At 41.1% G+C, this 57,671-nt stretch carries 46 protein-coding genes, 1 pseudogene and 1 riboswitch (1 of these 48 running past the window's edge); of the genes and pseudogenes, 10 read left to right on the forward strand and 37 right to left on the reverse strand.

Features of this window, described 5'->3' with window-relative positions; genetic code table 11:
- Nucleotides 1-5,228: GEVED domain-containing protein (locus tag SK608_RS08150; RefSeq protein ID WP_033678105.1), on the reverse strand; the 5,228-nt coding region annotated here is incomplete at its 3' end.
- 256 nt (nt 5,229-5,484) lie between these two features.
- Here SK608_RS08150 and efp point away from each other — a divergent pair.
- Genes efp through nusB form a run of 3 tightly spaced genes read left to right on the forward strand, consistent with a single transcriptional unit; the run spans nt 5,485 to nt 6,874 of the window.
- Nucleotides 5,485-6,045, forward strand: a complete 561-nt coding sequence (efp, locus tag SK608_RS08155) for an elongation factor P (RefSeq protein ID WP_000568643.1) — start codon at nt 5,485-5,487, stop codon at nt 6,043-6,045.
- Nucleotides 6,046-6,066: 21 nt separating this feature from the next.
- A complete protein-coding gene (locus tag SK608_RS08160) occupies nt 6,067-6,456 on the forward strand; it encodes an Asp23/Gls24 family envelope stress response protein (protein WP_023938546.1) in 390 nt (129 codons plus the stop codon).
- Nucleotides 6,449-6,874 carry a transcription antitermination factor NusB gene (gene nusB / locus SK608_RS08165; RefSeq protein ID WP_033678107.1) on the forward strand — a complete coding sequence of 142 codons (426 nt, stop codon included), beginning with the start codon at nt 6,449-6,451 and terminating at the stop codon, nt 6,872-6,874. Before SK608_RS08160 ends, nusB begins: the two co-directional genes overlap by 8 nt.
- 140 nt (nt 6,875-7,014) lie before the next feature.
- Here nusB and SK608_RS08170 read toward each other — a convergent pair whose 3' ends face one another.
- From SK608_RS08170 to SK608_RS11360, 14 genes are all read right to left on the reverse strand, one after another.
- On the reverse strand, nt 7,015-7,782 hold the full coding sequence (locus SK608_RS08170; protein WP_033678109.1) for an acetyl-CoA carboxylase carboxyl transferase subunit alpha: 768 nt from the start codon (nt 7,780-7,782) through the stop codon (nt 7,015-7,017).
- Nucleotides 7,779-8,645, reverse strand: a complete 867-nt coding sequence (gene accD, locus SK608_RS08175) for an acetyl-CoA carboxylase, carboxyltransferase subunit beta (protein WP_033678111.1) — start codon at nt 8,643-8,645, stop codon at nt 7,779-7,781. Before accD ends, SK608_RS08170 begins: the two co-directional genes overlap by 4 nt.
- Nucleotides 8,646-8,681: 36 nt before the next feature.
- Nucleotides 8,682-10,049, reverse strand: a complete 1,368-nt coding sequence (gene accC, locus SK608_RS08180) for an acetyl-CoA carboxylase biotin carboxylase subunit (RefSeq protein ID WP_033678113.1) — start codon at nt 10,047-10,049, stop codon at nt 8,682-8,684.
- An 11-nt stretch (nt 10,050-10,060) separates the two neighbouring features.
- On the reverse strand, nt 10,061-10,483 hold the full coding sequence (gene fabZ, locus SK608_RS08185; protein WP_000565515.1) for a 3-hydroxyacyl-ACP dehydratase FabZ: 423 nt from the start codon (nt 10,481-10,483) through the stop codon (nt 10,061-10,063).
- Nucleotides 10,480-10,965: an acetyl-CoA carboxylase biotin carboxyl carrier protein gene (gene accB / locus SK608_RS08190; RefSeq protein WP_033678115.1), complete on the reverse strand. Its 486-nt coding sequence runs from the start codon at nt 10,963-10,965 to the stop codon at nt 10,480-10,482. The genes fabZ and accB overlap by 4 nt, the downstream gene beginning before the upstream one ends.
- A gap of 2 nt (nt 10,966-10,967) precedes the next feature.
- Entirely contained in the window at nt 10,968-12,203 is a 1,236-nt protein-coding gene (gene fabF / locus SK608_RS08195; RefSeq protein ID WP_000774072.1) for a beta-ketoacyl-ACP synthase II, read from the reverse strand.
- Nucleotides 12,204-12,224: 21 nt separating this feature from the next.
- Nucleotides 12,225-12,956, reverse strand: a complete 732-nt coding sequence (gene fabG / locus SK608_RS08200; protein ID WP_033678117.1) for a 3-oxoacyl-[acyl-carrier-protein] reductase — start codon at nt 12,954-12,956, stop codon at nt 12,225-12,227.
- A gap of 40 nt (nt 12,957-12,996) precedes the next feature.
- Nucleotides 12,997-13,920 carry an ACP S-malonyltransferase gene (gene fabD, locus SK608_RS08205; RefSeq protein ID WP_033678120.1) on the reverse strand — a complete coding sequence of 308 codons (924 nt, stop codon included), beginning with the start codon at nt 13,918-13,920 and terminating at the stop codon, nt 12,997-12,999.
- The gene (fabK, locus tag SK608_RS08210) at nt 13,913-14,887 is read right to left on the reverse strand and encodes an enoyl-[acyl-carrier-protein] reductase FabK (RefSeq protein WP_033678122.1); all 975 of its coding nucleotides are present in this window, start codon (nt 14,885-14,887) and stop codon (nt 13,913-13,915) included. The genes fabD and fabK overlap by 8 nt, the downstream gene beginning before the upstream one ends.
- 117 nt (nt 14,888-15,004) lie before the next feature.
- Complete coding sequence (locus SK608_RS08215; RefSeq protein WP_000257838.1) at nt 15,005-15,229, reverse strand: acyl carrier protein; 225 nt, start codon at nt 15,227-15,229, stop codon at nt 15,005-15,007.
- 58 nt (nt 15,230-15,287) lie between these two features.
- Nucleotides 15,288-16,262 (reverse strand): beta-ketoacyl-ACP synthase III, encoded by a 975-nt coding sequence (locus tag SK608_RS08220; protein ID WP_033678125.1) that lies wholly within the window; start codon nt 16,260-16,262, stop codon nt 15,288-15,290.
- The gene (gene fabT, locus SK608_RS08225; RefSeq protein ID WP_000386358.1) at nt 16,262-16,696 is read right to left on the reverse strand and encodes a fatty acid biosynthesis transcriptional regulator FabT; all 435 of its coding nucleotides are present in this window, start codon (nt 16,694-16,696) and stop codon (nt 16,262-16,264) included. The genes SK608_RS08220 and fabT overlap by 1 nt, the downstream gene beginning before the upstream one ends.
- A gap of 91 nt (nt 16,697-16,787) precedes the next feature.
- A complete protein-coding gene (locus SK608_RS08230) occupies nt 16,788-17,573 on the reverse strand; it encodes an enoyl-CoA hydratase (RefSeq protein ID WP_033678128.1) in 786 nt (261 codons plus the stop codon).
- A gap of 12 nt (nt 17,574-17,585) precedes the next feature.
- A complete protein-coding gene (locus SK608_RS11360; RefSeq protein WP_033678131.1) occupies nt 17,586-17,837 on the reverse strand; it encodes a hypothetical protein in 252 nt (83 codons plus the stop codon).
- A 176-nt stretch (nt 17,838-18,013) separates the two neighbouring features.
- Between SK608_RS11360 and SK608_RS08240 the strand changes: the two genes are divergently transcribed.
- The 4 genes from SK608_RS08240 to serS all read left to right on the forward strand — a co-directional run bounded on the left by SK608_RS08240 (nt 18,014) and on the right by serS (nt 21,751).
- The gene (locus SK608_RS08240) at nt 18,014-18,400 is read left to right on the forward strand and encodes a DUF3775 domain-containing protein (RefSeq protein WP_033678134.1); all 387 of its coding nucleotides are present in this window, start codon (nt 18,014-18,016) and stop codon (nt 18,398-18,400) included.
- A gap of 124 nt (nt 18,401-18,524) precedes the next feature.
- A complete protein-coding gene (locus SK608_RS08245) occupies nt 18,525-19,889 on the forward strand; it encodes an aspartate kinase (RefSeq protein WP_000869661.1) in 1,365 nt (454 codons plus the stop codon).
- Between the two features lie 2 nt (nt 19,890-19,891).
- Nucleotides 19,892-20,263 (forward strand): DUF956 family protein, encoded by a 372-nt coding sequence (locus tag SK608_RS08250; RefSeq protein WP_000079350.1) that lies wholly within the window; start codon nt 19,892-19,894, stop codon nt 20,261-20,263.
- 213 nt (nt 20,264-20,476) lie between these two features.
- Nucleotides 20,477-21,751, forward strand: coding sequence for a serine--tRNA ligase (gene serS, locus SK608_RS08255; protein ID WP_000884230.1), 1,275 nt, complete (start codon nt 20,477-20,479; stop codon nt 21,749-21,751).
- Between the two features lie 20 nt (nt 21,752-21,771).
- Here serS and SK608_RS08260 read toward each other — a convergent pair whose 3' ends face one another.
- The 6 genes from SK608_RS08260 to zapA form a co-directional block, all read right to left on the reverse strand.
- Nucleotides 21,772-22,674, reverse strand: a complete 903-nt coding sequence (locus tag SK608_RS08260; RefSeq protein ID WP_033678140.1) for a TDT family transporter — start codon at nt 22,672-22,674, stop codon at nt 21,772-21,774.
- Between the two features lie 109 nt (nt 22,675-22,783).
- Entirely contained in the window at nt 22,784-23,332 is a 549-nt protein-coding gene (locus SK608_RS08265) for a carboxymuconolactone decarboxylase family protein (RefSeq protein ID WP_000206768.1), read from the reverse strand.
- Nucleotides 23,333-23,463: 131 nt separating this feature from the next.
- Nucleotides 23,464-24,786 (reverse strand): alanine/glycine:cation symporter family protein, encoded by a 1,323-nt coding sequence (locus SK608_RS08270; protein ID WP_033678141.1) that lies wholly within the window; start codon nt 24,784-24,786, stop codon nt 23,464-23,466.
- Nucleotides 24,787-24,876: 90 nt separating this feature from the next.
- A riboswitch (glycine riboswitch) is annotated at nt 24,877-24,965 on the reverse strand.
- Between the two features lie 163 nt (nt 24,966-25,128).
- Nucleotides 25,129-27,465, reverse strand: a complete 2,337-nt coding sequence (locus SK608_RS08275) for an endonuclease MutS2 (RefSeq protein WP_033678143.1) — start codon at nt 27,463-27,465, stop codon at nt 25,129-25,131.
- 197 nt (nt 27,466-27,662) lie between these two features.
- Complete coding sequence (locus SK608_RS08280; protein WP_000624511.1) at nt 27,663-28,211, reverse strand: CvpA family protein; 549 nt, start codon at nt 28,209-28,211, stop codon at nt 27,663-27,665.
- On the reverse strand, nt 28,208-28,510 hold the full coding sequence (gene zapA / locus SK608_RS08285; RefSeq protein WP_000002019.1) for a cell division protein ZapA: 303 nt from the start codon (nt 28,508-28,510) through the stop codon (nt 28,208-28,210). Before zapA ends, SK608_RS08280 begins: the two co-directional genes overlap by 4 nt.
- Before the next feature lie 86 nt (nt 28,511-28,596).
- Between zapA and rnhC the strand changes: the two genes are divergently transcribed.
- The 3 genes from rnhC to recD2 all read left to right on the forward strand — a co-directional run bounded on the left by rnhC (nt 28,597) and on the right by recD2 (nt 32,575).
- A complete protein-coding gene (gene rnhC, locus SK608_RS08290; RefSeq protein ID WP_033678144.1) occupies nt 28,597-29,478 on the forward strand; it encodes a ribonuclease HIII in 882 nt (293 codons plus the stop codon).
- A 3-nt stretch (nt 29,479-29,481) separates the two neighbouring features.
- Nucleotides 29,482-30,096, forward strand: a complete 615-nt coding sequence (lepB, locus tag SK608_RS08295) for a signal peptidase I (protein ID WP_001083986.1) — start codon at nt 29,482-29,484, stop codon at nt 30,094-30,096.
- Between the two features lie 112 nt (nt 30,097-30,208).
- Nucleotides 30,209-32,575, forward strand: a complete 2,367-nt coding sequence (gene recD2, locus SK608_RS08300; protein ID WP_033678146.1) for an SF1B family DNA helicase RecD2 — start codon at nt 30,209-30,211, stop codon at nt 32,573-32,575.
- A gap of 196 nt (nt 32,576-32,771) precedes the next feature.
- Here the strand turns inward: recD2 and tig are convergent, their stop codons facing one another.
- The 16 genes and pseudogenes from tig to SK608_RS08380 all read right to left on the reverse strand — a co-directional run.
- Complete coding sequence (gene tig, locus SK608_RS08305; RefSeq protein ID WP_033678148.1) at nt 32,772-34,055, reverse strand: trigger factor; 1,284 nt, start codon at nt 34,053-34,055, stop codon at nt 32,772-32,774.
- Between the two features lie 221 nt (nt 34,056-34,276).
- Nucleotides 34,277-35,461, reverse strand: coding sequence for a cell wall-binding repeat-containing protein (locus tag SK608_RS08310; RefSeq protein WP_033678150.1), 1,185 nt, complete (start codon nt 35,459-35,461; stop codon nt 34,277-34,279).
- Between the two features lie 97 nt (nt 35,462-35,558).
- On the reverse strand, nt 35,559-36,467 hold the full coding sequence (locus SK608_RS08315) for a C40 family peptidase (protein ID WP_033678152.1): 909 nt from the start codon (nt 36,465-36,467) through the stop codon (nt 35,559-35,561).
- Nucleotides 36,468-36,744: 277 nt separating this feature from the next.
- On the reverse strand, nt 36,745-37,377 hold the full coding sequence (locus SK608_RS08320; protein ID WP_033678156.1) for a response regulator transcription factor: 633 nt from the start codon (nt 37,375-37,377) through the stop codon (nt 36,745-36,747).
- A 13-nt stretch (nt 37,378-37,390) separates the two neighbouring features.
- A complete protein-coding gene (locus SK608_RS08325) occupies nt 37,391-38,386 on the reverse strand; it encodes an envelope stress sensor histidine kinase LiaS (protein WP_033678159.1) in 996 nt (331 codons plus the stop codon).
- On the reverse strand, nt 38,383-39,081 hold the full coding sequence (gene liaF, locus SK608_RS08330) for a cell wall-active antibiotics response protein LiaF (RefSeq protein WP_001224649.1): 699 nt from the start codon (nt 39,079-39,081) through the stop codon (nt 38,383-38,385). The genes SK608_RS08325 and liaF overlap by 4 nt, the downstream gene beginning before the upstream one ends.
- A gap of 76 nt (nt 39,082-39,157) precedes the next feature.
- Nucleotides 39,158-40,168: a type 2 isopentenyl-diphosphate Delta-isomerase gene (gene fni / locus SK608_RS08335; protein ID WP_033678161.1), complete on the reverse strand. Its 1,011-nt coding sequence runs from the start codon at nt 40,166-40,168 to the stop codon at nt 39,158-39,160.
- Nucleotides 40,152-41,159: a phosphomevalonate kinase gene (locus SK608_RS08340; protein WP_033678163.1), complete on the reverse strand. Its 1,008-nt coding sequence runs from the start codon at nt 41,157-41,159 to the stop codon at nt 40,152-40,154. Before SK608_RS08340 ends, fni begins: the two co-directional genes overlap by 17 nt.
- A pseudogene (mvaD, locus tag SK608_RS08345) lies at nt 41,146-42,098 on the reverse strand (diphosphomevalonate decarboxylase). Before mvaD ends, SK608_RS08340 begins: the two are co-directional and overlap by 14 nt.
- Nucleotides 42,080-42,958, reverse strand: coding sequence for a mevalonate kinase (gene mvk / locus SK608_RS08350; RefSeq protein WP_033678165.1), 879 nt, complete (start codon nt 42,956-42,958; stop codon nt 42,080-42,082). Before mvk ends, mvaD begins: the two are co-directional and overlap by 19 nt.
- Nucleotides 42,959-43,079: 121 nt before the next feature.
- The gene (locus tag SK608_RS08355; protein ID WP_033678167.1) at nt 43,080-43,889 is read right to left on the reverse strand and encodes a PspC-like choline-binding domain-containing protein; all 810 of its coding nucleotides are present in this window, start codon (nt 43,887-43,889) and stop codon (nt 43,080-43,082) included.
- Nucleotides 43,890-44,097: 208 nt separating this feature from the next.
- Entirely contained in the window at nt 44,098-52,368 is an 8,271-nt protein-coding gene (locus tag SK608_RS08360) for a MiiA motif-containing surface protein (RefSeq protein WP_033678169.1), read from the reverse strand.
- A 607-nt stretch (nt 52,369-52,975) separates the two neighbouring features.
- On the reverse strand, nt 52,976-53,665 hold the full coding sequence (locus tag SK608_RS08365) for a response regulator transcription factor (RefSeq protein ID WP_000518034.1): 690 nt from the start codon (nt 53,663-53,665) through the stop codon (nt 52,976-52,978).
- 11 nt (nt 53,666-53,676) lie between these two features.
- Nucleotides 53,677-55,101, reverse strand: a complete 1,425-nt coding sequence (gene gndA / locus SK608_RS08370; RefSeq protein ID WP_000158778.1) for an NADP-dependent phosphogluconate dehydrogenase — start codon at nt 55,099-55,101, stop codon at nt 53,677-53,679.
- 75 nt (nt 55,102-55,176) lie between these two features.
- Complete coding sequence (gene mapZ / locus SK608_RS08375; RefSeq protein ID WP_033678171.1) at nt 55,177-56,580, reverse strand: cell division site-positioning protein MapZ; 1,404 nt, start codon at nt 56,578-56,580, stop codon at nt 55,177-55,179.
- Nucleotides 56,581-56,592: 12 nt separating this feature from the next.
- Nucleotides 56,593-57,671, reverse strand: the 3' portion of a protein-coding gene (locus SK608_RS08380; RefSeq protein ID WP_033678173.1) for a THUMP domain-containing class I SAM-dependent RNA methyltransferase. 79 nt of this gene lie beyond the right edge of the window; 1,079 of the gene's 1,158 nt are visible here — the last part of the coding sequence; its start codon lies beyond the right edge, outside the window; it ends in the stop codon at nt 56,593-56,595.

Raw genomic sequence — 57,671 nt, forward strand, 5'->3', positions numbered from 1 at the left:
ACTTCTTCAGTTGTATCTCCAGGCATTGTTGCAGTTCCTGCGATTGCTTGACCATTTTTATCAACATACTTCACATTTACTGCTGATTTTTTCTCTTTGTAGACGAATGTTACAACTTTATCATCTTCTGTTACTGTTCCTGTTTCTGGTTCTGATGTATTGTATACTCCATTATTTTCTGTTACAAGTTCATATACTTTTCCATCTGCTGTTGTAATCTTAGTCGCTTTTTTCTCAGCTACTTTATTATCATAACTTGTGCCTAACTCCGCTTCAGTAACTGCTTTTACGCCATCTGTTGTTACTGTTTCAGTTTTATCCCCTGGCAATGAAGCTGTTCCGGCTAGAGGAGTTCCTTTTTCATCTACATATTTAACTAGAACATTACCTTTAACTTCTTCATAAACATATGTTACTTCAAGTGTTTTTCCTGCTACTACTTGTCCTTCTGCAGCGCCAACGTTTTCTCCGTTTGTTACGACTGCTTCTGCAGAGTAAGTTGCGTTAGTTGTAGTAGTGCCTTCTTTTGTAACTAGTTTATATTTCTTGTTGTTAAATTCAATTGTTGCTGGTTTTTCATCAGTTTCAGCTGCGTTATAGGCTGTTCCTGCTTTAACATTTGTAGAATCTTGTACAGATGTTTTAATTTCAGTACCGTCAGTATTAATGTATTTGATGACTACTGAACCTGCTTTTTCGTAGACATAAGTAACTTCTTTTGTTTTACCTTCTTCTACTGTTCCAGTAACTGTTGCTGAGCCAGCTTTTACTCCATTATCAGAAGATACTAGGTAATATACTTCTCCAGTTGCTGTTGTAATCTTATTCGGTTTGTTAGCTGGAGTGCTTGCATCATAATTTGTACCATTTGATACATCTGTTGCATTTGCAACTGCTAATCCTTTTTCTTCTACTGTAGTTGGAGTTGTTGCATTATCAAATGTTAATTCACCTGTTAATTCAGTACCATCTGATAATTCATATTTAGTCACTACACTTCCTAGTAATTCATACTGATAAGTTACAGTAATTTCGTTTTCTTCTACTTTACCAGACGCTGGTTTAGATCCATCTAATAATCCATCACGTTCAGCAATTAGTCGGTAAACTTTACCATCTGCTGTTGTAATCTTAGTAGCTTTTTTGTCTGCAACATTGTAATCAGTATTAACACTTGCATCTGTTACAGGTTTTAATCCATCAACTGTTACTTCTTCAGTTGTATCTCCAGGCATTGTTGCAGTTCCTGCGATTGCTTGACCATTTTTATCAACATACTTCACATTTACTGCTGATTTTTTCTCTTTGTAGACGAATGTTACAACTTTATCAGCTTCTGTTACTGTTCCTGTTTCTGGATCTGATGTATTGTATAATCCATTATTTTCTGTTACAAGTTCATATACTTTTCCATCTGCTGTTGTAATCTTAGTCGCTTTTTTCTCAGCTACTTTATTATCATAACTTGTGCCTAACTCTGCTTCAGTAACTGCTGTTACACCAGCTGCTGTTACAGTTTCAGTTGTAGTTCCTGGCATTGTTGCAGTTCCTGCTAGAGGAGTTCCTTTTTCATCTACATATTTAACAAGTACATTTCCTTTAACTGTTTCATAAACATGTTTCGTATTCCCTTTATCATCAGTTTCAGTACGAACAAATTTATATCCATAAATCGGTTTATTAGGTTGCGTTCCATCAACTTCTGGCGTTACAGGGGTATTATTTTTATCAACAGTGATTGGAGTTCCAGAACTGTCCACAAATGTTGTAACTGGACGAACTGTTGGTGTGTAGGTTGTATCAGCTTTCGTACCATTTGCATCTTTAATTCGAACGCTCACAGGTTTAGCTGTTCCAACGAAATCTTCATTTGGAGTGAAGGTAATTGTCTTTTCAGCTTTATTTAACGTATACGTACCGTCACTTGTTACTACACTCTCTACTTCTGCTCCAGCATCATTTACTAATGTTAAAGTAGTAGGATCTAATTCAACACGTTCTCTATTAGGTCCTTCTTGAGTACCTTTATTGAAGTTAACTGTCTTGTCTTTATCTTCTCCAGTTTCTTCTTCATCTAGCTTAATTGGAGATGTTTGTGGTTTTCCTTTTGGTCCACTTGTTCTTGAAGCAATTGCTGTTGGTTCAACCGGGATAATTGTTGGTGTATAAGTAGCTGTTAAAGTTTTAGTAGTTACATGTCCATCTTTGTCATGAGTTAATTCTACATCAGCAGAAATTGTTGCTGGTGCTGGAATTCCTTTGAAATCTTTATTTGGTGTAAATGTAACTTCACCTGTTTCAGGTACAATTGTATACGTACCAATTTTATTAGTTGTTCCCTTTTCAAATGCATCCACTGTTGTTAATTCTGTAACTGTATTTGTTCTTGGATCCACTAATTTTGCTGGGTATTTAGCTGAAGCTGTCACTGGAGTTGATGAAGTTTCAACAGTAAATGTAGGTTTCCCTTTTTGTGGGAATCCTTGCAAGTTTTGACTCTCAGCATTAACTGGAGTTGCCGAAACCGAAGTTGGAGGTGTCACTTCTGGAATATACAATCCGTCCATTGTATTTAATGAATCATTAACATTTGGAAGGGTTGTAGCATCAGGAGTACCCCAATCTGTTGTTGTTTTATTCGTATCTTGACGGCGAATAGAAATACCATTTGCTTTACCAACAAAACCATCTGCTGGTGTAAATTCAACTTTTACATCTTTTCCATTATCTGAAACAGCAAATTTATAGGTACCTTCTCCTTCAACTGTATAAGTACCATCACTTGATAGTGTCACTACTTGACCAGTTTTATTATCAATATATGTTGGTTGCACTGTTGCGTCAATTTCAGCATCTATATCTTCTCGAACATAAACATTTTTACCTTCTGCTGTAAAGTGAATTTCTTCACGTTGAGTTTCTTTTATGTTTCCAATAGTTGTTTTCTTTTCACCTTTTGGTGGATGTGTAATTTTTGCAACAAAGTCTTCTGCTTCCCCAGAAAATGCAATCCCTGTAGGATTTACAATTTCTGATTCTGTATTTGAAATACGAACCCTTGTTCCTGCCTCTAGTAATTTTTCTACATTAGTCGCTGTTTTATTTTTAAAGTTTAATTCTACAGTACCATCTTGTGTAATAGTAGCAATTTCAGAAGCTTCATCGTCATCAAATTTACCATTTTTATTAAAATCAATCCAAGAGCGAACGTAAGCTTTCTCCGCGCCACCTGTATGTGCTTGAATCGTTAATGTATAATTACCAGCTATAGAAACATTAGCTTTAATAATACTTCCTTCATTTCCTTTAAGGTTATCAGGAAGTAATTGATTCACACCTTCGTCAGCATCACCTGATTCATCATCACCAAACCAATTTTTCTTACTATTAGTATCCGGATCAGGTCTATTACTTCCTATATATGGTTGCTTCACTTCAACCCCAGTAAAAGTATTTCTTGAATTAATTGTATGCACTGCTTCTCCATAAGACTCTGGAGCATCCCCTTCATCTAACGGAATAACTCCCATCATAGCGGATTGCATTCCTTGAGATAATACGTACATTCCGACTTCAGATGCATCTTTTGTCATTACAACAGGTACACTATAAGGACCAGCTGTCATACTAGGTCCAAACACTCCAGTTTCTAGTCCTCCAGTTTCTTTATCAGGATTTGCATAGTATTTCAGTGCTACTTTCTTACCATTTTGACCAACCGGTACAAGTGTTGTTCCATCCATCATTTCTTTCAACCTGTTCCAGTTATATTTACTTACACCTCGTGGTACATCAGTGTCTGTTAACTCAGTATTGTGTAAATTATCTAGATTTGTTGGAGTATATGGTTTAGCATCCTCTCTATTTTTTTTCAATTCTATTATTTGTTCCCAGCCATCACCATTCGTTGTGAAAATAATATTTTCACCTGGATTTGCACTTTCTGCATCAGCCATTAATACAGCAGGACGGATAGTTTTTCCTTTATAAGATGCACTTATTTCAAATTGAATACCCCAGTTTGATCCAGGTTTGTCTACTGCTATGCTAGTTTTTTTACCATTAGTATTAATACCATTATCTCTAATTTCAGACCACTCATCTTGAGCAGACGCAGTTACGCGAGCAGGTGCTCCTTGCCCATCACCTCTAGTAAGATATTGATTCGTCGCATTAGGATCAAATGTAGCTTTTTCCTCGTCTGTTGCTCCTCTTGCTTCCATTCTCTTTCTATAGATTTCTGTCGCCTGGAATGGTTTTAATGATTTCACCCTTACCCTAATACGATAATCTGGATAAACATCATTTTCATAAACAGAACCTTCTTTTAAATAAATTTTACCATTTTCTTCATCAAAATTTGTCCAGTGATTTTTATCTGCAAAATCTAACCATGTTACTTGACTGGCTAGTTTTTCAGAATGTTCTCTATTTGTATAACCTGGTCTTTCAACTTTTGGCGTACTAGTTGCATCTTCAACATCCGCTGAGATACCGGTACCCGTAGCTGTATCAGTTCTGAAACCAGTTCCTTCTTGCATCTTTTTACCATTACGGCTGTCTTGATTTTTATTTTCTTTTACTGTTTCTTCTGCTTTTATTGATTTTAAAATAGTAGTTAATGCACTAATTTCTTTAGCTTTTTTATCAGCTCCTGACTGTGTTGCACCCAAGGCACTTAAATATTGCTTAGCTTCTGCAACTAGTTTTTCGGCATTTTGGATTTGAGATGCTTGTTTTTTATTTCCTCGGATGCGTTCAATTTGAGCTTCCAAATCTGCTAATTTTGCTTGCAAGAGAGATAGATTGACAGATGGTTTTGTCTCAGTCACTTCTGTATTAGCATTCTCTGAAACTGTTGAAGCTTGGTCTGTATCTTTTTCATTTGCTTTTACAGGTTTTACTGGCTCAACTGACTTTTCTAGCCCTGCATTTGATTTTGGTTGCTCAGCTAATTCTGATTTTGTTTCACTATCTGATTTTGGCTCAGAGACAGTTCCTGCTTGCGTATTTTCTTGAGCTTGGTTTAGTCCCGTATCAGCATCCTTCGTTACCACCGTTTCAGTAGCAGAGTCTGCTTCTACCGTATCTACATTGTAACCAAACAAAAATCCTGCCCCGATTAAGACACTCGCAGCACCAACTTTTAATTTTTTAATCGAATATTTTTCGTATCTATTTCCACAAAAATATCGATGATCTTTTTGTTGTCTCGACAATTTAAACATAGCTTACCACCTTTTATATATATATATATATATGCACTCTTTGGTACAAATATACTCTTATAAATTATATCATATTTCAGAGTCACTTTTACAGTATTTGCTTATAAATTTCATTTTAAAAATATAACATTCTAAATCATTTTTTCGTACAAGTATAAATTTATATAAATATCTCCATTATCCTACCTCTAACTTTCTTTTTCATTCCTTTTATGGTAAAATGAAGAGTAATAATATTTATTAAAGAGGTAAAAACATGATTGAAGCAAGCAAATTGAAAGCTGGTATGACATTTGAAACTGCAGACGGAAAATTAATCCGCGTTTTGGAAGCTAGCCACCACAAACCAGGTAAAGGAAACACAATCATGCGTATGAAATTACGTGATGTCCGTACTGGTTCTACATTTGATACAAGCTACCGTCCAGAAGAAAAATTCGAACAAGCTATTATCGAGACTGTTCCAGCTCAATACTTGTACAAAATGGATGAAACTGCCTACTTCATGAACACTGAAACTTACGACCAATACGAAATCCCAGTCGTAAACGTTGAAAATGAATTGCTTTACATCCTTGAAAACTCTGATGTAAAAATCCAATTCTACGGAACTGAAGTAATCGGTGTAACTGTACCAACTACTGTTGAATTGACAGTTGCTGAAACACAACCATCTATCAAAGGTGCTACTGTCACAGGTTCTGGTAAACCTGCAACTATGGAAACTGGACTTGTTGTCAACGTTCCTGACTTCATCGAAGCTGGACAAAAATTGATCATCAACACTGCAGAAGGAACTTACGTTTCTCGTGCCTAATCTCTAGAAAGAGGTCATTCTATGGGAATTGAAGAACAATTTGGCGAAATCGTTATCGCTCCACGTGTACTTGAAAAAATCATTGCCATCGCAACTGCTAAAGTTGATGGTGTCCACTCATTTTCAAATAAATCCGTATCTGATACCCTATCAAAACTCTCTCTTGGTCGTGGCGTCTACTTAAAAGAAAGCAACGAAGAACTAACTGCTGACATCTACCTCTATCTTGAGTACGGTGTGAAGGTACCAAAAGTTGCTCTTGCTATTCAAAAAGCGGTCAAAGATGCTGTCCATGATATGGCTGATGTGGAACTTTCTGCTGTCAATATCCATGTTACAGGAATTGTTCCAGACAAAACACCTAAACCAGAGTTGAAAGATCTATTTAACGAGGACTTCCTCAATGACTAGTCCATTATTAGAATCTAGACGTGAACTTCGTAAATGCGCTTTTCAAGCTCTTATGAGCCTTGAATTCGGTACAGATATGGAAACGGCTTGTCACTTTGCCTACACACATGACCGTGAAGATGCAGATGTGCAAATCCCTGCCTTTCTTTTGAACTTGGTTTCTGGCGTTCAATCTCAAAAAGACGAGTTGGATAAACAAATCAACCAGCACCTCAAGTCAGGCTGGACAGTTGAACGTTTGACTTTGGTCGAAAAAAACTTACTACGCTTGGGTATCTTTGAAATTACATCATTTGATACACCTCAGCTGGTAGCAGTCAATGAAGCTATTGAACTCGCTAAGAATTTTTCAGATCAAAAAGCAGCCCGCTTTATCAACGGACTGCTTAGTCAATTTGTGACAGAAGAAAATGAATAATCGAAAAGGTGTTTGGTCTTCCAAGCACCTTTTGACTTTCCCCTCTGCACAGAGTAATACTCTTCGAAAATCTCTTCAAACCGCGTCAACGTCGCCTTGTCGTATAGATGTTACTGACTTCGTCAGTTCTAGTTTTTGTATTAGTATTTTCTAAATCGTTGGTAACGCTCTTCCAACAACTCTTCTAGCGGTTTTTGTGAGAGTATAGATAGCTCAGCTTGGAGTTCTTTCTTGACACTCTTAATCAGTTCCTTACTAGAAAGTCCTGCTTCAGAAATCACCTTATCCACCACGTCCATTTCTAACAGCTCGTGTGAAGTGATTTTCATCAGTTCTGCCGCTTCCATGGCACGACTGCCGTCCTTCCATAGAATGGAAGCAAAGCCTTCTGGGCTGAGAATGGCATAGATAGAATTTTCCAGCATCCAGACACGGTCTGCGACTGCTAGAGCCAGAGCCCCTCCTGAACCACCTTCACCGATAATAATGGCGATAATCGGAACTTTCAAGTCACTCATTTCCATGAGATTGCGAGCGATAGCTTCCCCCTGTCCACGTTCTTCCGCTCCGACACCAGGATAGGCACCTGCTGTATTGATAAAGGTCACCACTGGACGGCCAAATTTTTCAGCCTGTTTCATCAACCGTAGGGCCTTGCGGTAGCCTTCTGGATGTGGTTGGCCAAAATTCCGTCTAAGATTATCTTGTAAGCTCTTGCCTTTTTGGATACCAACCACTGTTACAGCTTGGTCACCAAGCCAGCCAATACCGCCAACAACTGCACCATCGTCACGAAAAGAACGGTCACCGTGTAATTGGATAAATTCATCAAAAATGCCTGTCGCAAAGTCCAAAGTTGTCAAGCGACTCTGCTCACGCGCTTCTCTGACTATTTTTGCACTATTCATCTAGGACCCCCTCCGTGCAATCTGACTAGGCTAGAAATGGTGTCTGGCAAATCTCTTCTTTTGACAATAGCATCCACAAAGCCATGTTCCAATAGGAATTCTGCCTTTTGGAAATCCTCAGGCAAGCTTTCACGAACCGTATTTTCAATGACACGACGCCCAGCAAAACCAACCAAGCTCTGTGGTTCAGCCAGAATGATATCTCCTTCCATAGCGAAAGAAGCTGTTACACCACCTGTTGTCGGATCTGTCAAAATGGTCAGGTAAAAGAGCCCTGCATTTGAATGCCGTTTAACTGCTGCAGAAATCTTGGCCATCTGCATGAGACTCATGATTCCTTCCTGCATACGGGCGCCACCAGAGGCGGTAAAAAGAACAACTGGCAACTGTTCAACCGTCGCATACTCAAATAAGCGAGTGATTTTTTCACCTACAACCGTACCCATAGAAGCCATGATAAAGTTGGAATCCATAATCCCAAGAGCCACAGTCTGACCTTTAATAAGAGCAGTTCCTGTCACAACGGCTTCATCCAGACCAGTTTTTTCACGCATAGTTGCTAGTTTCTTTTGATAACCAGGGAAATGCAAGGGATCCTTGCTTTCAATCCCTGTAAACAATTCCTTGAAGGTTCCCATATCAATCGTCAAAGCCAAGCGTTCTTGGGCAGAAATACGAAAGGTATAGCTACAATGTGGACAGATACGCTCACTTCCCAGATCCTTCTGATAGATGGTATGCTTACAGCCTGGACACTTAGAAAATAATTCATCTGGAACCTCTGGCTTGGCTTGAGGTTTTTCCCTAACCGAACGATTGGGATTGATTCGAATATACTTATCTTTTTTACTAAATAGAGCCATTGATTCCCCTTTTCGGTTTAAACTCTTGAAGTCATTTTATTCTTTTTCTTGATATTTAGGTAAGAAGGTTTCCATCAAGAAGGAAGTATCATAATCCCCAGCAATGACATTGCGATCTGAAATGAGGTCAAGCTGGAAATCTGCATTGGTCTGCACCCCTTCAATCTCTAGTTCATAGAGAGCACGTTGCATTTTCATCAAGGCATCAAAACGATTTTCACCGTGAACGATGATTTTGGCAATCATACTATCATAATAGGGCGGAATGGTATAACCTGGATAAACTGCTGAATCCACGCGCAAGCCAACTCCACCACTTGGCAGATAGAGATTAGTAATCTTACCTGGACTTGGAGCAAAGTTAAAGGCTGGATTTTCTGCATTGATACGACACTCGATGGCATGACCGCGTAGGACAATATCTTCTTGCTTAACAGACAAAGGCTGACCTGCTGCAATGCGAATTTGTTCCTTAACGATATCCACACCTGAAACAAACTCTGTTACTGGATGCTCTACTTGTACACGAGTATTCATTTCCATGAAATAGAATTTACCACTGGCTTCATCAAGAAGAAACTCAATAGTCCCTGCATTCTCATAGCCAACAGACTCCGCAGCTCGAACAGCCGCAGAACCAATTTCATGGCGCAGCGTTTTTCCGATTGCAATCGAAGGACTTTCTTCCAAAACTTTTTGGTTATTCCGTTGAAGAGAACAATCTCGTTCCCCCAAGTGAATCACATTTCCGTGTTCATCTCCTAGGATTTGAACCTCGATGTGACGAGCTGGATAGATAACCCGTTCTATATACATGGCACCATTGCCATAATTGGCCTTAGCTTCACTTGAGGCTGTTTCAAAGGCTGAAACAAGGTCTTCTGGTTTTTCAACCTTACGAATCCCTTTACCACCACCACCTGCTGAAGCCTTGAGCATAACAGGATAGCCAATTTTTTCAGCGACAGTCAAAGCTTCCTCAGAGTTATGCACTTCTCCATCTGAACCTGGAATGACAGGTACACCTGCTTTGATCATCTGAGCACGCGCATTGATCTTGTCTCCCATCATATCCATTACATGACCAGATGGACCGATAAACTTGATGCCAACCTCTTCACACATAGTTGCAAATTTGGAATTTTCACTGAGAAATCCAAAACCAGGGTGAATGGCTTCTGCCTCAGTCAAGACTGCAGCTGATAGAACCGCATTGATATTGAGATAAGACTCTGTTGCCTTACCAGGCCCGATACAAACAGCCTCATCTGCCAAAAGCGTATGAAGGGCTTCCTTATCAGCAGTTGAATAAACCGCCACCGTCGCAATCCCCAATTCACGCGCCACACGGATAATACGAACCGCAATTTCACCACGATTGGCAATTAAAATTTTTCGAAACATGGAGAACCTCCTTAGTTTCCAATTGCAAAGGTAAGAGTACCACTAGCAGCAAGCTTGCCATCCACTTCAGCTTTGGCTTCAACCACGGCAATGGTACCACGACGTTTTACAAAAGTCGCCGTCATAACCAATTGGTCGCCTGGTACAACTTGCTTCTTAAACTTAACCTTGTCCATACCAGCGTAAAAAACTAGTTTCCCTTTATTTTCAGGCTTAGACAATTCCAAGACACCCGCTGTTTGCGCCAAGGCTTCCATGATAAGAACACCTGGCATAACTGGGTATTGAGGAAAATGGCCGTTAAAGAAGGGCTCATTGATGGTCACATTTTTGATGGCAACAATAGTATCCTCGCTCACTTCCAAGACACGGTCCACTAGAAGCATAGGATAGCGGTGAGGCAGAGCTTCTTTGATTCCTTGAATATCGATCATTTGATACGTACCAATCCTTTACCAAACTCAACCATTTCTTCGTTAGAAACGAGAATTTCCGTTACCACACCATCCTTAGGAGCTGGGATTTCATTCATGACTTTCATGGCTTCGATAATTACCAATGTTTGACCTTTTTTAACACTATCACCAACTGTAACGAAGGCAGGTTTATCAGGACCAGCAGCCAAGTAAGCCACCCCAACAAGTGGACTCTCTACAAGATCTCCCTCAGCAGCCACACTTGTTTCTGCTGAAGCTGGAACCTCTTCTGTTACAGTCTCTGATGGAGCAGATGTAGGAGCTACTGGACTCGGTGTTGCTAGAATGGGTGCTGGAGCGACTTGAGCTGCAACTTCAGGCACAGGTCTCGCTTCATTCTTGCTAAACTGCAACTCATCCGTCCCATTTTTATAAGAAAATTCTCTCAAACTTGACTGGTCAAATTGAGCCATCAAGTCTTTAATATCGTTTAAATTCATAGTTATTTATTCTCCCAACGTTTGAAAGCAAGAACTGCATTGTGGCCACCAAAACCAAAAGTATTTGAAATAGCGTATGGAATTTCTTGCTCCAAGCCTTGTCCATAAACGACATTGGCTTCGATATAATCCGATACTTCACTTGTCCCAGCTGTCATTGGAACAAAGTTATGACGCATAGCTTCGATAGTGACAATAGCTTCTACTGCACCTGCAGCCCCCAGCAAATGTCCTGTGAAAGACTTGGTTGATGATACAGGCACTTCCTTACCAAGAACAGCTACGATGGCACCACTTTCTCCTTTTTCATTGGCAGGAGTTGAGGTTCCGTGAGCATTGACATAGGCTACTTGTTCTGGGGAAATCTCAGCTTCTTCCAAGGCTAATTTGATGGCCTTGATAGCTCCCTGACCTTCTGGATGAGGAGAAGTCATGTGGTAGGCATCACAGGTGTGTCCGTAACCAACTACTTCAGCAAGGATAGTAGCCCCACGTTTTTCAGCGTGTTCCAGACTTTCAAGAACCAACATCCCTGAACCTTCCCCCATAACAAAACCATTGCGGTCCTTATCAAATGGGATAGAAGCACGAGTTGGATCCTCTGTAGTAGAGAGAGCTGTTAGGGCTTGGAAACCAGCAATAGCAAAAGGTGTAATAGAGGCTTCTGAACCACCTACCAACATAACATCTTGGAAACCAAATTTAATTGAGCGGAAGGCATCCCCAATCGCGTCATTTGATGAAGCGCAGGCAGTATTGATGGATTTACAAACACCGTTTGCTCCAAAACGCATGGCAACATTTCCTGAAGCCATATTTGGCAAGGCTTTTGGAAGGGTCAATGGTTTCACACGTTTTGGTCCTTTGTCATTTAGGCGAATCACTTGATCTTCAATTTCTTTGATTCCACCAATGCCAGAGGCAACGATAACACCAAAACGATCTTTATCAAGAGCCTCTACATCCAAATTGGCATGATTAACAGCTTCTTGGGCTGCGTACAAGGCATACAAAGAGTAGTTATCAAAACGATTGGTATCTTTCTTTACAAAGTATTTATCAAAAGGAAAATCTTGGATTTCTGCTGCATTATGCACATCAAAGTCACTATGATCAAATTTTGTAATTTGACCAATTCCGATTTTTCCAGTTGTCAAACTATTCCAAAATTCTTCTGGTGTATTTCCGATTGGAGATGTTACTCCATAACCTGTTACTACTACGCGATTTAGTTTCATCTTTTTTACCTCTAGCTTCTGCTACATACTTAAGCCACCATCAATGGCAACCACTTGACCAGTTAGATAATCTTGACCTGCTAAAAATACTGTCATATCTGCAACCTGCTCTGCCTGCCCAAATTCTTTCATAGGAATTTGAGCCAGCATGGCATCTTTTACCTTGTCTGATAGAACAGCTGTCATATCGGACTCAATCATTCCAGGTGCAATAGCATTAACCCTGATATTGCGATTGGCCACTTCACGCGCCACAGACTTGGTAAAACCAATCAAACCAGCCTTAGAAGCTGCATAGTTAGCTTGACCGATATTTCCCATCAAACCAACAACACTAGACATATTAATGATAGCACCTTCTCTGGCTTTCATCATCGGTTTCAAGACTGATTGTGTCATGTTAAAGGCACCAGTCAGGTTCACCTTGAGAACTTTTTCAAAATCCGCTTCTGTCATCTTGAGCATCAGGGTATCTTGAGTAATTCCTGCATTGTTAACCAAAACATCTACTGAACCTAGCTCTGCAATAGCTTGATCAACCATACGCTTAGCGTCTGCAAAATCTGACACGTCTCCTGAAATGGGAACCACCTTGACACCATAGTTTGAAAACTCAGCGAGCAATTCTTCTGAGATTGCCCCACGACTGTTTAAAACAATATTGGCTCCTGCTTGAGCAAACTTGTGGGCGATGGCAAGACCAATTCCACGACTCGAACCTGTAATAAAGATATTTTTATTTTTTAGTTGCATTCTTTTCTCCTGTTTCCTCTTGTATTTATGGGAGAAGGGATTACTTGTTTTCTAGCAAGGCTTCCAAGCTAGCCTGATCTTCAACATTGGCTAATTTAGCTGTCTTATCAATTTTTTTCACAAAGCCTGACAAGACTTTCCCCGGACCAATCTCGATAAAGTTGGTTACGCCTGCTTCTTGCATGACCCCAATACTTTCATAGAAACGAACTGGCTCCTTGACCTGACGCGTCAAAAGTTGAGCAATGTCTTCTTTTTTCATAACTGCAGCTTCTGTATTGCCGACTAGGGGACAAGTGAAATCTGAAAAACTTACCTGAGCTAGAGTTTCAGCCAGTTTCTGGCTAGCAGGCTCAAGGAGAGCGGTATGAAAAGGTCCTGAAACATTAAGAGGAATCAAGCGTTTGGCGCCTGCTTCCTGCAAGAGTTCAACAGCTCGATCGACTGCAACCACTTCTCCACCAATCACGATTTGTGCAGGTGTATTATAGTTTGCTGGGGTAACCACTCCAAGTTCAGAAGCTTTTTGACAGGCTTCTTCAATGACCTCTACTGACGTATTGAGAACAGCCACCATCTTGCCAGAGCCAGCAGGGGCCGCTTCTTCCATATAGGCGCCACGCTTAGCAACCAAGACAACCGCATCTTCAAAATCCAAGGCACCGCTGGCCACCAAGGCAGAGTATTCTCCAAGAGACAAACCAGCAACCATATCAGGCTGATAGCCCTTTTCTTGCAATAAACGGTAGATAGCAACCGAAGTCGCTAGAATAGCTGGTTGCGTATAGCGGGTCTGATTGAGTTTTTCTTCTTCTGTATCGATGAGATGACGCAAATCATAACCAAGAACCTGACTCGCTTGATCAATCGTTTCTTGGACAATCGGATAGTGATCATAGAGATCCCGTCCCATACCTAGATACTGGGCACCTTGACCAGCAAATAAAAAGGCTGTTTTAGTCATTTCTTACAACTCCTGCCCAACGAGAGGCTTCTTCTTGAATTTTCTTAGCTGCTCCGTAATACAAATCTTTTAGGATTTCTTCAACGGTTTCTTCTTTGGAAACAAGCCCTGCAATTTGACCTGCCATAACAGATCCACCATCCACATCTCCGTGAACAACCGCTTTAGCTAGAGCACCCGCTCCCATTTGTTCAAAGATTTCCAAATCAGGACTTTCTTGTTTAAAGGCATCTTTTTCGGCTTTTTCAAAATCACGAGTCAACTGATTTTTAATTGCCCGAACAGCATGTCCAAAGTGTTGAGCTGAAATCGTAGTATCAATATCCCTAGCTTTTAAAATTTTCGCCTTATAATTTGGATGGGCATTAGACTCTTTGGCAACGACAAAGCGAGTTCCAACCTGAACAGCCTCTGCACCTAGCATAAATCCAGCCGCAGCACCTTCACCATCCGCAATTCCTCCTGCAGCAATAACAGGAATAGATACAGCTGCCGCCACTTGACGCACCAAGGTCATGGTTGTTAATTTGCCAATGTGCCCCCCAGCTTCCATTCCTTCTGCAATAACAGCATCCGCACCGATTTTTTCCATGCGTTTAGCTAGGGCAACACTTGGTACAACAGGAATGACTGTGATCCCAGCTTCATGGAAGCGTTCCATGTATTTGCCAGGATTTCCTGCACCTGTTGTCACTACCTTAACCCCTTCCTCAATAACAAGGTCTACAATATCTTCCACAAAGGGTGACAAGATCATGATGTTGACACCAAAGGGTTTATCCGTTAACGATTTGATTTTATCAATATTTGCCTTGACAACTTCTTTAGGGGCATTCCCCCCACCGATAATCCCTAGTCCTCCAGCCTTGGAAACAGCCCCTGCCAAATCACCATCAGCAACCCAAGCCATTCCTCCTTGGAAAATAGGATACTCAATGTTCAATAATTCTGTAATACGCGTTTTCATAGTGCCTCCATCGTTTCTTGCTTACGTAATAGTTCGATACTGTCATAATTTGACAATCAAACTATTGCCTAAACAAGAGGGAGCGGGTTTCCCTACTCCTTCTATCTTATATTCTGCTTATTTTGTTTGCTCTTCAACGTAGGCAACCAAGTCACCAACTGTTTTCAAGTCATCTTCTGCTTCGATTTGGATATCAAAAGCATCTTCAATTTCTGAGATTACTTGGAACAAGTCCAATGAATCTGCATCCAAATCATCAAAAGTTGATTCAAGTGTTACTTCTGATGCGTCTTTTCCAAGTTCTTCAACGATAATTTCTTGTACTTTTTCAAATACTGCCATGATAGGACTCCTTTAAAATAAATAGTTTTTTATAACAATGTGTTCACCACATGATTACCTAAATTGTAAGAATGAGCGTGCCCCATGTCAAGCCTCCACCGAAGCCTGATAGTAGAACAGTCTGGCTACCATCTAAACGGATGAGGCCTTGTTCTACACACTCTGAAAGTAAAATCGGGATACTGGCTGCACTGGTATTGCCATATTCCATCATATTGGCTGGAAGTTTATCTCGGTTAACACCAATTTTTTTAGCCATTTTATCCAAGATACGGTCATTAGCCTGATGAAGTAGCAGATAATCCAAGTCTGTCGCCTCTACAGGAGATTCTTCAATAGTCTGCTTGATAGACTTGGCTACATCCCGAATAGCAAAATCAAAAACTGCGCGTCCATCCATCTTCAAAAACGAATCTGCACTTTCTTGATCTGAAAATGGAGAATGTAGGCCTGAATGTCCATAGGTCAGACACTCGCTGCGACTTCCATCGCTATTGAGACTCTCTGCCAAGAAATGCTCTTGTTCGCTAGCTTCTAACAAGACACCACCAGCACCATCTCCAAACAAAACAGCTGTTGATCGGTCTGACCAATCGACTGCTTTAGAGAGAGTTTCACTACCAATCACCAAGCCTTTTTGAAAGCGACCAGAAGCGATAAACTTTTCAGCAGTTGAAAGAGCAAAAACAAATCCACTGCAAGCCGCTGTTAGGTCAAAAGCAAAGGCCTTATTAGCACCAATATTAGCTTGAACACGAGCAGCTGTAGAGGGCATCATCGAATCAGGAGTAATGGTAGCTAGGATGATAAAATCTAACTCCTCTCCTGTGATTCCAGCTTTTGCAATCAGTTTCTTAGCAACTTCTGTAGCCAAATCACTGGTAGATTCTGTTCTTGAAATATGCCTTTGTCGTATTCCCGTCCGACTTGAAATCCACTCATCATTGGTATCCATAATCTGAGCCAAATCATGATTTGTAACCACTTGCTCTGGCACATAATGAGCAACCTGGCTTATTTTTGCAAAAGCCATTATTTCAAATCCTCCAAAAATTGATAAAGTTTAGTCAAACCTTTGCTCATAACTTCAGTTTCTTCCTTGCTCATACCGTCAATAATATTTTCGACCATAGCCTTATGGAAGCGTTTATGAAGTCTATGAACCAAGCGACCTTTCTTTGTCAAATGCAGATGCACCACACGACGATCCTGCTCTGAGCGAATGCGTTCAATGTAACCCTTGCGTTCAAGATTATTCAAACTAGTCGTAACCGTCCCAAGAGTCACCATCAACTCTTTTGACACTTGACTTGGCGTCACATCTGGGAATTTTCCAATTACATCGATTGTATGTACTTCTTTGATGGAGATATCTTTGAAACGACTACCCCTCAAGCTAACTTCCTCGATGACGAGGACATTGTTAAATATAGATGTTAAATATTCATTAATTCGTTGGTAGTCCAATCTCTTTTCCCTCCTTTTCAAAAAACTTTCACAATCAAAACATTTGACAAAAAAATTATATCAAACTTCAAAGAACAGTGCAAGTATTTTCTTATTTTCCAGTAAATTTCGGTCTTCTTCTCTCCGAATGAGCCCGAACTCCCTCTTTGAAATCCTCTGTTTGAGCTAAGGATTCCTGTAGGTTCAGTTCTAAAGTAGCATAATCCTGCCAGTCTTTAAATTGGCTCTCCCAAACCAACTTCTTGATGGCTGCATAGGAATTACTTGAACCACGTCTTAATTTTTTAAGAAGCTGTTCTCTCGTCTTTTCAAGTTTATCAGCTTCACAGACGCGGTAAACCAGCCCCCACTCCAGAGCTTTTTCTGCGGTTAAGGCCTCTCCTGTCATAGCTAGTTGAGCAGCACGCGTCACACCAATACTGCGGCTCAAGAGATGAATCCCTCCTGCATCCGGAGCCAAGCCAACTCCAACAAAGGCTTGGATAAACTTAGCCTTATCCGTTGCAAGACAGAAATCTGCAGCAACAGCCATATTAGCTGCAGCACCTGCAACAGCTCCATCAACCTCCATCAAGACAGGCTTAGCAATTTGCTTGATTTTATAGGAAATAGTATTGACTAATTCTGCGATTTTTGTCAATGATGGAATATCATCCTCATCGACTGCTCGCTTCATCTCAACCAAATCTCCCCCAACGGAGAAGACTTTGCCATTCGCGTTGATTAAGACAAAATGCACAGCCGGATCCTCTTCTGCCAAAGTCAGAGCTTCTAAAACCTCCTCACACATAGGGATATGAAAACCATTCGCGACCTCAGGACGATTCAAGGTAAGGATTGCCAAGTCCTCATCAAGCTGATAAATAATGTGTTCCATCAGGGCTCCTTTTTATTTTATAAGCAGTTTATACTCTTCGAAAATCTCTTCAAACCACGTCAGCTTCGCCTTGCCGTAGGTATGGTTACTGACTTCGTCAGTTCTATTCACAACCTCAAAACAGTGTTTTGAGCTGACTTCGTCAGTCTTATTTACAACCTCAAAGCAGTGTTTTGAGCTGACTTCGTCAGTCTTATTTACAACCTCAAAGCAGTGCTTTGACCAGTCTACGGCTAGCTTCCTAGTTTGCTCTTTGATTTTCATTGAGTGTTAAATTATTTTATTTTCAAAGTATAGCTTTTTTAAAACTCGAAAGCAAGAAAAAATCGACTAAAAGTGTCTCAGCCGATTTTGATTTTTAAAAGTTAATCATCTTATTTGAATCAATACACTTAATATGATATAATTAAAAAAAGTATTTTTGAAAAAGGAGTAAATCCATGTATAGAAACTTGATAAAAGTCGCAAAAGATGTCGTAAAGTTGGCAAATAAAAGAGATAAAGATAGACGAGAGAACAAAACTTTCAAAATTATTTCTTTAGCTGATATACAAATTTCAGATGAAGTTGATTTGCTCTCAAAACAAATAGTAGAACTTCTCATGAAATTGAATCGTGATGAAGTCATTGCACTTCAAACCATCATGTATTTAGGTAGAGAAAATAATGTTGAACAAAAATCTCCTGACGAAATCTTTTTCACCCGTTTTGATGAGGTAAAATCATCAAGTCAAGATTCTAAAGAAATAGAAGTTCTTTACATGGTTGACAAACCATTAGGTGAATATCTTACAGAAGGATACCGAATCCTCGGAATTAAACTTTAAATCAAATTTAGAAACCATATGCAGTAAGTCTTAGGACAAACTGCTTTTTATATTCCTTTTTCTTCATTGAAAAAAGGCTTTCTTTCTGCTATAATCGTATAAAATACTTACTTTAGGAGTTCTTATGAAAGTTGTTAAATTTGGAGGTAGCTCTCTTGCCTCTGCTAGTCAATTAGAAAAAGTTTTAAACATCGTCAAAAGCGATTCAGAGCGTCGTTTTGTAGTCGTTTCTGCGCCTGGTAAACGCAATGCTGAAGATACTAAGGTTACGGATGCCTTGATTAAATACTACCGCGACTATGTTGCTGGTAACGATATTAGCAAGAGCCAAAACTGGATTATCGACCGCTATGCTGCTATGGTTAGTGAACTAGGTCTTAAACCAGCTGTACTAGAAAAAATTTCTAAAAGCATTCGTGCCTTAGCCACTCTTCCTATTGATGAAAATGAATTTCTCTACGATACTTTCCTAGCAGCTGGTGAAAATAACAATGCTAAGTTAATCGCTGCCTACTTTAATCAAAACGGGATCGATGCACGCTATGTGCACCCTAGAGAAGCTGGTATTGTGGTCACAAGTGAACCTGGTCACGCTCGCATCATTCCATCAAGTTATGACAAGATTGAAGAATTGACAAATGCAAATGAAGTCCTTGTCATTCCTGGTTTCTTTGGAGTTACCAAGGAAAATCAAATCTGTACCTTCTCACGTGGAGGATCAGACATTACAGGTTCTATCATTGCTGCCGGTGTTAAGGCCGATCTCTATGAAAACTTTACAGACGTTGATGGTATCTTTGCAGCCCACCCTGGTATTATTCACCAACCACACTCTATCCCAGAGTTGACCTACCGTGAAATGCGTGAGTTGGCCTATGCAGGCTTCTCAGTCCTTCATGACGAAGCCCTTCTACCTGCCTACCGTGGAAAAATTCCTCTGGTTATCAAGAATACCAACAATCCTGATCATCCAGGTACTCGTATCGTTCTAAAACATAGTAGTGATGAATTCCCAGTTGTGGGAATTGCTGGTGACTCTGGCTTTGTCAGCATTAATATGTCTAAATACCTCATGAACCGTGAGGTTGGATTTGGACGCAAAGTTCTTCAAATCCTTGAAGATCTTAACATCGGTTGGGAACATATGCCAACAGGTATCGACGATCTTTCAATCATCCTCCGTTCTCGCGAACTAACTCCTATCAAGGAAGAAGAAATCCTTCGTCAGTTGGTTCAAAAGGCTGAAGTAGACCATGCAGAAATCGAGCACGACCTTTCAATCATTATGATTGTTGGAGAAAAGATGAAGAGCCATATCGGAGTAACTGCTACAGCGACACGTGCTCTATCTGAAAATAAGATCAACATCCAGATGATGTCTCAAGGTTCTAGTGAAGTATCTATTATGTTTGTTGTCCATAAGGACCAAGAGAAAGCAGCTATTAAAGCCCTCTACAATGCCTTTTTCGGTGAAAGTAAGGAAGACTAAGCATGGCCCAATCTCTTAACAAAACAGTGCTTCTCAATACGACAGGCACCTCCTACCTCTCTATAGCTGGGAAAGTTGGGAAATTCCTTGTCGGAGATCAGGCTTTGGAATTTTACCCCGATGTCAATGTTGAACAATTTATCCAGATTCCTTGGAGCCATATCAACCAAATTGGAGCTAATGTCACTGGTCGCAAAATCAGTCGCCACTTCGAAGTCTTTACAGACAGAGGAAAATTCCTCTTTGCTTCAAAAGACTCAGGTGCCATTCTTAAAATTGCTCGCGAAAAACTGGGCAATGACAAGGTCGTCAAACTTCCGACCCTGATTCAAACCATTAGTCAAAAATTTAAAAATCTATTTGCAAAAAAGTAGAAACTTTAGTATAATCATAGCAACGGATAAGTAGGTTATCTTCTTCTTTCAGAAAGTCTGCGGGTGCTGCGAGCAGATAGGAGGGATAGGTGAAATTCTACCGTTAGTAACAATTGCATACACAATCAAGTGCACACCTGTGAAGTTGGATGGAACCGTGGCCCTGCCACTCCAACGCTTTGTCAGGTGTGCTTTTTTTATAAAGGAGTTCTTATGTTAGATATCAAACGTATTCGTACAGACTTTGATGCTGTCGCAGAAAAATTGGCTACACGTGGTGTAGATGCTGCTGTCTTGAATGAGATGAAAGAAATCGATGCCAAACGTCGTGACATCTTGGTCAAGGTTGAAACTCTCAAGGCAGAACGTAACACAGTTTCAGCTGAGATTGCCCAAGCCAAACGCAACAAGGAAAATGCAGATGACAAGATTGCTGCCATGCAAACTCTATCTGCTGAAGTCAAAGCCTTGGATGCTGAATTGGCAGAAATCGATGCTAAATTGACAGAATTTACCACTACTCTTCCAAATATTCCTGCTGACAGCGTTCCTGTTGGGGCTGACGAAGATGACAATGTGGAAGTTCGTCGTTGGGGCACTCCACGCGAGTTCGATTTCGAGCCAAAAGCTCACTGGGATCTTGGTGAAGACCTTGGTATCCTCGACTGGGAACGCGGTGGTAAGGTAACAGGCGCTCGTTTCCTCTTCTATAAAGGTCTCGGTGCTCGTTTGGAACGTGCTATCTATAACTTTATGTTGGATGAACATGGAAAAGAAGGCTATACAGAAGTCATCACGCCTTACATGGTTAACCATGATTCTATGTTTGGGACTGGTCAATATCCAAAATTCAAGGAAGATACTTTTGAACTCAGCGACAGCAATTACGTCCTTATTCCTACAGCTGAAGTTCCTCTGACAAATTACTACCGTGATGAAATTATTGACGGTAAAGACCTACCAATCTACTTCACTGCTATGAGCCCATCATTCCGTTCCGAGGCTGGTTCTGCTGGCCGTGATACTCGTGGCTTGATTCGTTTACACCAATTCCACAAGGTTGAAATGGTTAAATTTGCCAAACCAGAAGAATCTTATGAAGAATTGGAAAAAATGACAGCCAACGCTGAAAACATTCTTCAAAAACTTAACCTTCCATACCGTGTCGTTGCTCTCTCTACAGGAGATATGGGCTTCTCAGCTGCTAAGACTTACGACTTAGAAGTATGGATTCCAGCGCAAAATACCTACCGTGAAATTTCAAGCTGTTCAAACACAGAAGATTTCCAAGCCCGTCGTGCCCAAATTCGTTACCGTGATGAAGCAGATGGTAAGGTGAAACTCCTTCACACCTTGAACGGTTCTGGACTTGCAGTTGGACGTACAGTGGCTGCTATTCTTGAAAACTACCAAAATGAGGATGGTTCTGTGACCATCCCAGAAGTTCTTCGTCCATACATGGGTGGAGCTGAAGTTATCAAACCATAAAAAATAAGGTTTAGCTATTTCTAGCTAGACCTTTTTCGTAACCAATTCAGATAAGCGCCTAATACAAAGAGCAAAATGATTAGGCAAATAACAGTTTCAGCCACTACCAAATAATCCAAAAATGGAAGTTTCAAGATTCCCTGAGCCATCTTAAGCGAAGTAGCTGTGATAATGGTCGGGAAGGTGAGGGCTGAGAAGGCTGGTTGAAAACCTTGTTTTAAAATATTGGGCAGGCGAGTCAAAACAAAGAAAAAGAAGGATTGGGAAGCCAAGATCATGACAATCAAGAGCCAAGTCGGTAGACTCTCTCCTCCAACTCGAACCAAGGAAGCCAAGAGTAGAGAGAAAGGGGCACAGTAGATCCCTTCTTGTCCAAGCAAGACTAGTGGGAGCGGATGTTTCTTTAAATCGCTATAAATAAGCGGATAGAGATAGAAGGTTAGGAGAAAACCAAAAATCAAGGTCGCATAGGCAATTTCGATGATACCGACAAGAGGATAGGTCAAAGCTGCCACTGCTATCCCAACATAGAGAACCGTCCAGCTTGGAGTCGCATGAACCCTCCGCCCTGGACAGGCAAACTTGATGGTGAAACCAGCAATCAAGGCCAAATCCAAGAGAAATGAAAACCACCAGAGCCCTTGTGCTACCAAGGAAAGATTGGGAAACAGGCGTAGGACATAAGTCGATAAAATCATCCCAGCCATGGGAAAGGTCGCCATTCCTGACAAAAGAGGAGGCTTGGTCAATTCTTGCTTAGTTTCCTTCCAATTAAAGAGATGTAGAAGCAGAAAGTATATCCACAAAACTAAGCCAGTAAGACTCAACAGATGGGATAGAACCGGCAACGTATCTAAAATAAGATTTCCAGCTCCTGCTAAACCTAGCAAACAACCAGAAAATACCAAGGGGAGTTTTTTCATCCTAACCTCCAATAATCATGTTAGTTTCAGTATAGCATAAAAGCGCTTAAATGAGGACTTAAAAAAACGAAGTCCGTTGATTTCAGACTTCATTTTACTCAGATATGAATTAAGCATAAGGTTGCAATTCTGGATTAATTGGTGTATTGGCTAGGTTGTTAGCATAGTTACAGAGGCTTGCTAAGCTAACACCAAGAACCACATCCAAGGCATTTTGTTGGGTGTAACCAGCTTCTAGAAACTCAGCCAAGGCTTCATCTCCTACACGACCCTTGGTATTGATAACCGCCAAGGTAAACTTAGCTAGGGTGTCCAATTTAGGATCTGTTTCAATTGGAGTACGATTGCGGAGGGCTTGCAGAAGATCATCATTCATCTGGATTTGTTTGATGGAAAAGGCTGTGTGACCTGCGACGCAGAAGGCACAACCATTGGTCACGGCTGCCGTGATCTGCACCACTTCACGCTCAACGGGTGTCAGGCTGTTGCGACGATTGATGGCTCCGACAGTTCTGTAGGCTTCTAAAGCAGTTGGTGCATTAGCCAAGAGACCGATTAGGTTGGGAATATAGCCATTGTTATCTTTTTCTACTGTTTCAAGAACCTCTTTCACTTCTGCTGGCGCTGATTCTACTGTATGAATTGTAAATGTTGTCATCATAAAACCTCTTTTCATGTTGTTGAAACCTAGTCTATCACAGATTCTATACCGTGTATAATATATATTTTAAATTACACTGATAGAAATTTTTTATAAAAGCAAAAAATCACACGCAATGTGTGATTCCATTATTTATTAAAATACTTTTTAGTCTCAGAAATAACAACTGGTGATAAAACTAAGAGGGCAATCAAGTTTGGCAGAGCCATCAAGGCATTGACAATATCAGCAATAATCCAGACCATATCCAACTCGATAAATCCTCCCAGCAAGACCATGAGCACAAAGACCACACGGTAGAGCCAGATAAAGCGAACCCCAAAGAGGAACTCGAAACAGCGTTCTCCATAATAGTTCCAACCAAGAATCGTTGTAAAGGCAAAGAGCACAAGGAAGATGGTCAGGAGGGCAGGTCCAAAGTGTGAAAAAACTGTTGAGAAGGCCGACTGAGTCAAGGCAACCCCATTTAAGTCACCACTCCAAACACCAGTCACCAAGATGGTCAAACCAGTCAGAGTACAGATAATGAGGGTGTCAATAAAGGTTCCTGTCATGGAAATCAATCCTTGCTCTACTGGTTCATTTGTCTTAGCCGCAGCCGCTGCAATGGGAGCTGAACCCAGACCAGATTCGTTTGAGAACACACCACGCGCCACACCATTTTGAATAGCCATCCGAATGCTAGCACCGGCAAATCCACCTACCGCAGCAACAGGACTAAATGCTGATGTCAAAATTAAAGCGATTGTGGTAGGGATTTTCTCGATATTAAAGAAAATAACTGTAAGAGTTCCCAAAATATAAATAATAGCCATAAAAGGAACAACGGTTGTTGAAACCTTGGAAATGGACTTGAGTCCACCAAAGACAGCAATCGCTACAAATACAGACAACACAAGAGCTGTGATGGCTGGCGAAATAGTTGTTGTATTTTGGATAGATTCTGTAATCGAGTTGACTTGGGTAAAGGTCCCGATTCCTAATAAAGCTACTAGCACACCTGCCAGGGCAAAGAAGATGGCAAGTGGTCGCCACTTTTCTCCCATCCCTAGAAGGATATAATGCATGGGACCTCCTGCTACTGCACCATGATCATCCTTGGTACGGTATTTGATAGCTAGTAGTCCTTCTGCATACTTAGTAGCCATCCCAAAGAAAGCAGCCATCCACATCCAAAAAAGGGCTCCTGGGCCACCGACCTTGATAGCCGTCGCCACCCCGATAATATTTCCCGTACCAACTGTAGCTGCGAGGGCTGTACACAAGGCCGCAAAACTGGATACATCGCCATGCCCCTTGTCCTTAGTAAAAATAAGCTGGAAGGCCTTGGGCAGACGCAAAACCTGCAAGAGGCCTAGACGGGCAGTTAGGTAAATCCCTGTCCCGACCAAGAGAATCAAGAGGGGTGGGCCCCAAGCAAAAGCATCGATTGATTTAAGCAATTCTAACATTTCCTTCTCCTATCTTTTCAACCCCAAAAGAAAGAGCACATGTAAGATACATGTACTCTGGAATGCTTAGATAAATGCTAAAAAGCGGTCTATCCTAGCTCTGTCCTTTTACCTGAGAGTTTGAGCAGTTGCCTGCCTTGCCCCTTCGGTGCCTTTACGGTCTCTCCAGAGTTCCGTCCATTTACAGTCATGGAAAAGCAAACGATTCTCCACTTCTATTAAACTTCATTCGGTGTTGGTATTTAATTGATTTTTATTTTACAAAAAATGTTGTCTTTTGTCAATGTGTTTATTAGTAAAAATTAGTTCAACAGTTTTTACTTTATAAAGTCCAGAATACTGCTATCCTTTAAAGGTCACAATAGTCGCACCACTGCCTCCAGCATTTTGTGGGGCATAGCCAAAACTCTTGACATGTTTGTTTCTTTGTAGGTATTTGGTGACACCTTCACGGATGACACCTGTTCCGATACCATGGATGATATCAACTTGGGCCATATTGTTAAGCAGGGCTTGGTCGATAAAGGCATCTAGCTCATTCATAGCTTCTTCATAACGTTTACCTCGAAGATCTAGTCTGGCTTGTGGGCCTCTGCCAGATGTTCGTTTCACAACATTGACCTGTTTCTTCTTGACCTGCTTTTCTTGCTGAGCTTGAACAAGGTCAAATTCTTTCTCTTCCAAGGTCATCTTAATCAAGCCGACTTGGGCTTCCCAACGGCCATCCTTGAGTTGACTGGTCAGGGTACCACGCTGTCCATAACTGAGAACAACGATATCATCTCCCACCTTTGGAGCTCGTTTTTTCTTGGCCTTTTGAAGGACCTTGTTTTTAGACAAGTCCACTTTTTCAGGAGCCAATTTTTTCAATTTGGTCTTGGCTTCAATGATTTCGTGAGGCTTGAGTTGAGATTTACTATGGAGATTTTTGAGAATCTGGTCACTTTCACTTAGAGCCATGTCCACAATCTCACTAGCTTGTTCACGCGCCTTATTAAGCTCGGTTTCCTTTTCACGATTTAACTCATTGTAGAGTTTTTTGAGCGCTCGATTCATCTTGAGATTTTCTTGCTCCACCTCACGGATATTGTCCAAGCGTTTACGGCTTTCCAGCGTCTGCTCTTCCAGCTGCTCAATAATCCGGTTGACATCATTGTCCTGATCGACCTGCTGGCTGGCATCCCCCACTATAACCTCAGATAGGCCTAGACGTTTGGCAATTTCAAAGGCATTGCTTCGGCCAGGAACTCCCTGCATAAAGCGATAGGTCGGGCGTAGAGTTGCAGTATCAAACTCCATGCTGGCATTTTGCACAAAGGCTGTCTCAATACCATAGGCCTTGAGTTCTGGATAGTGGGTGGTCGCCATAGTCTTGACTTGACGCAGGCGAAGATCCTCCAGAATAGCCATGGCAAGGGCGGCTCCCTCTTGGGGATCTGTACCAGCCCCCAACTCATCCAAGAGCAAGAGTGAATGTTGGTTGATCTTGCCAAGAATATCCACAATATTGGTCATGTGGCTAGAGAAGGTAGACAAGCTCTGTTCAATAGACTGCTCATCTCCAATATCAGCAAAGATTTCTTCAAAAATACCAACACGGCTTCCCTTATCTGCTAAAATCGGCAAACCAGACTGAGCCATGATCTGCGTCAATCCCAGAGTTTTGAGCATGATGGTCTTCCCACCTGTATTAGGACCTGTAATGACAATCGCTGTTAAATCTTGACCAAAATGAACATCATTTGCGACGGCATTTTTGACTAGAGGATGGCAGACATGGAGCAGTTGAATCTCTTGATTTTCTGACAGCTGAGGTACAACTGCTTGTCTTTCTTGGATAAAACGAACCTTGGCACGAATCAAGTCCAGATGACCGATAATCCAAGCGTCATTGGCAATCTCAGCCGCATGAGGGCGGACACGTTCAGAAATTTCTTGGAGAATGCGAAGCATTTCATAGCGCTCATCTGCTCGCAGACTAGCAATTTCTTCGCTCAGTTTGACCACTTCACGGGGTTCGATGTAGACAGTATTTCCGCTGGCAGAAATATCATGCACGACACCTGCAATCTTATTGCGGTAGGTGTTTTTGACAGGTAGAACCTGACGGCCATTTCTGCTGGCAATAATCCCTTCTGTCAACATCTGCGCTTTTTGCTTGAGCAGGTCCTGTAAAACATCGCGTACCTGACTTTCACTATCATGAATTTTCCGACGGATTCGCGCCAATTCTTCACTGGCGAAATTTTCAATGAAACCTGCATCATTAAAGGCTTGGAGATTTCCTTGTAATTGCGGAAAATCATGTAATTTCTCAAACCAAAGGGCTAATTCTTCCAAGCTAACATTTTCCAGATTGGCATAAAAACTTTGCAGTTCTCGGCTGGCAAGAAGTACTCGCTTCAAGAGTAGGAACTCCTCGATATTGAGATCCGCACCCATCTCCAACCGCTTGCAGACTCCTGCAATTTCCTTGGTTGCGAGAATAGTGAAATGCGGTTGCTCAACAAAAAGAGCCTGCATTTCCTTCATCTCAGCAAAAGCCTGTTTGATTTTATCTGCTTTGGCAGTCGGAGCCAGCTGTCTCAATTGCTCCAAGCCCTGCTCGGTCAACAAATGTGGTTCAAACAAAGCCTTGACCTTATTGAACTCTAATGTTTCTAATATTTTCTTGTTCATCGTTATTTCCTTGTCTTTGAATGTCTATACTCTTCGAAAATCTCTTCAAACCACGTCAGCGTCGCCTTACCGTACTCAAGTACAGCCTGCGGCTAGCTTCCTAGTTTGCTCTTTGATTTTCATTGAGTATTAGGTGTAGTAACTTTTTACATTCAATCAAATCTGTAAACAAAGGGCTAGGAAAATTCCTGCCCTTTTTATCCGATTAAATTTGTCACCCAGATTTGTTTGAGCCAACTGGTTGTTACTGGTATGCTCTGAATGATGTGTTTTGCGACGATACTCTTTTCAAGAGGATTTTGTATAGCTGCCATTGGAATGGTCGCTAGTATAGTTAAGGCCATTTGCAAGACAAATAAGGTCACCAACATGGACAAGATACCTGCTGAAACTTGGAACAACTTGCCACCCAGCTTTTTACTAGGAAGTAAGTGTAACAAGAGACCAAGTAAACGACCGATGCTATAGACAATCCCAAATACAAGCAAGTAGCCGATCCCTGCATAAAAGACCTTATCCAACTGAAAGAGTTGATCCGATGGGAAAAAGAAAGTTCCCTGACCTTCCTGCGGATTTGCATAAGGGAGGAGCAAATGAAATTGCTCTCCAAGCCCCTTATAAAACTGGCCAGCCATAAAAGCCGATGCCATGGCTGAAATCAGGTAATAAACTTGTAAGAGCAGGCCTCTCCGATAGCCGATATAAAATCCCCAAGCTAAGACCAATAGAAGAAGGAGTGAAATCATAAGGAATCCTCAATCTTGCTCTGTTCTTGCTTACAAGTCACAAGCTTGTGACGGAGTTCTTCTAATTCTTGCTCCTTATCGTCAAATTCAATCTCACGGCTGAGTTGAGTTGACAAACAGTTGACTGCCAACAAAAGAGCGATGGTTTCATCATCTGCGCTAGGCATTTGTTCTTTAATTGCTTGGTATTTTTCTGTTGCAACCTTGGCGATTTCCTCCATAAAAAGGTTATCATGCTCGCTTGTCAAGGTTAATGATTTTTTCCCGAATGTAAATTTGAATCGATTTAGATTTGCCATAAAATTCACCTCACGATATTATACCAAAATTCGCTAATTTTGTCAGTTTTTACAAATTTGCCTGCTTTTATGGTACAATAGAAACTATGGCAAGTATAACACTCACACCAAGTGAAAAGGAGATTCAGGCTTTTCTTGAACACTATCAAACCAGTCTGGCTCCCAGCAAGAATCCCTATATTCGCTACTTTTTGCGACTACCTCAAGCAACGGTTTCTATCTATACTTCTGGAAAGGTCTTGCTTCAGGGTGAAGGAGCTGAGAAATATGCTAGTTTCTTTGGCTATCAGGTTTTAGAGGAAAACAGGGGTCAAAATTTCCCTTTGATTGGGACGGATGAGGTGGGAAATGGTTCCTACTTTGGTGGACTTGCAGTTGTGGCTTCCTTTGTCACACCTGACCAGCATGCCTTCTTACGAAAACTCGGTGTGGGGGATTCCAAGACACTGACCGACCAAAAGATCCGTCAGATTGCCCCTATTCTCAAAGAAAAAATCCAGTACCAGGCATTGCTTCTCTCACCCAGCAAGTACAACGAGGTCATCGGAGACCGCTACAATGCTGTTTCGGTTAAGGTAGCCCTCCATAACCAGGCTATCTATCTCCTTCTTCAAAAAGGCATTCAGCCTGAGAAAATTGTGATTGATGCCTTTACCAGTGCTAAAAATTATGACAAGTACTTGGCACAAGAGGCCAATCGTTTCAGCAATCCGATCAGCTTAGAAGAAAAGGCTGAGGGCAAATACTTGGCTGTCGCAGTCTCTTCTATAATCGCGCGTGATCTCTTTCTGGAAAATCTTGAAAATCTAGGACGAGAACTGGGCTATCAACTTCCAAGTGGAGCTGGAACGGCTTCTGATAAGGTAGCTAGCCAGATTTTACAAGCCTATGGTATGCAGGGACTCAATTTCTGCGCCAAATTGCACTTTAAAAATACTGAAAAAGCGAAAAAACGCTTAGAAAGGTAAATTATGAATTCATTTAAAAATTTCCTAAAAGAGTGGGGATTGTTCCTCCTGATTCTGTCATTACTAGCTTTAAGTCGTATCTTTTTTTGGAGTAATGTCCGCGTAGAAGGGCATTCCATGGATCCTACCCTAGCGGATGGCGAAATCCTCTTTGTTGTCAAACACCTCCCTATTGACCGTTTTGATATCGTGGTTGCCCATGAGGAAGATGGCAATAAGGACATCGTCAAGCGTGTCATCGGAATGCCTGGCGACACCATCCGTTACGAAAACGATAAACTTTACATCAATGACAAAGAGACAGATGAACCTTATCTAGCTGACTATATCAAACGTTTCAAAGATGACAAACTCCAAAGCACCTACTCAGGCAAGGGCTTTGAAGGAAATAAAGGAACCTTCTTTAGAAGTATCGCTCAAAAAGCCCAAGCCTTCACAGTTGATGTCAACTACAACACCAACTTTAGCTTTACTGTCCCAGAAGGAGAATACCTTCTCCTCGGAGATGACCGCTTGGTTTCGAGCGACAGCCGCCACGTAGGTACCTTTAAAGCAAAAGATATCACAGGGGAAGCTAAATTCCGCTTCTGGCCAATCACCCGTATCGGAACATTTTAAGAGACCTAAGAGGCCGAGAATCAAGAATCTCAGCCTCTTCTTCTATCGTGAGAAGTGATTATTTATTGACTAAAATCCCCCCAACTCTCACCTATTTATGCAAAGGAATCTTATGGAAGTTTATTTTTCAGGAACCATTGAACGGATTATTTTTGAAAATCCCAGCAATTTTTATCGTATCCTTCTCCTAGAAATCGACGATACGGACGCAGAGGATTTTGATGATTTTGAAATCATTGTCACAGGCACCATGGCTGATGTGATTGAGGGAGAAGACTATACCTTTTGGGGACAAATTGTCCAGCACTCCAAGTATGGGGAGCAACTGCAAATCAGCCGGTATGAACGCTCAAAACCAACTAGCAAGGGCTTGGTCAAGTACTTTTCAAGTAGCCATTTCAAGGGAATTGGTCTCAAAACAGCTCAGAAAATCGTGGATACCTATGGCGACAATACCATTGACGAAATTCTGCAACACCCGGAAAAGCTAGAAGGCATTGCAGGACTATCTGCAAAAAATCGCGAGGCTTTCGTCTCCACCCTTCGTCTCAACTACGGAACGGAGATGGTTTTGGCAAAGCTAGCCAACTACGGCATTCCCAATAAACTAGCCTTTCAAATTCAAGACTTTTACAAGGAAGAAACCCTTGATGTGGTTGAAAATTATCCCTACCAGCTGGTTGAAGATATCAAAGGATTGGGATTTACCATTGCTGACCAACTAGCTGAGGAACTAGGCATCGAAAGTCAGGCTCCTGAACGCTTCCGCGCCGGTCTAGTTCATAGTCTTTTTCAGACCTGTATGGAAACAGGGGACACCTATGTTGAAGCACGGGATTTGCTAGAACAAACCCTTACTCTCCTTGAATCTTCTCGCCCCGTGGAACTGGATCCCAGCCAAGTAGCCCAAGAACTCTCCTACCTGATTGAAGAAGACAAGGTTCAGCAGATTGATACCAAGATTTTTGACAACAGCCTCTTTTTCGCTGAGGAAGGCATCCGCAGTCACTTGGTTCGTATCCTTGAAAAAGGAAAACAGAAGAGTCATGATTTAGAAACCATTCAAAAACATATCGCTACTGTCGAAGAAGATCTGGAGATTGAGTATGATAACATTCAAAAACAGGCTATCTGTGATGCTATCCAGAATAAGGTCTTTATCCTGACAGGTGGACCTGGTACTGGTAAGACAACTGTTATCAATGGTATCATCGCTGTTTATGCCCTTTTAGAAGGACTTGACCTCAGGAAAAAAAGCAACCTACCTATTCTTCTTGCCGCTCCAACTGGTCGAGCTGCTCGACGCATGAATGAATTGACAGGCTTGCCTAGCGCGACCATACACCGTCATTTAGGAATGACAGGTGACGATGACACCAGTCATCTGGAAGATTATCTGGATGCCGACTTTATCATCGTGGATGAATTTTCCATGGTGGATACTTGGCTGGCTAATCAACTCTTCTCCAACATCTCTTCTAACAGTAAAATTCTCATCGTGGGAGATAGCGATCAGCTACCGTCTGTCAGCCCTGGACAGGTTCTAGCGGATCTGCTTCATATTCCCCTGATTCCTCAGACTCGCTTGGAAAAAATTTACCGGCAAAGCGAAGAATCAACCATCGTCACCCTAGCTAGTCAAATTCGACAGGGCATCTTGCCAGCCGATTTCACCCAGAAAAAAGCAGACCGTTCCTACTTTGAAATTGCTAGTAGCCATATTCCAACTACGATTGAAAAGATCTTAGGCGCTGCCCTCAGAAGTGGCATCCCTGCTCGTGATATCCAAGTTCTGGCTCCCATGTACCGAGGGACAGCAGGGATTGATGCCATTAACCAGCTCATGCAAGGCCTCCTGAACCCACCACAAAAAAATCAACTCAGTTTTGAAGCTCCCCAGTGCCACTATCGCAAGGGAGACAAGGTCATTCATTTAGTCAACGATGCTGAAATCAATGTCTTTAATGGGGATCTAGGAGCTATCACAGACCTGATTCCTGGTAAATATACCGAGTCGAAACAAGACGAGATTGTCATTGATTTTGATGGCAACGAGGTCTCTTACCCACGTAACGAATGGTACAAGATTCGCCTGGCCTATGCCATGAGCATCCATAAATCACAGGGAAGTGAGTTCCCTGTTGTCATCCTACCTATCACTAGTGCTAGTAGGCGTATGCTGGAGCGCAATCTCATCTATACAGCCATTACACGCGCCAAAAGCAAGCTTATCTTACTAGGCGAATTACAGGCCTTCGACTATGCTACTCAACATATCGGAACTGCCCGAAAAACCTATCTGATTGAACGCTTCAGTGATTTAATTGAAAATATTGAAGAAAAGCAACAAACTGTCTCAGAAACTACCACATCAAGTGCATCTGAACAATCCTACATCCTGACCGAAGAAAATTGGGACAGCATCCCCGCCATGATTGGGATTACAGACGCAGACCTCAAAGAGATTTTTGGAAAATAGTGCATAAGAAAACCCACCTAATCAGGTGGGATTTTTGTTTATTAATACTCAATGAAAATCAAAGAGCAAACTAGGAAGCTAGCCGCAAACTGTACTTGAGTACGGTAAGGCGACGCTGACGTGGTTTGAAGAGATTTTTGAAAAATAGTGCATCAGAAAAACCCACCTAATCAGGCGGGATTTTTGTTTATTAAAATTATTTAACTGTTGCTGTGCTTGTAATCAATTCAACAGCTTTTTTGATAGTGATATCGTGTTTCAACATATCAGCTGAAAGCAAGCTTTGTACTTGAGCAACTTCCATGTTGTAGTCTGCTGCCAATTGCTCAACTTCTTTTTGGATTTCTTCTTCTGATGCGTCAAATCCTTCAGCTTTGGCAACTGCTTCGATAACAAGGTTAGTCTTAGTACGTGACTCAGCTTCTGCTTGGTATTGGTTGTGAAGGTCTTCTTGAGTAGTTCCAGTGATTTGGAAGTACATGTCAGGGTTGATACCTTGACGTTGCAAGTTTCCAAGGAATTCGTTTACTGAGCGGTGAACTTCTTCGTGAATCATTTCTTCTGGAAGTTCTACGATTTCAGCGTTTTCTACAGCTTTATCAATTGCTGCACCTTCAACTGCATCTTTGTAAGCTTCTTCTTTAGCAGCAGCCAATTCATTACGGTATTTTTCTTTCAATTCAGCAAGTGTTTCAACTTCTTCATCGATGTCTTTTGCAAGTTCATCGTCAAGAGCTGGAACTTCTTTAGCTTTTACTTCATGGATAGTTGTCACGAATTTAGCTTCTTTACCTGCAAGATCTTCTGCTTGGTAGTCTTCTGGGAATGTTACGATAACATCAACAGTTTCACCAGCCGAGTGACCTACCAATTGGTCTTCGAAACCAGGGATGAATTGACCTGAACCAAGTCCAAGTGAGAAGTTTTCACCTTTTCCACCGTCAAATTCAACACCGTCGATAGAACCAACGAAGTCGATGACAACAGTGTCGCCGTTTTCAGCAGCAGCTTCTTTGATAACCAATTCAGCCAAGTTGTTGCGTTCGCGTTCGATACGCTCTTCAACGTCAGCGTCTGTTACTTCTTTTTCTACATCTACTGATACTTCAAGGTTTTTGTAGTCACCCAATTTTACTTCAGGTTTTGTAACGACTTCAGCAGTGATAACCCAGTCTTGACCTTTTTCCATTGAAGTTACATCAATTTTTGGTTGAGCAACGACTTCAAGGCCAGCTTCTTTTATAGCTGCTTCATAAGCATTTGGCAAAAGAGCGTTCATAACGTCTTGGTAAAGTGACTCTTCACCAAATTTTTTGTCGAAGATAGGACGTGGAAGGTGACCTTTACGGAAACCTGGAACATTAAGAGATTTCTTCACTGAGTTGAAGACACGATCCAATTCTGGTTTGATTTGGTCTTGAGAGATAGTGAAAGTCAAGACACCACGGTTTGTTTCTTTGTTTTCAAATGATACAGACATTCTGTCATTTCTCCTTAAAATTTTTTAAATACAGTCTATTATAACATAAATGAGCGACTTTTTTCAAGTAACGAATGCGCTTTTCAATGATAGGGGAGGTACGGTTTCTTCTTAGTTTTCTTTAGGTTTCGAATATAATCTTATAAAAGATGTTTAATAATGGCTGATTACAGTAAAAAACGAATCGCCCACACATCCCTCATTAGGCGATTCGTTTTGTATTATTTAACCACAAGAACCTTGTAATATTCATACTTATTTGGCTGTGTAATCTTAATTTTTTGACCATAGAAACCATCGATTTCTTTGTCAAAATAATCTGAAAATCTTGATGGCAAGCGTTTCATCTTAAGAACCTCACCAGATTGGTCTGCATATACAAGGAAATGATAGTGGGTTGTAGACATACCGTCATCAATCAATACAAAGTAACCTGTTTTAAGCTTACCTTGTCCATTATCTAAATGGTATAGTTTATTGTTATTGATTGTGAAGTTAGTAGATGGAAGTCTAAGTCGTACACCTGGGTCTTCTAGATAAAGATCATTGCCAACTTTTTTGATTTCTGATCTAGTTGTCATCTCTGGAAGTGGTGTCACTCTACGACCATCTGCTCCAAAATAATATCGACCTGGTAGACTTTGGAAATTTCGAATAACAGCTTTAGGATCAATTTCTTGTCCTTCTTCTTTATTATCCACTAAAGCCAACATCGTATTGGAAACTTGATCCCCATATTTGTCGGAAAACTTCTTGAACTCAGGTTTGATATACCAAGTGTTTTTATCCACGATAACATCAGTAAAGTTATTTCCGTCAAATTTTGCTGTAATCAGATATTCATATCCATCACCTAAACGAACAATGTCACCATTTTTATAAGGGCTATTTTGTAAAGTGAACATATGGCCATCCTTGCTGAGAATATAGCCTGTCCCATCACTAGAATTTACAACTCTATCAGAGGCCATTGCACCTGATTGTTCAAAATAATACCAATTACCATCTATGAACACCCAACCTGTCATCATAGAACCACTAAAACGAAGATAGTACCAAGTAGACCCTTCTTTGTACCAACCTGTACGCATGGCGCCACTATCTGCTAGGGAGTACCATGTGTTACCTTCCTTGTACCAACCAGTGCGCATAGCACCACTATCTGCTAGTGAATACCATGTATTGCCGTCTTTGAGCCAGCCTGTCTGCATTTTACCAGTGCTGTCGAAGTGATACCATGAACCAGCGTTTTGTACCCATTTATTTTTAGCGAGACTACCATCTTGAGAAAGATTCCAGTCAGCACCATTTTTAACCCAAGTATCTGCAGCCTGTGCTTGATTGATAGACAATAGTAGGCCAGCACCTGCAAGCAAACCAAGTGTGAGTAATTTAGATTTTTTCATAGCCATTTCCTCCTGTCATGAAAATTTAAAGTTGCTGTCCGTTTAACTTTTCTTATTTTAATACTTTAAAAATTTTCCATGTATTGTAAGCATATTTCTATTCCCAGTATCTTCTACTTACAGAATATGATAGATAGTAAGCATCCATATAAGAAACTTTCTGACCTTCAATTGGGGCATGAACAACTTTTCCACCTCCAACGTAGATACCTACATGTTGATTTGAACCTTGGTCGGTATTGTACAATATTAAATCTCCAGGAAGTTGTGAGCCACTATATATAAATTTCCCTCCTGTAGCTTGTTCTTCAGTTGTCCTACCAATATAAATATCAAAGCTGGCATGGATTGCTTGAGTGAATCCAGAACAATCAGCACCGATATTCTTATCTAAAGTAGCTTTTCCATATTTATAAGGTAATGTACCTACAAAGGTTTCTGCATATTCAGCAATTGCTTGCCCCTTATTTTCTACGCAAACACCGTTAGATCTGAAGAAATAAGGTTTCCCATTAACTCTATTGTAATCAGTTAGTATGGAACCATCATTTGAAAGATAATACCAATTACCATCTGGGTTAATCCACTCATTTGATTTCATCCAACCTTGATCATCAAAATAATACCATTTCTCATCTAACAATTCCCAATGTTTAGCATACCCACCTGAAGTATATTTGAACCACCAGCGACCATCTGTTTTCATCCAAGTCCCTTTTGAATCTCTATTTTGATTAAATGCTATTTTTTCTTGATCGCCTTCTACTTGCGTTAATTCTCTAGGAGAAAATCCTACCAACTTAACTTTTTCTGCATCTTCAACCTTAATTTTACCTTCTTTAACAAGTTGATCAATTGCTTCTTTCTCGCTTGTATACTGTGAAGTTGTTTGTGATGTAGTCACTTTAGTGGTAGACGTTGTAGTTTCTGCATTAACTACATAAGTAGTTGATAACAAAGCTCCTGAAGTAAGTAATAACGCTGCATAAGTAATATATTTTTTCATGACAAAAATCCTTTCTTCAAAATTCCTTAACGCTCTAGTGACCTTATTTTGATAATTTACGGAGACATGATTTTAACCTCCTTTCGAGTTATATTAATCTTTTTATAATTAATATATTATTTTATCTATTTCTAACTCTATTTTACTCCCCTATAAAATGAATGTCAACAAATAACATAAAAACATTGTGAAAAAAATATTTTATCGTTCTATAGCTACTCACTCGCTTCTTTGATACTAAATTAAGTCATTTCTCCAACATTATTTTATATAACTACTAAAACTCCTCATGCCCCACCAAATGATGCTGGAAGGCATAGACTGCAGCCTGGGTACGATCGCTGACTTCAAGTTTGGCAAGAATGTTGGACACGTGGGTCTTGACCGTCTTGAGAGAGATAAAAAGTTCGTCGGCGATGCGCTGATTTTCATAGCCCTTGGCGATGAGTTGGAGCACATCTCGCTCACGCGCAGTCAGGTCCTCATGTAGTTCTATGTGATTGCGATGGTATTCGACCTTCTTGCTGACCTCTTGTTCAATAGCCAACTCGCCAGCAGCCACCTTACGGACGGCATGGAGCAGTTCGTCTGCACTAGAAGTCTTGAGCATATAGCCTTTGGCACCAGCATTCAAAACCGGCATGATTTTTTCATTGTCCAAGTAAGAAGTCACAATCAAAATCTTGGCTTCAGGCCATTCTTTGAGGATGGCCAAAGTCGCGTCAATTCCATTCATTTCAGGCATGACGATATCCATGACAATAACATCTGGACGCAATTTCAAGGCTAAGTCAATACCTTGAGACCCATTTGCAGCCTCACCCACAACTTCTACATCATCTTGGAGGTCAAAGTAGCTTTTCAAGCCCAATCGGACCATTTCATGGTCATCTACTAGTAAAATTTTCATCTTTACTCCTTTATCATTCCTTATCTAGGAGGGGAATACGGATATCAACTGCCAGCCCTTGCTTGGGAGCTGTCAATAACTGAACCGTCCCTGCCATATCTTCAACCCGCTCCTTGATATTGCGTAGTCCATAACTCAAGTCATCTAAACTCCCTAACTGAAAACCAATTCCATTGTCCACCACCTTCAGTTGCAATTCAACATCCGTCTGATAGAGGTAGACATCCAGACAAGATGCCTGGGCATGGCGGAGGGTATTGCTGATTAACTCTTGCAGGATACGGAAGATATGCTCCTCGATTTTCTTGGGCAATTTCGTCACATTTTGCTTGAAACTAACCTTGAGATCACTCTTGTCCTCAAGCTCTTTTAGGAGAATTTGGATTCCTTCAACCAGACTCTTCTGCTCCAGCTCAACCGGTCGCAAATGCAAGAGCAAGACCCGCAAATCCTTCTGGGCTGTTTCTAAAATAGCTGTGACACTCTGCAACTGGGTCTGCATCTTTTCTCTATCCAATTTCAAAGCCTGCTGGCTGACACCTGACAAAATCATGTGGGCCGCAAACAACTCCTGACTGACTGTATCGTGCAAATCCCGAGCAATCCGCTTCCGTTCTTTCTCGATGATTTCCTCTTCCTGAGCAAGACTGTGATTTTCAGCTTTTTGAAGAGCTTCTGTCAAAAGATTAAGTTTACCTGACAAGGACTTGAAACTGGCATCCAAATCTGGATCTGCAACCTGAACCACTTCTTGTCCTGCTAATAAACGCTTGAGATTAGCCTGCATTTTTCTTAGAGAAAGCTCTTCAACACCTCTCCAAAATAAGGCTAAGAGACAGGTCATGGACATGCTGAACACCAACAACAAAAAGACAAATTTTTCTGTTTTTTCGACATCGTGCAGGAAAATAGACCAGCCAAAGTCAAGCATTTCCAACAAGCTGTGGGAGAAAAATAAGACAAACAGGAAAGAGGTAATGGCAATGATTACATAAGCTTGTTTTTTCATCCTCTAACCACCTCAACATCGCCAATCATAGTGGTCAAGAAAATCTTGACACTCTTGTTACTCTTGAGATAATCTTTCGTTTCCTGATGATAGTGTTCATTGCGGAGGGCTCGCTTGGGCTGGTTGAAAAAAGTCAAATCACCATAGAGACAGTTAACGCTGAGACTGACTTCCACATCTACAGGTACAATGATTTTGGTCGTTCCTACCATCTTTCTGAGAATAATGACATTGTCATGATTGGTTAGGATGACCCTCTCCAGATGAATAGTGTCCTTGCCCATGAGACGAAAGAGATTGATATCATCAAACTGGCAAGTTTGGTAGCTTGAAAAATGATGGAGATTTCCAAACCAACGATTTTTCTCCTTCTTAACCGTTACCACCTCTTCAAACACCAAATTTGTCTGCTCTTTTTCCTGGTTCATCATTGGATAAAGAAGAAAGAGGCTATAGATAACCGCAACAAAAATAGCTAGAATCACAAAAGGATTGAGCATGACGATGAAAAAGAAGAGAATGGTTGCCACCACTAAAAGAAGATTATTGCCCTCTTTACCAGTGTAATAGCGAATCAAAAGCAAAAAGAGGAATAAAATCAGCAGAAAACGCGAAAAATGCTCTGATACCATCAAAATCAGAGCTCCTGTCAAAAGACAGGCTTCGATAAATAAAAAGATTTTAAATTTTCTCATACACATATCCTCTACCTTCTATTTTATCACAATTCAAAAAAGTCACCTCGGTCTGAAGATGGAAAAAAGGCGGTGGTTACGCCTTTTTCATCTGATCTTTTGCTTCTTTTAATTTTCCATAAAGAATGTAATCTACGCTTTGCAAACCTGCTATGGTGACACAATTAAGGGCACACATGATCAAGCGTATATCTGCTTTCCAGCCTTGGACAATATCAATCACTTCTTCGACTGAATAGGTTTCAATCAATTCCAGAATTGTTCGAGACAGTCCTACAGCCTTAGCCCCAAAGACCAAGCACTTAATCATATCCAGCGGATTGCGAACACCTCCACTAACCAAGAGTTGGACCTTGTCTTTCCAGTCTTGAGCATTGAGAAGAGCTTGCATGGTGGACTGACCCCATTGATTGAGATAATCACGTTGGCCACTGCGGCGGTTTTCGATATAAGCAAAACTGGTGCCACCACGGCCTGACAGGTCAAAGGTTCGAACACCCAGTTCATAGGCTCTTTCAATGGTCTTGGCATCCATTCCAAAGCCCACTTCCTTTAAAACGATTGGAACAGGGATTTGTTTACTATAGTCTGCTAGATTCGATTGCCAGCTTCTGAACTTCCTTTCTCCCTCAGGCATGAGTAATTCCTGCATAACATTGACATGCACCTGCAAGAGAACAGGATTCATCTCTTCTACAGTCTGAAGTCCTAACTCGACAGACTTGTCCAATCCAATATTGGTTCCAAGAAGGAGATTTGGATGGCTAGACTTGACAGAAAATGAGGCATCTGTAGGATCCTTTAGGGCTGCGCTATAAGAACCCGTTACAAATAAAATACCACAGGCTTCCGCCACTTGAGCCAGCTTTTGATTGATTTCTCTTCCCTTATCGCTTCCACCCGTCATGGCATTGATATAGAAAGGAAAGTCCCACTTTCGACCAGCAAATTCTGTCGACAGATCGATTTCATCCAGGTCGTAAAGAGGCAGGGAAGAATGAATCAACTCCACCTCATCAAAGCTATTATAGGAACTTTTCTGCTCAAGGGCATAGCGGATATGCTCATCCTTACGATTTGTCGTCATGTCCTATCCTTTCTTGGTATAAGAGCTCAATCCCCAGATCGGCCCAGCGATTTTTTAATGTTTCAGTTGATTGCACATCAAAACTCAAGGCAATCCCACAGTCACCGCCACCAGCGCCACTACTCTTAGCAACAGCCTGCAAATCTTGACTGGCTTCTTTCAACTGTCTAAGCGAAGTCGTGTAAATATCCGCGCTCAAGCCTTCTAAGATCTTGCTGGCTACTTCTACTTGCTCGATCATTTTTTCTGCTTCCCCCTGCTCCAAGGCTTCTACCAAAGCAGCTACCGTTTCTTTTGAGGAACTTAAAAAATTCTGATTGATATTTTGTTTGATTTGCTGGACCATGTGACTCGATACAGCCACTTCCTTGGTCCATCCCACTAGGAAATCACATTCTAAAGTTGGTTTCACTTGTAAAATTGAAAAGCCCCAATCACGCTCTAAAACAGTCTCCAACTTTTCTTCTTCCAACCAAGCAGCTACCTTCTGACGATCAAACGACCGGTAAAGAACCAATTCCTCTGTCACAATACAGGCAAGGTCTCCCATAGAACCATTGTCTCCGCGCTTGAGCAAGACAGCACTAGCCAGTTTGAACAAGAGATTCTGATCAACTGAAACATCATACAGAGCCAGTAAAGCCTTGACAGTCAAGACAACGACGCTACCGCTAGAACCAAGACCAAACTTTTTCCCTTCTCGTTCCATTTTTCCACGAATTTCTAGAGAAAAAGGTTGCAAGGTCTGCCCACGATAAACGAGGAAATCTTCCACTAAAGCAATTGTTTCTTGAATCAAGCTGTAGTCAGGATTTGGTGTCAAGTCCACTACGAAATCAAACATATCTGAGTAGATACGGTAACTATCAGAAAAAGCAATCTCGCCCTTCATATAGATGGGAATGGCCTTTATCAAGGCCAACTGTCCTGGCTCTAAAATAGCATACTCACCTGCCCAATAAAGTTTTCCGCAAGTTTTAACAGCAATCATCTTGACTCAAATCCTTTGTTTTTGACACAATCAAGCGATAACGTTGACCGAAGATTTCAGATAAATGCTCCAAGTCTTTCTCTTGACAGAGGACTTTGACATTGGGACCAGCATCCATGGTAAAGTAGCAGGCTTCCCCTTGTCTACGAAGCTGGCGGACAAAGTCCATGGCTTCATAGCTTGCATCCGTCAGATAAGAAAAGGCTGGTGATGCTGTTTTGGTCGTAGCGTGCATAGCCAGGGCATTTTTTTCAGTCAATTCCCCAACCTTGGTAAAGTCATTTTCCTTGAGATAAACCAGCATATCCTGATAATCCTTCTCAGACTGACTCACCCAGTCATCAAAGGTCGTCGAGGTTTCCACACAAAGTTTCATCCCGTCACGGCTAGAGATTGGTTTTTTCTTATCCTCTAGCACCAACATAATCATAGCTAGTTTCAAGTCTGTCTCTACAGGGTAAATTTCTCCGCTATCCTTGTCCCAAGCACCTAGTGGTCCATAAAAACTCCGAGAGGAAGAGCCTGAGGCAAACTTAGCCTCCTGTGCCAACTGGCTCCGAGTCAATCCAAGCTTGAAATAAGCATTACAAGCCTTGACCAAGGCAGACAAACCACTAGAACTTGATGACAAGCCCGCTGCCGTAGGCATATTATTTTGAGTATCAATTCGAACAAAGCCCTCACCAGCTGGACGGTAACGATCAATAATCTTGCTCATCTTGACATGCTCCGCCTCACTCTGTAGCTGACCATTGATGTAAAAAACATCAGCAGTCGCATCCGTCGGTAGAGGCGACAGGGCCGTCTCTGTGTACATGTTTTCCAAAGTCAGAGAGATGCTGCTAGTAGCAGGCACCATCTCTTTTTCTTTTTCTTTCCCCAATATTTGATAATAGCAATATTTGCGTAAGAACGTACTGTTACAGGCTCTCTATCCATGTCTGAACAGCTCCTTTCTCTTCTAATCTTTCTGCTAGTTCTTGAGCTTGAGTCAAATTGGTTGCCAAGGCTATGATACAGCCTCCTAGCCCACCACCGCTCATCTTGGCACCCAGAGCACCATGGCTAAGAGCCGTTTCAACTAGAGAATCCGCCTCAGGGCTACTAACACCAATTTCTTTTAGATGTAAATGCGCTTGACTAAGGATTTGTCCCAGTCCTTCAGCATCTTTTCGTGAAATCGCTTCTTCTGCTTGCTGGGTCAATTCTCCCAGGGCATGCAAAAACGGCAGGGCATCCTTGCCCTTGTTTTGAACCACTTGAATGGCTTCACGAGTGTGACCATAGACGCCCGTATCTGCAATGACCAAATAGGCAGATAGATTCATCTCAAGCTCTGTAAATCCTACGTTCTTAATAAAGCGAATAGGCTGGTCACTGAGACAGGTCTTGGCATCCAAACCACTTGGATTCATATGAGCAATCATCTCCGCCCGATTGACCAAGATTTCTAGTACATCATGAGGCAGTTCTGCCTGATAGTAGTCAAATACCGCACGAATAGCCGCTATGCTGATAGCAGCCGACGAACCCATTCCCCGTTTTTCAGGGATAGCCGAGTCAATCTCACAGCGAATGCAAGCCTCTTTGATATCTAAATACTCCAGCGAAGCATACACCGCCATGGACAAGGTATCCTCCTCATAGAGACGCCAAGGACTCGCTGCAGGAATCACCTTACAAGTCACCTCCACCTCTAAAAGAGGCAAGGAAATAGCAGGATAGCCGTAAACGACCGCATGCTCCCCTATTAAAATAATCTTACTATGTGCCTGACCGACACCAACTTTTTTTGTCATTTTTCCCTTTTGCTAGACGAAAAAGCCGTCCCATTTTTCATACAAGTATTTATTCTTTCCTATCTATTTTATTATATTTTCACAAAAAAAGCGATTGTTTCCTTCACAATCGCCTCTTTCATTATTGAACCCATTCGCCATCATCGTTGACGTAGTAGCCATCTACAGTGGTATTCACTGCTAAAGCACCTGAGCTATAAGCGTAGTACCATTTACTACCGACCTGGAACCAACCAGTTGTCATAGCTCCTGATGAACGAAGATAATACCACTTGTTACCAAGGTATTGCCAACCTGTTTGCATGATGCCAGTTGTTGGATCTAAATAGTACCAAGTTGAGTTATCATTGGTCCAGCCACGCACTAGCTCCCCAACCGTTAAACTGTCGATACGAGCATCGAAATTACCATCCTTCTGTAAATAATACCAGTGTCCCTCGTCATAAATCCAACCAGTTTTTAAAGTGTGATAGCTACGCTGATCTTCAAAATAATAGACTCGTTTCTCTGCTGGACTATTATATTGTTCCCCATGATGCTTGTTGACATTTGTAGCTGTTTTTGCTTCTAAAACTTGCTTACCAACAAATTCTTGTAGTACCCCATCTTGACCAAAGTAAAACCAATCTGGTCTAAAAGCAATATCTTGCCTTATAGAAGAACCAATCGTAACCCCTTCGTGTGGTGCAGGTATATATTGCCAGCCGACAACCATCTCTCCAGATAAAGGATCAAAATAATAGTACTTACCATCAATCACTCGCCAGTAGGTTTCTTTGAGTTCCCCCTTCTTGTAGTAGGTTCTACCATTTTCTTGGACAAATTGCCAGCCTTCTGAATCAGCACCATCCGCCAATACTGCACTTGTTGCTAGCAAACCGAAGAAAAAGACTGCTAATGCGATTTGCATCAATTTTTTTACTATTTTCATTAGAACTATCCTCCTGCAAGAATTATAGTAAAAATTAAATTGTATGTCAATATGACGGTTTTAAAATCATATAATAATGAACTAGCATTTGATTCACTAGTAAAATCTCCTAGCAGGCTTCCCTGCTAGGAGATTTTCTTATGAGAGATACTTGTCTAAGCTTTGAAAATCAAACTTATCATCTGATGTTTATCAAACAATCTACCAATTAAGCTTCTTCGTCTTCTTTACGACGACGGCCTGCAAGACCAAGACCAAGTAATGCACTTGCGGCAGCTGCTACCATAGCTACAGTAGAATCTGCTGTACCTGTATTTGGCAATTCTTTAGCTGCTTTACGCGCATTTACTTGTGCTGATGCTGTTTGACCAGCATTAGCTGCTGCTTGAGCAGTAGCTGGAGTTACATGATCAGTTGATGGAGAAACTTTCGCCATGAAGTCTTCGATACGTTTAACCATTGCATCCACTTCTGCTTGACTTGCGTCTGCATTGGCAAATACTTTCTTAGCATCTGCTAATAAGTCATTCGCTTCTTTTGCAGTTTCTGCATCAAGCTTAGCTGATTCTTTAATGATCAATTCATCTAATTGATGGATAGCACCTTCTAACTTAGCTTTATTCACTTTTTCATCAGTGTTATTAGCTGCGTTATTGTCAGAAGTTCCTTTACCGTTACCACTGTTATTGCCTCCACCATTTGATGGTACATATGGACGTTGTTTAAAGATATCTTCAGCTGACTTAGTTAAGTCTGCTGCTGGAATCACTGCTGTGTTTCCTGCTGGTGTTGTCACTGTAGCGTTTCCTTTATCGTCTACTACTACAGTCGCACCTGGATTTACAGCTTTAACTTTGTCTTTGATGGCTTTCTTCTCAGCATCTGTAAGTTTATCTGGGTTCGCTACCACAGTCTTATCTGCTGGTTTAACTACATCGTTACCTGCATTTGGCTTAGCTGCATCTTCTGATGACTTAGTTAAGTCTGCTGCTGGAATCACTGCTGTATTTCCTGCTGGTGTTGTCACTGTAGTGTTTCCTTTATCGTCTACTACTACAGTCGCACCTGGATTCACTGCTTTAACTTTGTCTTCGATGGCTTTCTTCTCAGCACCTGTAAGTTTATCTGGGTTCACTACCACAGTCTTATCTGCTGGTTTAACTACATCGTTACCTGCATTTGGCTTAGCTGCGTCTTCTGATGACTTAGTTAAGTCTGCTGCTGGAATCACTGCTGTGTTTCCTGCTGGCGTTGTCACTGTAACGTTTCCTTTATCGTCTACTACTACAGTCGCACCTGGATTTACAGCTTTAACTTTGTCTTCGATGGCTTTCTTCTCAGCATCTGTAAGTTTATCTGGGTTCGCTACCACAGTCTTATCTGCTGGTTTAACCACATCGTTACCTGCATTTGGCTTAGCTGCATCTTCAGCTGACTTAGTTAAGTCTGCTGCTGGAATCACTGCTGTGTTTCCTGCTGGCGTTGTCACTGTAACGTTTCCTTTATCGTCTACTACTACAGTCGCACCTGGATTTACAGCTTTAACTTTGTCTTCGATGGCTTTCTTCTCAGCATCTGTAAGTTTATCTGGGTTCGCTACCACAGTCTTATCTGCTGGTTTAACCACATCGTTACCTGCATTATCTGATGATTTCTTAACTGTATCAGCTGATGGAATAACGGCTGTTGTACCATCTGGGTAAGTGACTGTTGTTGTACCATCTTGGCCAACTTTAACATCTGTTACTGTTGGGTTTGATTTCTTAACTTCATCTGCTACCTTAGCTTTGTCTGCTTCAGTCAAGTTGCTTGGATCTACAACTGGTGTTACCGCTGGATCCTTAACTGCATTATCTGATGATTTCTTAACTGCCTTATCTGCTGGGATAACTGCTGTTGTGCCATCTGGGTAAGTGACAGTTGTCGTACCATCTTGGCCAACTTTAACATCTGTTACTGTTGGGTTTGATTTCTTAACTTCGTCTGCTACCTTAGCTTTTTCTGCTTCAGTCAAGTTGCTTGGATCTACAACTGGTGTTACCGCTGGATCCTTAACTGCGTTATCTGATGATTTCTTAACTGTATCACCTGATGGAATAACGGCTGTGCTACCATCTGGGAAGGTTACAGTTGTCGTACCATCTTGGCCAACTTTAACATCTGTTACTGTTGGGTTTGATTTCTTAACTTCGTCTGCTACCTTAGCTTTTTCTGCTTCAGTCAAGTTACTTGGATCTACAACTGGTGTTACCGCTGGTTTAGCTGGAGCTGTGGTATCCTTAGTTGCGGTTGCTGGAACACTTGGTTCTGATACATTACCGGCTGGATCTGTTGCTTTCGCTGTTACGTCTCCTGCTGGAAGCTCTCTCGTTGGTGTGATTGTAGCTTTTCCGTTTTCGTCTGCTACGCCTTCACCAAGCTTGTGACCATCTTTATCAAATAGCTCAACTTTAGATCCTGGTTCTGCACTTACTTCAACTGGTGTCTTAGTTCCTGCTTTATCTGTTAGATCTGTCTTAACTTCTGGTTTAGCTGGAGCTGTGGTATCCTTAGTTGCGGTTGCTGGAACACTTGGTTCTGACACATTTCCTGCTGGATCTGTTGCTTTCGCTGTTACGTCTCCTGCTGGAAGCTCTCTCGTTGGTGTGATTGTAGCTTTTCCGTTTTCGTCTGCTACGCCTTCACCAAGCTTGTGACCATCTTTATCAAATAGCTCAACTTTAGATCCTGGTTCTGCACTTACTTCAACTGGTGTCTTAGTTCCTGCTTTATCTGTTAGATCTGTGTTGATTTCTGGTTTAGCTGGAGCTGTTGTATCTGCTGTTGCTTTTTCTGGTGTGCTTGGCTCTGACACATTGCCTGCTGGATCTGTTGCTTTCGCTGTTACGTCTCCTGCTGGAAGCTCTTTCGTTGGTGTGATTGTAGCTTTTCCGTTTTCGTCTGCTACGCCTTCACCAAGCTTGTTGCCGTCTTTATCGAACAACTCAACCTTAGATCCTGGTTCTGCACTTACTTCAACTGGTGTCTTAGTTCCTGCTTTATCTGTTAGATCTGTCTTAACTTCTGGTTTAGCTGGAGCTGTGGTATCCTTAGTTGCGGTTGCTGGAACACTTGGTTCTGACACATTTCCTGCTGGATCTGTTGCTTTCGCTGTTACGTCTCCTGCTGGAAGCTCTCTCGTTGGTGTGATTGTAGCTTTTCCGTTTTCGTCTGCTACGCCTTCACCAAGCTTGTTGCCGTCTTTATCGAACAACTCAACCTTAGATCCTGGTTCTGCTGTCACTTCAACTGGTGTCTTAGTTCCGGCTTTATCTGTTAGATCTGTTTTGATTTCTGGTTTAGCTGGTGCTGTTGTATCTGCTGTTGCTTTTTCTGGTGTGCTTGGCTCTGACACATTGCCTGCTGGATCTGTTGCTTTCGCTGTTACATTACCGGCTGGAATATCTTTAGTTGGGGTAATAGTAGCTTTACCATTTTCATCAGCTGTACCTTCACCAATCTTGTTACCGTCTTTGTCGAACAACTCAACCTTAGATCCTGGTTCTGCTGTCACTTCAACTGGTGTCTTAGTTCCGGCTTTATCTGTTAGATCTGTTTCTACAACTGGTTTAGCTGGAGCTTCTGTATCTTTGGTTACAAATTCTGACAATGGTTTTTTATCTGTAGAACCATCTGTGTATGTTACTACAAGATTTCCTTTATTATCTTTTGTTACTGATTTAATCTTAGCATCTTTATCTGTAACTGGAGCATCTTTTGAGATATTTGCATCGTCGTTATCTTTCTTGTGCTCAAGTTGTAGTTTTTCTTTGATTTTAGCTAATTCTGCTTCTGTAACGTTAGCTGGATCTGCTACGGCAACTTTTTCTGTTGGAGCTTTGATATCGTACTTATCTGTTTGAGATTTAACAACAAATTGAACGTATCCTGGTTTTTGTTGACGTACTGCATCGTCAGTCGAAGCATTGTAGTCTGCACCTGTCATTGATTTGATGTTTTCATTATCTTTAGCTTCAATGAAACTTGTCCATTGGTTTGGAGCTTTAAGATTTGTAACACCTGTCATCTTAATAGTTGCTGTTCTTTTATCTTTAGATACTGTTCCTTCTCCGTTTGTAACAGCACCATTATCAATCTTACCTACTGTAAATCCATACTGTGTAGCGTTATCATTTGTAACACCACCTGGTCCACGTAAGTACAAGTCTTTAACTGTCGTTTCATCTTTACCTGTGAATGTTAGGTCAGTATTCTCACCAGTGTAAACATAGATTTGACGTTTGTCAGCATTTGAGTATGGAACTTCTACTGTTGGTGCTACTCCAACAAACTCTGATAATGGTCTTGTGTCTTTTGAACCGTCTGTGTATGTTACTACAAGATTTCCTTTAGCATCTTTTTCTATTGAAGCAATTTTAGAATTTTGATCTGCAACATCAGCATCTTTTGAGATATTCGCATCGTCATTAGACTTATTGTACTCAAGTTTTAATTTTGCTTTGATTGTATCGAACTCTTCATCTGTTACGTTAGCTGGATCTGCTACAGCTACTTTTTCAGTTGGTGCCTTAATATCGTACTTGTCTGTTTGAGATTTAACGATGAAGTTAACATATCCTGGTTTTTGTTGACGTACTGCATCATCAGTTGTAGCATTGTAGTCTGCACCTGTCATAGATTTAGCATCATCACTATCTTTAGCTTCAATGAAACTTGTCCATTGGTTTGGAGCTTTAAGAGTAGTTACACCAGTCATCTTGATCGTTGCTGTTCTTTTATCTTTAGATACTGTTCCTTCTCCGTTTGTAACAGCACCGTTATCAATCTTACCTACTGTAAATCCGTAGTCTGCAGCATTAACTCCTGTAACACCACCTGGTCCACGTAAGTATAAGTCTTTAACTGTCGTTTCATCTTTACCTGTGAATGTTAAATCTGTGTTTTCTCCTGTGTAAACATAGATTTGACGTTTGGCAGCATTTGAGTATGGAACTTCAACTGTTGGAGCTACTACTGCAGTTTCTTTAGTTACAAATTCTGACAATGGTTTCTTATCTTGAGAACCATCTTTATAAGTAACTACTAAATCATTTCCTACCTTCTCGATAGTTTTTATTTTAGCATCCTTATCCTCAACATTTTTACCTTGGTCTTTTGCTAAGTTTGCATCATTATTAGTTTTAGAAAACTCAATTTTAAGTTTTTCTTTAACTTTAGCAAATTCTGCATCTGTTACTGCAGATGGATTAGCTACTACTACTTTTTCAGTTTCTGCTGGTATTGTAATATCATATTTTTGAGTTTGTGGCTTAAGCATGACGCGGAATGAACCTGGATCAGTTGCATTTGAAGAACCTACTGCTCTATTTTCGATAGATGCTCCATCAGCATCAGTTGCAGTAGCATAACGCCATCCTAAAGCCATACCTTGTGGGTTCTCTCCTTTAGTTGCTGCATCTAAGGTTTCTTGTTTCAAACCATCTGTTGCTGCTGGAGTACCTCTATAAGTAATCACCGCTGGATTTGTATCTGTTGCTGGTGTCTCAGCAGTAATTTTATTCGCTGTATATCCATATTGAGCGTTAATTTTATTTTCTTCACCTGCAACTGGTTTAAATGGTTGGTTTCCTCCACCGTTTACAGTAGCACTTGCAATTTTTCCACTATCATCTTTGAATTTGATATCGAATGAATTTTCTTCTCCACCATATACATAAACTTCTTTAGTAGCTTTATTTGAGTATGGAATTTCTACTGTTGGAGCTACTGCTGAAACTGCTGGAGCTGTTTTATTGACCAGATATGCTGCTGCAATCTTATCTGTTGATCCATCAGGATAAGTGATCGTAAGGTTTCCTTTTTCATCGACACTATATTGTGAATCTGCTGGAAGACTTGGATTAGCAGCTTTAACAGCGGCGATGACCTTGCTCTTGTCATCTCCACTAAGATTGTTAGAATCCGCAACATCTACTTTTTTACCTGCAACTGGTTCATATTTCTTAGCTGTCTCAAGAACATTTACTATAAGTGCTCTGTATATCGTTGTTGGTTTATCTCGATTCTTCGCATGAAAAACAACCTCAGTTGTTCCTGCTGGCTGGTCCATTGCAACAGTACCACTATACTTAGCATCACGTTGTCTAATCGTAGCTCCATTTGAAGATCCTAGGTACCCCCCTGATGGCACTACACCTTTAATAGCTGTCGGATTTTTCTCAACCGAAAATTTCTCTAAAGCTGTAGCTTGAGCTACAACATCAATATCAATGTTATCGCCAGGATATACTGTAATCTCTGACTTACTTACCAATAGTCTAGTGTCATTGTTACCAGTCACACCACCATCCTTAACAGTTACTGGTGATGCTGTAACCGTAATCGGTGCACTCTTAGCTGACTCTTTACCACCTGCTGGTGTTGAAGTAGCTGTAATCTCTCCTGCTGGAAGACTGTTTGTAGGGTGAACAGTTGCTACACCTTGGGCATTAGCTACAGCTTCACCGATTACGACACCATCTGTGTTGTAAAGCTTAACAGTTGAACCTGCTGGTGCTTTAACTGTCACATCAGCTGGAGTACTTGCTTTGCCTGCCAAATCATTGACAATTTCTGGACCTCTAGTCTCTGCCTCTGCTGCTGGTTTGTTAGTCGCTGCACCTGCCGCTGGTTTGTTAGTCGCTGCACCTGCCGCTGGCGTGCTTGGTTTTGGTGCTTCTGGTTTTGGAGTAACTGGCTTAGCTGGTGCTACTGCTTCTTTTTCAACAATTACTTTTACAGGAACTTCTTTTGTAGATGTATCCGGGTAAGTTACAACTACTGTTGCTGGTTTTTCACCTGGAGTTTTTGTATCAACTGTATCCTTGTACTTAACTGTTGTTCCTTGTGGAAGAGTGTCAAAGTTTCCAATTGATTTTGTCGCATCTGGTTTTGCTCCAACTTTTACAGTTTGATCTTTCGCTGTAGGTGTGGAAATATCAGACTGCCACATTTTCACAGGGTTAGTTGCAATGTTGGCGAAACCTGCATTAGCGCCTGCAGTAGCACTACGCATCATACCAAACACAACCTTCATATCTTTTAACTGTTCGTTAGTTGTTGTTTCAGGAACTGCAGTTCTAAAACTCCATACATAGCCATCATACCCTGAACCACCCGTAGTCGAACGATCCACAATCAAACGTTTGTCATTCAAGGCAGCACCGTATACTAACTCTTTAGTTCTCGGAGAAGAATCAGACGACGCACTCTTGAAATATCTGTCCTCCTGACCGGCAAGTTTTTCGATGGAACGGCCATAGAGAGTACTTTCCCAACCAGATGCCAGAGCAAAGGTATCTTTTTTGTCTAATGGTAATCCAGCAGCTGTAGCTGGTGCTGGATTTTCAAACGTTACAGAATTACTCAACGCTGAACCATCAGGTTTTATACGTTGAACTTTTCCATTTATAAATTTAGGGTTGATTGGAGAGTTATATTTTGCACGTGTAATGCTAGTTGGCATATTAACTTCTGCAGGAATTTGGATGAAATTTCGATATACATCTCCTCCATCTGTATTATACACATTAGCTAGATTTTCTGCATGATCATTATAAAAGACAAGCCAATCTAATGAAGTAATCTTCCCACTAGCGTCTTTATTATATTTAACTTTATAATTTGTAACTCTAGAAACTACATTAACAGCATCATCTGTAGACGTGTATCTATTAACATCATTAAGGATATAGGCATCACTATGACCATTTGCGGCTGCATTTGTACCTTCTGAATAGGCAACTTCCGCTCTAAAAGCATTATTTTTATCTAATCCTTTACCGTTACGTGGGTCGTTAGAGCCTGTGTTTTCGATTGAGTTAGATTCTGATTTTTTCTCAGTATTTTCTGCTGTTTTACCTACAGTTTCTTTTCCGTTAGTAGTGTCTACTGCTGGAGTTTCTTTTTTCGCTACAGGTTTATTTTTTAATTTAGTGTTAGCTGTAGTTACAAGTTTATTGTAAGCTTTTGTGATTTCATCTTGAGTTGTTGCGTTTGCTAATGTAGCTTTTGCAGCTTCTAAGTCAGCTTTTAATACCGCAACACTCTCTTCTGTTTTGTTATCATACGTTCCGTTAGCTAATTTTGCTTCGATTTCTGCAATGTAGTTTTCAAGTTTAGTTTTATCTAAAGCTTTAACTTCTTTTGCAGTTTCTCCATCAAGTTTTGCTGCTACAGCTGGTGTTGTAGTAACTTCTGGCTTGATTTCTGCTACAGCAGCAGGTGCCTCATAAGTCTTGCCATCTCCGTTCGGTGTAGGGTTAACATCCCCAGTAGTCGAGTTGTTTGGTACAGTAGTTTCTGCTGTGTTTGCGTGAACCACTTGAGTAGCTAAGCTAGCTCCGACCGCAAAAACAAGAGAACAACCGAATAGGAAGTGCTTTCCTTTTTTGATCATTCTCCAGTTCTTTTGCTCTGCATTTTTACGATTAAAATACACTACATTTTCTCCTTTTGATTCCTAAAAATAGCATGTAATACACATACACTCAACATTATAATTTATATAAGCAGATTTGTCAATTATATTAATTATTTTTTATTTTTTCCAGTATTTTCAGAATATTTCAGGATTTCAATCATTCATCATATTATAATGTTGCACTAAAAATAAAATCCCCATTTTCTTCAAAACTATGATAAATGCCATTTTTTGAATACTTATGAAGAATATATTAATTTTACCTACAGCTAACTCATCCCTTTTGAGTGTCAAAAAGTAGAAAACTATGAAAGTAAAGCTTATCAGATACCAATACTCTTCGAAAATCTCTTCAAACCACGTCAGCTTTCATCTGCATCTTCAAAACTAGTGTTTTGAGCAACCTGCAGCTAGCTTCCTAGTTTGCTCTTTCATTTTCATTGAGTATAAACTATGGTCAATAAGAAATCATTCTCTCTGACCATCTCTTTGAAGCATTACAAGCCGTCTAGGGACCTGCATTTTTGCCTCTTCAAAAAAAGCCCCATACTATCTGGAGTTCAGGAATTCCCACTACAGATAGTATAGAGCTCAAGCAGCAGTTACAAAAACTGCAACTGCTTTTCTATTCTTGCATGGTGTAACCAACACCACGCACGGTTTTAATGTAGCTTTTTTGACCTTTTACATCAAGCTTGCTACGTAGATAACGGATATAGACATCCACGATATTGGTTTCGGTCGCACTTTCATACTTCCAGACACTTTCCAACAACTGCTCACGAGTCAGAACTTTCTTGCTTCCCATCAGAGTAGCCAAAAGGTCATACTCACGACGAGTCAGAGCAATCATCTCCTCGCCACGATAAACGGTATGATGTTCTACATCCATACGCAGATTGCGGTAAGACGTTGGAACCTTCATCTGACTACAGTGTTGGTCTATAAAGTCCCGACCTCGGAAAATCGCTGAAATACGAGCTACCAGATTCTCAATAATAACTGGCTTATAGATGTAAGAAACGGCAAAGCGTTGGATTGTCTCAATCTGATCTTGCAATTCTTCGCGATGGTCCAAGACCATTATCACTGAAGCTGGCTTAGTCCGACTCAGCTTCTCTGCAAAATCCTGTGCTGTCATATCCCCCAGACGAGCATTCAATAAAATCAAGTCATAGTCTGTCTGAAGAGCCGTGGAGAGGGCTTTTTGCCCCTCCTCAACCTGATCAACTCGGTATTGCTCTTTTTGGAGTTCCAAACTTAAAAAATGAGCTAGATTTCGTTCTTTCTCAAGTAATAAAATCCGTTTCCCCATGGCAGACCTACTTATTTTTCGTCATACCAAGAGTAGTGGAATGTTCCTTCTTTGTCTTTACGTTGGTAAGTGTGGGCACCAAAGTAGTCACGTTGCGCTTGGATCAAGTTAGCTGGAAGGTCAGCTGAACGGTAGCTATCAAAATAAGTAATAGCTGCTGAGAATGTTGGTACTGGTACACCAGCTTGAACAGCAAGAGCTACGATATCACGCACTGCTTGTTGGTACTTAGCAGTAACATCCAAGAAGTACTCATCCAAAAGAAGGTTCGCAAGGTCTGCATCACGATTGTAAGCATCTGTAATCTTTTGCAAGAAACGAGAACGGATGATACAGCCATCACGCCAGATAGATGCGATGTCTGCAAATGGCAAGTTCCAGTTGTTTTCTTTAGAAGCTACACGCAATTGAGCAAAACCTTGTGCGTATGAAATGATTTTTGAGAAGTAAAGGGCTTGACGGATCTTTTCAATCAACTCAGCCTTGTCTCCTTCAAATTTGAAGGCAGCTGGTTTTGGAAGAACCTTGCTAGCATGCACACGTTCTTCTTTGTAAGTTGAAATGTAACGAGCAAATACTGACTCAGTGATGAGTGACAATGGCACACCAAGGTCAAGTGATGATTGACTAGTCCATTTACCAGTTCCCTTGTTACCTGCAGCATCAAGGATGTAGTCTACGATTGGTCCATCTTGACCTTCGTCGTCTTTACGGCTCAAGATATCAGCTGTGATTTCGATCAAGTAGCTGTCTAATTCGCCCTTGTTCCACTCAGTAAAGATTTCAGCCATGTCTTCTGCAGAAAGGCCAAGCAAGTGTTGCATCAAGTCATAGCTCTCTGCGATTAATTGCATATCCCCATACTCGATACCGTTGTGAACCATTTTTACATAGTGACCAGCTCCATCAGGACCGATGTAAGTCACACATGGTTTACCATCTTCTGGTGCTTTAGCTGAGATTTCTTCGAGAACATCCGCAACCAATTCATAGGCTTCTTTTTGTCCACCAGGCATGATAGAAGGACCTTCAAGAGCTCCTTTTTCACCACCAGAAACCCCAGTACCGATAAAGTTGATACCTGAGTTTGCCAATTCTTCATTACGACGGATTGTATCTTTGTAGAAAGTGTTTCCTCCGTCGATCAAGATATCACCCTTGTCAAGGTGTGGAAGAAGGGCTTGGATAGTAGCATCTGTACCAGGTCCAGCTTGAACCATGAGCATGATACGACGAGGTTTTTCGATTGAGTTTACAAAACTTTCAACGTCATAGCTTGGTACAAAGTTCTTTTCAGGATGGCAAGCAATTACATCTTCAGTTTTTTCTTTACTACGGTTGTAGATAGCAACTGTGTAACCACGAGATTCAATATTAAGGGCAAGGTTACGACCCATTACAGCCATACCTACGACACCAAAGTTAGCTTTTGTCATTTGACACTCCTCTTGTTTAATTTGTTTTATTTTATCATTTTTACTTTTGAAAAGAAAGAATTTTGTAACGGCTACTTAGAAGTCCAAGTCATCCGCATGTCCAGAACCATTTCCAACAAAGTATCCTGTCTTACAGTTAAGGGTAAAGAGATAGGTTCCATCTGGCTTATAGAGGTTGTAATAACCATTGCCATTAACGATATTGACACGTTCAAGGATGTATTGGTTACCAGTGATATAACCACGTGAACGTGAAGTCGCTAAAATTTGTTCCAAGACACCATCTGCGAAATCCCAGGCAGAGTTGTTACTATCATCAATAGCAGATTGATTGTAGGCAACACGACTAGCACTTCTTTGAACAGCAACCCCTGCACTCGAGAGACCCATATTGACTTCACTTCGACTACTTCTAGTCTCATTTGAACTACTTGGTTTTGTCTCACTAGTCGTATTTGAACTTGCTTGACTAGAGTTTGAACTGCTAGTTTGACTTGAACTTGAGCTAGAAGCGCTTGTTTGCTGACTCTTACCAAGGCTGATAGCCTTATCTAGCACTTTATCAATCTCAGTATTTCCAGTTTTAATATCCGTAAATTTAGCATCCGATTTAGCTTTAGCGTTAGTGTCCAAAACACCATCAACAATAGCTGGTTTTTCAAATTGTGCATTGACATCTTGAATGGCCTTGATTTGCGTTGCTAGACTATCATATTTAGATTTAGCAAGTGCATGTTCGCGACTACCTTCCAGCTTATCAAGCAAAGTCTTCAGTTGACTCAGTTTATCAAACTGGCTATTTTTCAAAGCCGTTTTATTACTATCTGTATAAAAGGCATCGTATTGGCTATTGAAATCTTCTAAAATCGGCTGAATATTCTGCTCACTGGACGCTGATTGAGAAGTTTGGATTTCCTGTGTTGAGCGATTCACTTGACGGTAAACATAATAAGCAGTTCCAAGGATAAGAACCGCTAGCGCTGCTAGGATCCCGTAAATCAACCATTTCTTCTTACTTTCTCCATCTTCACTATCCGTAACTCGAGAAAGTATTGGAACCTCTTCTCCTTCAAACAATTGTACTTCTTCAGTCTCAAACTCTTCGACAGGGGGAACTTCTGAATCGCGTATGAATTCTAAATCATCGAACTGATTCAAGTCATCTTCTGCTACTGAGGACTCAACTTCTGTCTCCTCACGAATCTCTTGAAGTAAGTCATCAAGAGTAGAGGTAACAGCTTCTTCTTTTTCGACTAACTCCTCTTTTTTGTATTGACGAGTCGCAAACTTATCTGCTTCGATTTCATCTTTGTGTTGCTTAACATACTTGTCCAAAATGGAATCTTCAGGCAAGACCCCTGCTTCCACTTCTTCATTTTTACGAATAGCTTGACCAACTGTTAGCTCTTTTGCTTCATCAAAATCAAATCGCGGTTCTTGGCCTTCTTTTTTATGACGATTCCGTCTTTTCTTACTCATGAGTATCCCTTTCTATTTTACCTCTTGGCGTTTAACACGCTGACCAAAATATTGATACAGATCCACTTTCAAGGTTCCGTTGTATAACTTACGTTTCTTATCCGCCTGACTACCGTACTTGGTCTCAAAGGCTTCATCACTAGTTAGGATAAACTTACTCCACGTTTTCAGCGGTGCAAATACTTGCCCCATCTCAGCATAGAGCTTGGTAACTCCTGCATCATCTGATAAACGTTCTCCATAAGGCGGATTGGAGATAATCACGCCATTGATTTTATCAGAACGTAAATCCTGCACGCGCATCTGCTTAAAAGTAATGTCTCCTGCAACACCAGCTGCCTGGGCATTGGCCTTAGCAATTTCCACCATACGTGCATCAATATCACAGCCCATGATATCCAGTTCCAGCTCACGGTCTACTTTTTTAGCCGCTTCTGTACGCACTTCCTGAATCAAGCGATCGCTAATCCAGTTCCATTCTTCAAAAGCAAAAGAGCGACGAAGTCCTGGAGCCATCTTTCTAGCAATCATAACTGCCTCGATACAGAAAGTCCCCGAACCACAGGTCGGATCAATCAAAGGCTTATCTGGATACCAGTTAGAAAGTTGTAAAATAGCTGCCGCCATGTTTTCCTTGATAGGGGCTCCCCCTTTTTCGGTACGATAACCACGTTTAAAGAGGCTAGACCCGGTCGTATCAATCATGACAGTTGCCACATCTTTGAGAATAGAGACCTCAATCTTAAACTCTGGGCCATTCTCCATCAGAGGAACACCTTCTGGTCGAGCATAGTGTTTCTGCAATTTCTTGACAACAGCTTTCTTAGAAATAGCCTGTACACTTGGCTCGTTGTGAAGTTTAGATTTAACACATTTGGCCTTGGAAATCGGGAACCGAGCTCCGAGTGGTAAATAATTTTCCCAATCTAAAGCAAAAACTCCCTGAAACAGCTCTTCAAAAGTCTTAGCTGGGAAAGTTCCTACGATGATCTTGATACGATCTGCTGCCCGAAGCCAGAGGTTGGTTTCAATAATAGCTCTCACGTCTCCTTGAAAACGAACACGTCCATTTTCAACCTGACAATCGTAGC

Source organism: Streptococcus mitis subsp. hohhotensis (genome assembly GCF_000722775.1).
Lineage (GTDB): Bacteria > Bacillota > Bacilli > Lactobacillales > Streptococcaceae > Streptococcus > Streptococcus carlssonii.

Excerpts from the sequence above, each read along its gene's own strand:
- efp (WP_000568643.1), top strand. The coding sequence starts at position 5,485 with ATGATTGAAGCAAGCAAATTGAAAGCTGGTATGACATTTGAAACTGCA.
- SK608_RS08160 (WP_023938546.1), top strand. The coding sequence starts at position 6,067 with ATGGGAATTGAAGAACAATTTGGCGAAATCGTTATCGCTCCACGTGTA.
- nusB (WP_033678107.1), top strand. The coding sequence starts at position 6,449 with ATGACTAGTCCATTATTAGAATCTAGACGTGAACTTCGTAAATGCGCT.
- SK608_RS08170 (WP_033678109.1), bottom strand. The coding sequence starts at position 7,782 with ATGAATAGTGCAAAAATAGTCAGAGAAGCGCGTGAGCAGAGTCGCTTG.
- accD (WP_033678111.1), bottom strand. The coding sequence starts at position 8,645 with ATGGCTCTATTTAGTAAAAAAGATAAGTATATTCGAATCAATCCCAAT.
- accC (WP_033678113.1), bottom strand. The coding sequence starts at position 10,049 with ATGTTTCGAAAAATTTTAATTGCCAATCGTGGTGAAATTGCGGTTCGT.
- fabZ (WP_000565515.1), bottom strand. The coding sequence starts at position 10,483 with ATGATCGATATTCAAGGAATCAAAGAAGCTCTGCCTCACCGCTATCCT.
- accB (WP_033678115.1), bottom strand. The coding sequence starts at position 10,965 with ATGAATTTAAACGATATTAAAGACTTGATGGCTCAATTTGACCAGTCA.
- fabF (WP_000774072.1), bottom strand. The coding sequence starts at position 12,203 with ATGAAACTAAATCGCGTAGTAGTAACAGGTTATGGAGTAACATCTCCA.
- fabG (WP_033678117.1), bottom strand. The coding sequence starts at position 12,956 with ATGCAACTAAAAAATAAAAATATCTTTATTACAGGTTCGAGTCGTGGA.
- fabD (WP_033678120.1), bottom strand. The coding sequence starts at position 13,920 with ATGACTAAAACAGCCTTTTTATTTGCTGGTCAAGGTGCCCAGTATCTA.
- fabK (WP_033678122.1), bottom strand. The coding sequence starts at position 14,887 with ATGAAAACGCGTATTACAGAATTATTGAACATTGAGTATCCTATTTTC.
- SK608_RS08215 (WP_000257838.1), bottom strand. The coding sequence starts at position 15,229 with ATGGCAGTATTTGAAAAAGTACAAGAAATTATCGTTGAAGAACTTGGA.
- SK608_RS08220 (WP_033678125.1), bottom strand. The coding sequence starts at position 16,262 with ATGGCTTTTGCAAAAATAAGCCAGGTTGCTCATTATGTGCCAGAGCAA.
- SK608_RS08230 (WP_033678128.1), bottom strand. The coding sequence starts at position 17,573 with ATGGAACACATTATTTATCAGCTTGATGAGGACTTGGCAATCCTTACC.
- SK608_RS11360 (WP_033678131.1), bottom strand. The coding sequence starts at position 17,837 with ATGAAAATCAAAGAGCAAACTAGGAAGCTAGCCGTAGACTGGTCAAAG.
- SK608_RS08240 (WP_033678134.1), top strand. The coding sequence starts at position 18,014 with ATGTATAGAAACTTGATAAAAGTCGCAAAAGATGTCGTAAAGTTGGCA.
- SK608_RS08245 (WP_000869661.1), top strand. The coding sequence starts at position 18,525 with ATGAAAGTTGTTAAATTTGGAGGTAGCTCTCTTGCCTCTGCTAGTCAA.
- SK608_RS08250 (WP_000079350.1), top strand. The coding sequence starts at position 19,892 with ATGGCCCAATCTCTTAACAAAACAGTGCTTCTCAATACGACAGGCACC.
- serS (WP_000884230.1), top strand. The coding sequence starts at position 20,477 with ATGTTAGATATCAAACGTATTCGTACAGACTTTGATGCTGTCGCAGAA.
- SK608_RS08260 (WP_033678140.1), bottom strand. The coding sequence starts at position 22,674 with ATGAAAAAACTCCCCTTGGTATTTTCTGGTTGTTTGCTAGGTTTAGCA.
- SK608_RS08265 (WP_000206768.1), bottom strand. The coding sequence starts at position 23,332 with ATGACAACATTTACAATTCATACAGTAGAATCAGCGCCAGCAGAAGTG.
- SK608_RS08270 (WP_033678141.1), bottom strand. The coding sequence starts at position 24,786 with ATGTTAGAATTGCTTAAATCAATCGATGCTTTTGCTTGGGGCCCACCC.
- SK608_RS08275 (WP_033678143.1), bottom strand. The coding sequence starts at position 27,465 with ATGAACAAGAAAATATTAGAAACATTAGAGTTCAATAAGGTCAAGGCT.
- SK608_RS08280 (WP_000624511.1), bottom strand. The coding sequence starts at position 28,211 with ATGATTTCACTCCTTCTTCTATTGGTCTTAGCTTGGGGATTTTATATC.
- zapA (WP_000002019.1), bottom strand. The coding sequence starts at position 28,510 with ATGGCAAATCTAAATCGATTCAAATTTACATTCGGGAAAAAATCATTA.
- rnhC (WP_033678144.1), top strand. The coding sequence starts at position 28,597 with ATGGCAAGTATAACACTCACACCAAGTGAAAAGGAGATTCAGGCTTTT.
- lepB (WP_001083986.1), top strand. The coding sequence starts at position 29,482 with ATGAATTCATTTAAAAATTTCCTAAAAGAGTGGGGATTGTTCCTCCTG.
- recD2 (WP_033678146.1), top strand. The coding sequence starts at position 30,209 with ATGGAAGTTTATTTTTCAGGAACCATTGAACGGATTATTTTTGAAAAT.
- tig (WP_033678148.1), bottom strand. The coding sequence starts at position 34,055 with ATGTCTGTATCATTTGAAAACAAAGAAACAAACCGTGGTGTCTTGACT.
- SK608_RS08310 (WP_033678150.1), bottom strand. The coding sequence starts at position 35,461 with ATGAAAAAATCTAAATTACTCACACTTGGTTTGCTTGCAGGTGCTGGC.
- SK608_RS08315 (WP_033678152.1), bottom strand. The coding sequence starts at position 36,467 with ATGAAAAAATATATTACTTATGCAGCGTTATTACTTACTTCAGGAGCT.
- SK608_RS08320 (WP_033678156.1), bottom strand. The coding sequence starts at position 37,377 with ATGAAAATTTTACTAGTAGATGACCATGAAATGGTCCGATTGGGCTTG.
- SK608_RS08325 (WP_033678159.1), bottom strand. The coding sequence starts at position 38,386 with ATGAAAAAACAAGCTTATGTAATCATTGCCATTACCTCTTTCCTGTTT.
- liaF (WP_001224649.1), bottom strand. The coding sequence starts at position 39,081 with ATGAGAAAATTTAAAATCTTTTTATTTATCGAAGCCTGTCTTTTGACA.
- fni (WP_033678161.1), bottom strand. The coding sequence starts at position 40,168 with ATGACGACAAATCGTAAGGATGAGCATATCCGCTATGCCCTTGAGCAG.
- SK608_RS08340 (WP_033678163.1), bottom strand. The coding sequence starts at position 41,159 with ATGATTGCTGTTAAAACTTGCGGAAAACTTTATTGGGCAGGTGAGTAT.
- mvk (WP_033678165.1), bottom strand. The coding sequence starts at position 42,958 with ATGACAAAAAAAGTTGGTGTCGGTCAGGCACATAGTAAGATTATTTTA.
- SK608_RS08355 (WP_033678167.1), bottom strand. The coding sequence starts at position 43,889 with ATGAAAATAGTAAAAAAATTGATGCAAATCGCATTAGCAGTCTTTTTC.
- SK608_RS08365 (WP_000518034.1), bottom strand. The coding sequence starts at position 53,665 with ATGGGGAAACGGATTTTATTACTTGAGAAAGAACGAAATCTAGCTCAT.
- gndA (WP_000158778.1), bottom strand. The coding sequence starts at position 55,101 with ATGACAAAAGCTAACTTTGGTGTCGTAGGTATGGCTGTAATGGGTCGT.
- mapZ (WP_033678171.1), bottom strand. The coding sequence starts at position 56,580 with ATGAGTAAGAAAAGACGGAATCGTCATAAAAAAGAAGGCCAAGAACCG.